We start from the raw sequence: 57,671 nt of genomic DNA, 5'->3' as shown, positions 1-57,671 counted from the left end.
ACTGGAGAACGTCGAGCCGGGAGTTCCGGTGCGGCAGCTCCCCTGGAACCTGCCCGAGGTCGCCGCGCTGCTGCGGGACCTCAGACTTGCTCCTCCCGTGCCGGGGGAGCGCACGGTACTGCGGCCTCTCGGACACCGCATCGACTTCCTGTTCGGCTTGACCCGCCGCAGGATGGCGGCGGGGGGTGTGAACGGTCTGCTGGCCCCGGCGGTGCTCGATCAGGCCCGGGAAGCAGCGCTGGAACTGGCCGGCAGCGGACCCGTGGGACTCGTTCACGGTGATCTCCACCCGGCCAACGTCCTCTCCGGCGCGGGTGCACGCATGGTGGCGATCGATCCGAGGCCCGCGTGGGGCGACCCGGATTTCGACGCAGTGGACTGGGTGCTCGCAGGGGTTACGAGCACCGCCGTGCTGGAACAGAGGATCGAGCAGCTGGCGACGATGGTTCCCGGCCAGTCTCCCGATCGTGTACTGCGATGGTGCAGGGCCCTGGCCGCCGTCAACGCGGTTCCCCGAGTGTGCGCGGGGCGGGACGACGCCGAAACACGATTCCTTGTGGCGCTGGCCGATCGCACCGCCTGACCGGACCTCTGTCTGCCGGTGCGCCGAGCCGCGCCGTGGAGGTCCGGGCGGCGAAGCAGAGGATGCCCCTGACCGACGGCACGTCAGCTCTCGCCGTCCCTGGGGACCGGCGCCGAAGTCGCGCGAGCAGTGACTCGCTGGTGGCCTCCGCGTCGTTGCGGCGCATAGGGTTCCCCGAATGATCGAGGTACCGGAAGCGTTCGCGCGGACCACGGTGGAGCGTGAGGGAGAGGCCGGTGCGGCGTGGATCGCCGAACTCCCAGGGATGGTGGAGGCGTTGCTGCGGCGGTGGGGATGTGGGCTGGACGGTGAGGTCATGCACGGGGGCGTCGGGATCATCGTCCCGGTCCGACGGGAAGACGGCGCCCCGGCGGTGGTGAAGGTGTCGTTTCCTCATCCCGGCAACGTCCATGAGCCGGATGCGTTCGTGGCCTGGGGCGGGCGCGGAGCGGTCCTGCTGCACGAGCGCGACGACGAAGGCTTCGCGATGCTCCTCGAGCGGGCCCACACGTGGACCCTGGCGGAGGTCGAGGACGAGGACGAGGTGGTGACGGTCGCCGGGCGGATCAATCGCCGCCTGGCGGTCCCCGCGCCCCCCGGCCTGCCCCGGCTGCGGGAGCAGGCCGATGTCTGGGAGGAGCAACTGCTCAAGGATGCCGTCGAGTTTGCTCACGCCGTGCCGCGTCATGCCGTGGACGCCGCTGTGGCGACTGTCCGAGACCTGGGTCGTGCCCAGCCGGAGGTCCTCGTTCACGGCGACCTCCACGCCAGGAACATCCTGCGTGGCGACCGTGAACCCTGGCTGGCCGTCGACCCCAAGGGGTATGCGGGAGACCCCGCTTACGACGGCGGCACGCTGCTCAAGTCCCGCGCCCCGCGGCTCCTCGCGGTGGACGACCTGCGTCATGCCGTCCACCGCGTCCTGGACGTCTTCGCCGAGGCGGCGGAAGTCGATCGCACGCGTGTGGAGCGCTGGGCCCAGTTCCACGCCGTGCAGGCCGCGTTCTGGGGCCGACGCCATGGATCTCGGACGGCTCGCAGAGGGCCGCGACGAGACTGGCTCACCGAATTCGTGGACCGTCTCGCAGAGTTGCTGGCAGAGCCCGGCCGTACGTGATGCCTTGCGCCACCTCCCGGAGCGTCGATGACCGGCTCACGACGGCGTCCGCGAGGGTCCCGCTCAGGTGCCGACGTAGGCCGCGAGGTGCTCGCCGGTGAGGGTGCAGCGCGCGGCGACGAGGTCAGCAGGTGTGCCCTCGAAGACGACCCGGCCGCCGTCGTGGCCGGCGCCGGGACCGAGGTCGATGATCCAGTCGGCGTGCGCCATGACCGCCTGGTGATGCTCGACGACGATGACCGACTTGCCGGAGTCGACGAGCCGGTCGAGCAGACCGAGCAGCTGCTCCACATCGGCGAGATGCAGACCGGCGGTCGGCTCGTCGAGGACGTAGACGCCGCCCTTCTCAGCCATGTGGGTGGCCAGCTTGAGCCGTTGCCGCTCGCCGCCGGACAGCGTGGTGAGGGGTTGCCCGAGGGTCAGGTAACCGAGCCCGACCTCGGCGAGCCGACCGAGTATGGCGTGCGCGGCCGGCGTGCGCGCCTCGCCGGCGCCGAAGAACTCCTCGGCCTCGGCCACCGACATCGCCAGCACCTCGCTGATGTCGCGGCCACCGAGGTGATACTCCAGCACCGACGCCTGGAAGCGCCTCCCCTCGCACTCCTCGCAGGTGGTGGCGACGCCGGCCATCATCGCCAGGTCGGTGTAGACGACACCGGCGCCGTTGCAGGTGGGGCAGGCACCCTCTGAGTTGGCGCTGAACAGGGCCGGCTTCACGCCGTTGGCCTTCGCGAAGGCCTTGCGGATCGGGTCGAGGAGGCCGGTGTAGGTTGCGGGGTTGCTCCGCCTGGAGCCGCGGATCACGCTCTGGTCGATCGACACCACACCCGCGCCGGCGGGGATCGACCCGTGGACGAGGGAGCTCTTGCCGGAGCCGGCGACGCCGGTGACGACGGCCAGCACCCCGAGGGGGATGTCGACGTCGACACCCTGCAGGTTGTGCGTACTCGCACCGCGGATCCGCAGAGTGCCGGTGGGCCTGCGCACCGTGTCCTTGAGTGCGGCACGGTCGTCGAAATGGCGGCCGGTGATCGTGCCGCCGGCACGCAGACCCTCGACGGTGCCCTCGAAGCAGACGGAGCCGCCCGCCGTACCGGCGCCGGGGCCGAGGTCGACGACGTGGTCGGCGATCGCGATCACTTCCGGCTTGTGCTCCACGACGAGCACCGTGTTGCCCTTGTCCCGCAGCCGCAGCAACAGGTTGTTCATCCGCTGGATGTCATGGGGGTGCAGGCCCGTGGTGGGTTCGTCGAAGACGTAGGTGACGTCGGTGAGCGAGGACCCGAGGTGGCGGATCATCTTGACGCGCTGCGCCTCGCCACCCGACAGCGTGCCCGACGGCCGGTCGAGCGAGAGATAGCCGAGGCCGATCTCCGCGAACGAGTCGAGGGTGTGCTGCAGCTTGGCGAGCAGCGGGGCCACCGACGGCTCGTCCAGGTCGCGGACCCACCCCGCCAGGTCGCTGATCTGCATCGCACAGGCGTCGGCGATGCTGATCCCCCTGATCTTCGACGACCGGGCCGTCTCGCTCAACCGGGTGCCGCCGCAGTCGGGACAGGCGGTGAACGTGACCGCCCGGTCCACGAACGCCCGGATGTGCGGTTGCATCGCCTCCCTGTCCTTGGCGAGGAACGACTTCCGGACCCGGAGGACCAGCCCCTCGTAGGTCATGTTGATGCCGGCGATCTTCATCCTGGTCGGCTCGTGGTGGAGGAAGTCGTGCAACTCGGTCTCGGAGTAGTCGCGGATCGGCTTGTCCGCGTCGAGGAGGCCCGAGTCCTTGTAGAGCCGCATGTTCCAGCCGCCCGCGTTGTAGCCGGGGATGGTGATCGCGCCCTCGGTGAGCGACTTGGTCTCGTCGTAGAGCTGGGTGAGGTCGATGTCGGTGACTGTGCCCCGGCCTTCGCAGCGCGGGCACATGCCGCCGGTGATGCTGAAGTCGCGCCGCTCCTTCACGGTCTTCCCGCCGCGCTCGAACGTGACCGCACCCGCTCCGCTGATCGAGGCGACGTTGAAGGAGAACGCCTGGGGTGAGCCGATGCGCGGCTGACCGAGCCGGCTGAAGAGGATGCGCAGCATCGCGTTGGCGTCGGTGGCGGTGCCGACCGTGGAGCGCGGGTCGGCACCCAACCGCTGCTGGTCGACGATGATCGCGGTGGTCAGCCCGTCCAGCACGTCGACCTCGGGCCGGGCCTGCGTCGGCATGAAGCCCTGAACGAAGGCGCTGTAGGTCTCGTTGATCAGTCGCTGCGACTCCGCGGCGATCGTGTCGAACACCAGAGAGCTCTTGCCCGAGCCGGAGACGCCCGTGAACACCGTCAGCCGACGCTTGGGGATCTCCACGCTGACGTCCTTGAGATTGTTCTCGCGGGCGCCGTGCACGCGGATCAGATCGTGGCTGTCGGCGACGTGTGGCGCGGACGACTGTGTGTCCGTCCTCGTGGCCATGTTCATGGTGTCTCCATCTGTCGGGCGAGCCGCCTTCGCGGTCTGCGTGGGGTGTCGCCTGGAAGCGTCAGATCGACTGACGAGCGTAACCTCTGGTTTTTCTTTGTCGGCGCGTTCGCGGCAACGGTCCGCCGCCTGCCTGGTCCGGCGCCCGTCCGGCGCCCGTCCGGCCCCGTCCGGCCCCGTCCGGCGCCTGTCCGGCGGACGCCGAGCGGGGCTCGAGGTCGAGGGGGCCGTCCCAGAACGGTCACCCTAGGTGCCCCGCGGCGACCGGCGCTTCTCGAATCCTGATCGAAGACTTCCCGCAGCGGCTGTCCGTGGGATCCGCACGGTCACTCCGGGGCGCGGGCGGCCGTGCAGGGAAGCTTGAGCCCCCCGGCCCGCGAGGCTGACCGCGGACAGGACGAGCCTGTCGGGGCCGACGCTGTCGACGTCGCCGTGCTCGCCGTGGTGCCGCAGGAAGGTGTGGCGTACTCGGCGTTCACCGCCAGGTTCAGCGTCATGTGGACCAGCGCGGTGCGAAACGCCCGGGTACCGGCTGAAATCGCGAACAGGTCGGGGAACCCGACCATGGCCGCCGACAGGGCACCGACCCCCACCGCGATCAGATCAGAGCGAGCCCTGGGTCAGGAATCCCGGACGATCGACGACGTGAGAGGCGATGCCGAACGCCGGGCCGGCCACGGTCGCCATAGCGGGTGGTCGGCCGGGGAAGCCCTGGCTGGCGGCGTGTTCCGGAGCGTTGGCGGCCAGGGGTCGGAAGGCGCAGCCGTGCGGCCGCAGCAGCGTGGGTGCGGCGCCGCCATCGGCGGCGAGGGTCGTCGGCGAAGTGTGACCCGGTCCCACGGGGCCATAATATCGCCAATCCGATTGGGTGGAACCTTCGTGCTTCCGATTCCCTGGATGCGGCCGCGTCCGTTCGCGCCGGCCTCTGTCGGAGGGTGCGAGCAGGCCCGGCGCACCCGCGTGTGCGGCACCCCTGGGTAACGACCTGGCCAAGCTTCTCGGAAAGAGGGCTCGGCGAGTTGTTAGGTAAGGCTTCCCTGGCTTAGGTTCGGCGGGTCCCCGCACGTCAGACCGGAGCTTCCCATGTCCAGCGCGAACACCGCCCTGCTCGGCGCGATCGCAGGCTTCACCATCTACCTCGGCCTCCCGATCGGCCGCCTACGAAGGCCCACGCCCCGTCTCAAGGCGGGTCTGAACGCCGTCGCCATCGGCATCCTGACCTTCCTCGTATGGGATGTGCTCACCCACGCCTGGGAGCCGGTCGACGAGGCGCTGGGCCGGCACGCGTGGGGAACGGTCGCTTCCGGGGGCGGCACCCTGGCCGCGGGCCTGACGATCGGACTCGCCGGGCTCGTGCACTACGACGCCTGGATGACCCGCCGCCGGACCGCCGCCGCGCGGCCCGCGGGACCCGGTGCGGCCGCCACCGCCGAACTGGCGCCCAAGACCCGCAGCCAGGCCGGCTCCCTGGCGTTGATGATCGCCACCGGTATCGGCCTGCACAACTTCGCCGAGGGCCTGGCCATCGGCAACTCCGCCGCCAAGGGGGAACTCTCCCTCGCCCTGCTGCTGATCATCGGGTTCGGCCTGCACAACGCGACCGAGGGCTTCGGTATCGTCGCCCCCCTGGCGGCCGAGGGTGAACGCCCCTCCTGGCTCACCCTGCTGTGGCTCGGCCTGATCGGCGGCGGCCCCACCTTCCTGGGCACGCTCGTCGGCCAGCACCTGGTCGACGACACCCTGTCGATCGCCTTCCTCGGCCTCGCCGCCGGATCGATCCTCTACGTGGTCATCGAACTGCTGGCCGTCGCCCGCAGGGCCGGGCTGAAGACCCTGACCACCTGGTGCATCCTGCTGGGTCTTGTCCTCGGCTTCGCCACGGACGCGGTCGTCACGGCCGCCGGCGCCTGAGTCCGGGGGCGTCGCCTGCCGCCGCCGCTCCGCCGAACAGGTCCGCGACGCCGGTGCGCGCTGATCGGCCCCCTCCGGCGCGATGCGGCGATGGCGGGAACGTCGGACAACGTGTCGGGTGACCGATCGCTTGGACGGTGCGACGGGTTCTTCCACGGTTGGCTCGATCGCCGGCCCCGTCGCAGTGGCGGCCGGCTGGGCCCCCGGGCGCAGTCATGCGACCTCCGAGGACCCGCCCCTCACTGACGCGGACGCGCTTCTCGCACACCTCAGGAGCCTTCGCGATCCCCGGCCCGCCCCGGTCGCCGTTCTGGCGACCGCGGTGTTGGAGGCCGACGACGGCCGACTGCCCGCCGCCAGGACCGCGAGGCCCGGCGGCGTCGCGCCGGAGGCGCTGGCCAAGCTCCGGGCGCAGACACCGCGGCTGCGGTCGCCGACCCCCGCCGCGCTCACTCGCCTCGGCCCGGCCGGCCGCACCCCGACGGCTTGTCAGTCGCCCACGCCGCACCTGCCCAGTACCGCTTCTGCGGCCTCCAGTGCGAGGGCCCGGTCATCGGGCACCAACCCGATGCGGGTGCGGCGGTCGAGGAGGTCGGCCGCGTCGAGAGCTCCTTCGTGCCGTACGGCCCACAGTAGTTCCGCACGGGTCACCGGGTGCCCTTCCAGGACGGGCCCGGCGAGCCATGGGTCGGCCGTGGCCAGCGCGTGCACCGCCGGCGCCTCGGTGCCGTAGCGCCTGATCAGGCGTCGCGGCGCGCCGAGGGCTCCGAGTACCCGGGCCGGGGCCGCGCCGACCAGGGGGAGGGTGCTGGTGGGGGAGGGGCCCGCGGACAGCCCGTGGGTGGCGACAGCTGCGTCGACCGCGTCCTCGGCCATGCGGCGATAGGTGGTCAGCTTGCCGCCGACCACGGTGACGACACCCTCCCTCGAGGTGAGCACGGCGTGCCGGCGGGAGATGTCCGCGGTGCTCGATGCCGCGCCGGGGCCCCCGCCCGGGGCGCTGTCCAGCAGCGGCCGCAGCCCCGCGAACGCGCCCACCACGTCGGTGCGGTGGACGGGGATGTCCAGCGCGGAGCCGAGGACGTCGAGCAGGAACCCGATGTCGGTCTCCGGCACGTCGGGGACGTCGGGGACGTCACCTTCCACAGGCTCGTCGGTGAGACCGACGTAGACCCGGCCGTCGCCCTGAGGCAGGACGAGGACGAAGCGATTGGTCTCACCGGGGATCGGGATGTGCAGGCCGGTCGGCAGAAAGCCGAGGTGGCGGGCGCGCAGGACGAGGTGGGTGCCGCGCGAGGGCCGTATGCGGACCCCGTCGACCAGGCCGCCGGACCAGACGCCGGTCGCGTTGATCACCGCGCGGGCGCGGATCTCGCCCTCCTCGCCGGTGAGTTCGTCGCGTATCCGGGCACCGGACGCCGTGAGTTCCAGCGCGCGCACCCGGGTGAGGACGCGCGCGCCGCGCGCCGCCGCCGTACGCGCGATCGCGGTGACCAGGCGGGCGTCGTCGGTCACCCGGCCGTCCCAGGACAGCAGTCCGCCGCGGAGTCCCGAACCGCGCAGCGCGGGAGCCAGGTGACGGGTTTCCACAGCGGAGAGCCTGCGCGGGGCAGGCAGCGTCGTCCGCGCCGTGCGTGCCGCCAGGCGCAGCGTGTCGCCGGCGCGGAAACCGGCCCAGGCCAGCGCGGCCTGGCCCCGTGAGACGAGCGGGGTGAGGGGCAGCACGAACGGCTGGGCCCGCACCAGGTGCGGAGCGGTGCGCTCCATCAGGACCCCGCGTTCGAGGGCGCTCTCGTGAGCGACGTCGAGCTGGGCGGAGGCGAGATAGCGCAGTCCGCCGTGGATGAGCTTGGAGCTCCAGCGGGAGGTGCCGAAGGCCAGGTCGTGGGCGTCGACGGCGGCCACCGTCAGCCCGCGGGCGGCGGCGTCCAGGGCGGCCCCGGCACCGGTCGCGCCGAGCCCCACCACCAGGACGTCCACGGGCGCGCCGCCGACGGTCCGCTCCAGTTCGCGCAGGCGGCGGCCCGCGGTCAGGGACGAACCGGGAGCCGGTCGTCCCGAGGACGCCGGACTGCTGCTGGAGCTCATGGTGTGAGGGTCCTCTCGAGGATGGTCCGCAGTTCTGCGTAGAAGGCTTCCGCGCTCAGCTCGGCGTCGCCCTCCTCGGTCATGGTGCGCAGCGACAAGGTGAAGGACTGGGCGACCAACAGCAGGGACCTGGCCTGCCGTTCGGGGTGGCCGGGGCGTACCGACCCGTCCGCGTGCCCCTCGCGGAGGGCGTCGGCGAGCAGGCCCAGGAGGGCTTCCTGGCTGGCTCCGCGCCGGTCCAGCACGTACGGGATGAGCAGTTCGGGATCGACGTCGACGATCTTGCGGAAGAGCGGATGGCTCCGGAAGGCGTCCACACCGCCCACCAGCCCGTCCACGATCCGCGTGCGCGCGGTCGTCCCCGGCTTCCGTTCCGGCATCGCGCCGGTGGCCGCCTGGATCCACTCACGGGTCATCAGGTCGCCGACCAGCGACCGGACATCGGGCCAGCGGCGGTACAGCGTCATCCGGGAGACGCCCGCACGGCGGGCCACATCGGTCAGGGTGGTGCGCCGGACACCGACGGCCAGGACGCAGTCGCGGACCGCGTCGAGCACCGGATCACCGTCCGAGGCGTTGTGACGAATAGGCGTCATGTGTCACAGTGTAACGCCCTCGGTCGTCCGAGGGACGGCACTCTTCCGCGACCGCACCGCCGCGACGACCGACTCGCGACGGCACCGTCGCGCCGACCGGTGAGGACAAGCGCCATGGACATGCTCTGGAGCGGCTGGGGTGACCCGGCCAGGGCGACGCCGCTGCCCGACTCGGTGATCGGACTGCTGCGCGACCTGCTCGGGGTGAAACCGCGCAGCGCCGAGCCGGTCGCCCTGGGGGAGATCGCCGTACCCGAGCCGCTTCTCGACCCGGCTGCGCGCCGAGCCCTGCTCACAGCCGTCGGCGGTGAAGAACATCTGCGCACCGACGCCGAGTCCCGTGTCCGGCACACCCGCGGCAAGTCCACCCCGGATCTGCTGCGCATCCGCGAGGGCGACCTGAGCGATGTCCCCGCGGCCGTGGTCCTCCCGGCGAGCCACGACGAAGTCCTCGCGGTACTGGCGGTGTGCGCCACCCACGACCTGGCCCTGGTCCCCTTCGGCGGCGGCACCTCCGTGGTCGGGGGACTGGCCCCCGAGCGGCGGCGCTCCTTCGTGGCGCTGGACCTGCGCCGCATGGACGCCCTGCTCGACCTCGATCCGGTCTCCCGCACGGCCACCCTCCAACCCGGTCTGCGCGCCCCGCACGCCGAGGCACTCCTGGCCGACCACGGCTTCACGCTCGGCCACTTCCCGCAGTCCTACGAGTGGGCGACGATCGGCGGCTTCGCCGCGGCCCGCTCCAGCGGTCAGGCCTCCGCCGGGTACGGCCGCTTCGACGACATGGTCCTCGGCCTCATCCTCGCCACGCCGTCCGGCACTCTCGAGGTGGGCCGTGCGCCGCGCTCGGCGGCCGGGCCCGATCTACGTCAGCTGGTCCTCGGCTCCGAGGGGGCGTTCGGCGTCATCACCTCGGTGACCGTCCGGATCCGCCCCGTTCCCCGCACCCGCGTCTACGAAGGATGGCGCTTCGACTCCTTCGAGGCGGGCGCCGCCGCCCTGCGCCGCCTCGCCCAGGACGGGCCGCGGCCGACCGTGCTGCGCCTGTCGGACGAGACCGAGACACTCATCGGCCTCGCCCGGCCCGACGCCATCGGCTCCTCGGGCCTGCCGCAGAACGCCGGATGCCTGGCCATCACCGGTTACGAGGGCACCGAGGAGGACGCCGGGCACCGCCGGGAAGGGGCCGCGGCCGTACTGCGTGCCGCGGGCGGCACCTGCCTGGGCCGGGAACCGGGTGAGCACTGGGCCCACGGCCGCTACTCGGCCCCCTATCTGCGGGACGCGCTCCTGGACGCCGGAGCGTTCGCCGAGACACTCGAGACCGCCGCGTTCTGGTCCCGCCTGCCCGGACTGTACACAGCCGTCCGCGACGCGCTCACCGGTACGCTCACCGAGTCCGGCACCCCGCCCCTGGTGATGTGCCACATCTCCCACGTCTACGAGAACGGCGCTTCCCTGTACTTCACCGTCGTCTCCGCGCAGGGCGACGACCCCGTGGCACACTGGGCGGCCGCCAAACGCGCCGCCAACGAGGCGATCCTGACGGCCGGCGGCACCATCAGCCACCACCACGGCGTGGGCACGGACCACCGCGACTGGTACGTCCGGGAGGCCGGTCCGCTCGGCATCGGCGCCCTGCAGGCCGTCAAACGACGGCTGGACCCCACCGGTCTGCTCAATCCCGGTGTCCTCCTGCCCGCCGACTGAGCCCCCCGACCTTCCCCCGACCCCGTTCACGAGCCGTCAGGCGCCCTGGAGGCACACCGATGCGACAGTTCACCGCCGTCGTCAACCCCACCGCCGGCGGATCCGGCGGGGTCGCCGCGCTGCTCCAGGTTGCCCGGCTGCTGAGGGAGGCCGGGGCTGAGCTGGAGACCGGGTACAGCCGCAGCCTGGACCACGCCCGGGAACTCGCCCGTGACGCCGGCCGGCGGCAGCGGGTCGTCCTGGCGGTCGGCGGCGACGGCATCAGCGGCGCCATCGGCGGCGCCCTCAGCGGCACCGGCACGCTCTTCGGCCTGGTCCCGGCGGGCCGGGGCAACGACTTCGCCCGAGCGCTCGGCCTGCCCACCGATCCCGAGGCACTGGCCCGGGTGCTGCTGCGCGGCGATCCGCGCTCCGTGGACACCATCGAGGTGCGGTCCGCCCACGGCCGCGACGTCGTCCTCGGCAGCGTCTACGCGGGCGTCGACGCCCTCGCCAACCGCCACGCCAACCGCTCGGCACTGTTCAAGGGCGCCGCCTCCTACTACGCGGGCGGACTGCGAGCCGTCGCCACCTGGCGCCCGGCCACCTACCGGGTCACCGTCGACGGCGAGCAACTCGAGCACCGCGGCTACACCGTCGTCGCCGCCAACTCCGCCTACTACGGCTCCGGCCGCATCATCGCCCCAGGCGCCCGCCTCGACGACGGACTGCTGGAGGTGGTGATGATCCGCGAGGCACCGCGCCGCCTCTTCTTCGCCTTGATGCGGGAGCTCGGATCCGGGACTCACGTCCACCGGCCGCAAGTGCGGATCGTCCGCGGAAGAGAGGTCCGCATCGAGGCCGACCGCGAGGTGCCGTGCGGCGCCGACGGGGAGGTCGACGCCGTCCTTCCCGTGACGGCCAGGGTGCTGCCCGGGGCCCTGGCCGTGCTCTGCTAGGGGCCCCGGGGCCGGCCCCGGGGTCGGCTCGCCATCCGTCACGGCTTGCGCGAGGCCACCGGAACACCGAGGGGGCGGGCCAGGCCGACCACCGCCTCGTCCAGGCGCTGCAGATGCCGCAGTACCCGGTCGGTGATCCGGCCGTACCGCGGTGTGCCGGCCACGTCGGGCTCCAGCAGGGAGGCGATGCTCGACCCCGTCTCGACCTCGTCGGTGGCCTGTTCGTCCGCCACGTGAGCGCTGATCGCCGCGATGTTGCCCGCGATACGGTCACCCGCCCGGCGCAGCCGCGGATCCGCCGCGATCGAGCGATGTGTGACCAGGAGCTCGGCGGTCGCCGCCAGTGAGCGCGCGTGGTAGGCGCAGGTCTCCAGGAGCGCGACGACGTACTGGGCCGTGTTGCGCCGCGCCCGCAGCGGCGTGATCGGGTGGGTCAGCGGCTGCGTGGCCGCCCGCAGGTCGCCGAGGGCCTCGTCCAGGTCGCGCGCCTTGTCGAGGAGATCGCCCGCGGGCCTGCCGCTGAGCTGGTCGACGGCGGCGTCGGTGACGTCGGCGAGCCGACCCAGCACGGTGACGAGCAGTTCGTTCGTCCGGCTGTGCGTGCGCACCGGAAGCACCAGGGCCGCCGCGACGACCCCGCAGACCGCGCCGAGCGCCGTCTCCTCCACGCGCAGCACCAGCACCGACAGGCTGTAGGTGTGCAGCAGCGTGTAGAGCAGACCCAGCGCCGCGGTCACGAAGAACGACATCAGCGTGTAGGACAGCGGGGCCGTGTAGAACATCGCGAAGACGAACAGCAGCACCAGTCCCAGCGCCGTCCACGCGTGATGCCCGACCAGCCCCGCCAGGACGATGCCGGCCACGACGCCGAGGACGGTGCCCACCAGCCGGCGGTAGCCCTTGACCAGGATCTCGCCCGTCGACGAGGTGTTGATGAAGACGATCCAGCAGGTCAGCACCGCCCAGTACCAGCGCTGGCTGGAGAGGAGCTCACCGCCGACGATGGCCAGCGCCGAGCCCACGGAGACCTGTGCGGCGGCACGCGTCGTGGGCCGCCGCAGCCCCCTGGGCTCCCGCTCTGTCGCGCGCTCATCCTCCTGGGCCCCCTCGATGGCGGCGTTCTCGGCGTCCAGCTCCTCCCTCGAGCGCGTGGTGGCGGGGGTGTCGTCGGACTCGTCCTGCGGTTCGTCCAGCGCGACCCGGAGCCCCAGTACCGCCCGCGCGGCCTCGCCGATGCCCCGGAAGACGTCCTGTACGGCACTCGACGCCGGCGGCAGGTGCTCCTCGTCCCGGTAGCCGAGCAGCCGGTTGCGCAGCAGGGCCACCCCCGTCCCGCCACGCTGCCCGACGGGCCGCAGGACGAGCAGGCGCAGCGCCTGCAGGTCGCGGCGGAGCGCGTCGATCGCCTCGTCCCGCACCGGCAGGTGGCCGCCCGGCGGCACATGCGCGCCGGGCAGGTGCAGGGTGAGGGTGTCCGCCCGCTCGGCACTGCGGGCGTTGAGCAGCAGCAGCCCGAGCCGCTCGGCGGCGATCTCGGCGTCCGCGATCCGGCGCTGCAGCAGCTGCGCCACGGCATCGTCGGTGGTCCCGTCGTCCAGCCGGCCCTGGATCATCATCGCCGTCTCGTGCAGCCGCGCGGAGCCCTCACGTACCTCCTCGAGCGCCTTGTCGACGTCGTCGGGACCCGCGTCCAGCAGCTCCAGGTGCGCCGCCACCAGCTGCGCGAGGCGCACGCGGAAGGCCTCGCGCAGTCGGTGCAGGATGCCCGCGGGAGTCTCGTACACGACCACGAACCGCACGAACGCGCTGCAGGCGAACGCGAGCCCGATGACGCCGTACAGGCCCGGCAGCGCCGGGACCGTGGCGCCGACGAACAACGACAGGAAGTAGACCTGGAAGCCGACCAGCCCCAGCGCGGTGCCCCGTTCACCGAACCGGCGGCCGTAGACCGCACAGAAGATCAGGGCGACGAAGAACGCGTCCCCCGCCACCACACGTGCATTCAGCAGCGCCCCCAGCGACACGGACACCAGTGCCACCGCCAGACCCAGGGCGAGGGTGACCGCCTGCCGGGCACGCTGCTTCTCCCGGACGGCGAAGGTCGCCGCCATGGTCGCGATCGCGCCGGCCACCAGATGCGGCACGGGAGCGCGCAGCACCGCGAGCACGGCCAGGGTCAGGGCGATGGCGCCCGCCGCGCGCGAGCCGGCGGCGAGTCTGAGCAACCCCGGATCGGACGCGGTGATGCGATCCCGCAGCCGTGCCGCGACCGGCCGTCCCGCTGCCTTCACGCCGCCGCACTCTCCCCGCTCCACCTGTGATCCGCTTCCCCAGCATGGCATGCCGCCCGCCGCCACAGGTGCCTGACGCGGTCCGGCCGCGCGGCCCGTCCCGGCACATGACGCCGCATTCGACGATCGCGCGCCGCCCGGGCACGGATGCCGGACCGCCGTCACGTGTCCGAGTCGGCCCACCGGGGCCGGTGAGCGGTGGCCGGCACGGAGACAGCGGCCTCCTCGGGCATGAGGCTCTCGTCCCTGAGGTCCGCACGGCTCAGACGGCGTGTGCTCGGCGTCATCGCGCCCAGTTCCAGGGCGTGCTCCCCCGTCAGGGCCGCGCGGTACTCCGTCCGTTCGGTGACGGCGGCCTCGAAGAAAAGGTCCAGCGCGCGGTGCAGGCGCTGTTCCTCGGCCGGGTCGATGGCGATCACCGCCGTTACCCGGCCGCGCATTTCGGCCAGGCGACGACCCGTGGGACGAACCATGATCAACCGGCCGGCCGGGCGGAGCACCCGGTGGAACTCGCCCGGGTCACGCGGGGCGAACACGTTCAACACGACATCGGCCACCGGGTCGGCCGGGGGAAAAGGGAAGGAAGGCGTCCCGGGCCGCCGCGGCGGCCCGTTCATGGGTGGGAGCCGCCGAGCGCAGCGCGTCCACCGACGTGCCCAGCCCCAGGCCACGGGCGCCGGGCAACTGGTCGAGCACACCGGCCGGGTGGTGGCCCGTGCCGCACCCGAGGTCCAGCACAGTGGCCTGCTCGGGCACGGAGTCGGCCGCCAGGACGGCCACGACCTCGCGGACGGGCGCGTAGGTTCCCGTGGACGGGAACCGCTCCCGGGCCGGGACCATGGCCGCGTCGTCGCCGCTGGTGGCGCGAGTGCCCGTCAGCCCAGCCGCATAGCCGTGGCGGGCGACGTGCCCCGCCGGGCAGCGCGGTGCGCTCCGGCCGGGGCACAGGCGGCCCCGGGTCCTCACCGGTTTCCCGCCGGCCGGTGGCGCGCTGGGCGACCGGCCGGGCAGCCGGCGCGGCCGGCCCGCACAGCCGCGCCAGGCTCTCCGGACGGTTCGCGCCTCGGCGCGCAATTCCCTGCGCCGCACGCGGCGCGCAGCCTACGATCCTCTGTCATGACCTGGCGACATTGATCCCGCAGCCGTTCCTCCCGAGGGCCACCTCGGACGCCGTCCCCCGGCGTCCGAACTGTCCCTACGGGAAGGTCTCATGACACTCTCATCCGCGCGTGGGCCCGCCGCCCGGATCCGGCGGCTGACCACGACGCTGTACTGCTACGCGTTCCTCGACGACTTCGTCCTGCTCTACCCGCTGTACGCGCTGCTGTTCAGCGACACCGGTCTGTCGCTGTGGCAGACATCCTCCCTCTTCGCCCTCTGGTCGGTCACCGGCGTACTCCTGGAAGTGCCTTCCGGCGCCTGGGCCGACACCTTCTCCCGTCGGCTGCTGCTGGGGCTCGGCCCGCTGCTCACCGCCGTCGGCTTCGCCCTGTGGGTGCTCGTCCCGTCGTACGGGGCCTTCGCCCTCGGCTTCGTCCTGTGGGGCGTCGGCGGAGCGCTCCGCTCCGGGGCGTTGGAGGGGCTCGTCCACGAAGAGCTGGGCCGACTCGGCGCGGCCGAGCGGTACGCACATGTCATGGGCCGGGTCCGCGCAGCCGGTCTGCTGGCCGTGATGGCGGCGATGGCTCTCGCCGGCCCGGTGTTCGCCCTGGGTGGCTATCCGGCCGTCGGCGCGGCGAGCGTACTGGCCTGCCTGCTGGCGACGGCGACAGCGATGCGACTACCGGAACACCGGACTCCGGCCGCCCGAAGCGACGGGTGGGTCACGACGCTCCGGGCCGGACTCGCCGAGGCCCGCGCCGACCGGTCCGCGCGCGGAGCCCTGCTGCTCGTCCCGGCGGTGGCCGCGGTGTGGGAAGCGCTCGACGAGTACACCCCGCTGCTGGTACGGGACACCGGCGTACCGGACGAAGCGGGCCCGTATCTGCTCCTGCTGATCTGGGCCGGGGCCACGGCCGGCGTCCTGACGGCCGGGAGGTGCGCGCGCCTGGGCCGGGGCGGACTCTCCGTTCTCCTCGCGGGCGCCGCGCTGGCCCTGGCGGCCGGCGCCGTGCTGCGGGCGCCGGCCGGCCTCGTCCTCGTGGCCCTGGCCTTCGGCGGCTTCCAACTGGCCACGGTGCTGGCCGATGCCCGGCTCCAGGCGCGCATCGACGACGGACACCGGGCCACTCTGACCTCGGTGGCCGGCCTCGGCACGGACGTGGCCACGGTGGCGGTGTACGCCGCCTACGCGGCGGTCAGTTCGGCGACCACGCATGCCATCGCCTTCTCATGGGCCGCGCTGCCGTACCTGGTGACGGCCCTGCTGGTGGCGGCCGGCGGCCGCATCGGCGGAGCCGACCCCCTCCCCGGGGGCGGCCCGCACGAGATCGGCGGCGGTGCTCCTCGCTGCGGCGGAGTCGGTGGTGATCGATGCGGTCGGCGCACCGGATCACATGAGGAGCGCCGACCATGAAGTCCCGGGCCGAAGCGGACGAGCGCCCGTGGTACGCCCTGACCCACGCCCACGGCTCGGCCGAGGGCGTGGGTCAGCTGATCGGGGCGCTCCACGGGGGCGGCGGGGAGACGGCCGACGAGGCGGTCCACGAGTTCCACGGCAATGTCCACCACCAGGGCCCGGGTCCGCCCGGCTTCCGCACCCGCCGTCCCCACGGTCCCACGGGCCCGCCGTCCCCGGGGGCGCCCCCTCTGCGAGCACACACCGCGGCGGTGGCCCGGCTCGGCGTGCTGGGGGCCCCTAGTCGTCCTCGCCTTCGCTTCGGGTCGGCTGGCAGACGGGGCACAGTTCGTGGCGTCCCTGCCTGATCACCGTTCCCCAGCCGCTGCAGTCCTCGCAGCCGAAGGCGGAGGCGGCGTCAGCCCGGGGGTTGGGGGCGGGAGCGGTGTTCGCTCCATGGGTCATGCGTCTTCTCCTGGCGTCGGGCTGTCCCGGTGGTGCGCCTGGTCGCTGCGCAATGCCCACTTTATACCGTTTCGCGCCCGAGTGTGTCCGATTTCCCATTTTTTCTGACTGTTTATGTTGCGCGGTGGGACTCATCGGCACACGGTGACCTCAGTGGTGCGCGGAGTGACCGACTTCCCGCTTCTCGTGACCTCACGGGTCCTTGACCGCCGCTTCCGCCTTCCGTGATGCTGTGTTGCGAAAGATGAGGTGCGTGCCGTAATAGGCAACATCTCGACCCTCTGTCAGCCGAGGAGTGGCCATGGCTCAGCAGGTCCGCGCTGTCGTCGCGCGAAGCAAGGGCGCCCCCGTCAGTCTGGAAACGATCGTCGTGCCCGACCCCGGCCCGGGTGAGGCGCTGGTCAAGATCGAGGCCTGCGGTGTCTGCCACACCGATCTGCACTACCGCGAGGGGGGCATCAGTGACGACTTCCCCTTCCTGCTGGGGCACGAGGCGGCGGGGGTGGTCGAGTCGGTGGGCGAGGGGGTCACCGACGTGGCGCCCGGCGATTTCGTGATCCTGAACTGGCGCGCCGTGTGCGGGCAGTGCCGTGCCTGTCTGCGCGGGCGGCCCTGGTACTGCTTCAGTACGCACAACGCGAAGCAGCGGATGACCCTGACCGACGGCACGGAGCTCTCGCCGGCCCTGGGGATCGGCGCCTTCGCCGAGAAGACGCTCGTCGCAGCCGGTCAGTGCACCAAGGTCGACCGGGCCGCGTCGCCGGCCGCCGCGGGACTGCTGGGCTGCGGGGTGATGGCCGGCATCGGTGCGGCCATCAACACCGGCGCCGTCGGACGCGGTGACACCGTGGCGGTCATCGGCTGCGGAGGCGTGGGCGCCGCGGCGGTCGTCGGATCCCACCTGGCGGGCGCGGCGAAGGTCATCGCCGTGGACATCGACGACCGCAAACTGACCACGGCGAGGAACTTGGGCGCGACCCACACCGTCAACTCCAAGGAGACCGACGCGGTCGACGCGGTGCGCCAGCTGACCGGGGGCTTCGGCGCCGACGTCGTGATCGAGGCGGTGGGCCGCCCGGAGACATACCGGCAGGCCTTCTACGCCCGCGATCTCGCCGGGACGGTCGTGCTGGTAGGCGTACCCACTCCGGAGATGAAGCTGGAACTGCCCCTGCTGGACGTCTTCGGCCGGGGAGGTGCGCTGAAGTCGTCCTGGTACGGCGACTGCCTGCCCTCCCGCGACTTCCCGATGCTCATCGACCTCTACCTCCAGGGCCGGCTCGACCTGGACGCCTTCGTCACCGAGACCATCGCGCTGGACGGGATCGAGAAGGCCTTCGAGCGCATGCACCACGGCGACGTCCTGCGCTCGGTGGTGGTCTTCTGATGCCCGGCGGGACACCGGGCGCCCGCATCGACCGCCTCGTCACGTCGGGGACGTTCTCCCTGGACGGCGGTACGTGGGACGTCGACAACAACGTGTGGATCGTGGGAGACGACGACGAGGCGGTCGTCGTCGACGCCGCCCATGACGCCGACGCGATCATCCGGGCCCTGGGTGGACGCACGCTGCGCGCGATCCTGTGCACCCACGCGCACAACGACCACATCGACGCCGCGCCCGAACTCGCCGCCCGGACCGGCGCCCCGGTCCTGCTGCACGCCGACGATCTGCCGCTGTGGAAGCAGACCCACCCGGACCGGATGCCCGACGGCGAACTGACCGACGGGCAGAGCATCCCCGTCGCGGGCATCGGGCTGACCGTCCTGCACACCCCGGGCCATGCCCCGGGGGCCGTCTGCCTGCACGCCCCGCGCCTGTCCGCGCTCTTCGGCGGAGACACGCTGTTCGCCGGTGGGCCAGGGGCGACGGGAAGGTCGTACAGCGACTTCCCCACCATCATCCGTTCGATCGGGGAACGCCTCCTCGTCCTCCCGGACGACACCGTCGTGCACACCGGCCACGGGGAGACCACCACCATCGGCGCCGAGGCGCCACACCTGAAGGAGTGGATCGACCGCGGTTTCTGACCGCCCCTGTGAAGAAGCGGCCCTGCCCCGGTGACGGAGCCCCTGGACGGCGCCGGGGCAGGGCCGCCGCCGCATCCTGTCAGGCCCGTGCTCTGCCTGTTCACCTGCGCTTTCGAGGTCGCTCCGACGTGCCCCGGAGACGGTCGCCGGGCGCCGTGCAACCGGGCCTCCGAATACCTTGACAACGCTTCAGAGCGGCCCGCAGACTGGCGTTGCGCTAATCGCAATCCGTTTCGCTATACGCACCGAGGTGTCATGATGATTCCCGCGTGCCGTCTCGCGGATCTGCCGCGAGGCGAGGCTCACCGGCTCGACATCGACCCGCCCGTGTCGGTGTTCCACACCGACGACGGCGAGCTCTTCGCCATCGACGACACCTGCACCCACCAGGACGCGTCGCTCGCCGACGGCTGGCTGGAGGGCTGCGAGGTCGAATGCCCCCTGCACGCCTCCAAGTTCGACCTGAGGACCGGAGCCGTGGACGCACCCCCGGCCAAGCTCCCGGTCCGCACCCACGAGGTCGTCGTCGAGGACGGGACGGTCTACGTCCGGCTGTCCACCGACGCGCCCAACCTGCCGCCCTGCGTCGCCGCCCGCCTGGCCGGAGGCCCCGCGTGAGGACCGTCGCCGTCGTGGGTGCCTCGCTGGCCGGTCTGTCGGCCGCGCGCTCGCTGCGGCAACGGGGGTACGACGGCCGACTGGTCGTCATCGGTGACGAGCCCCACCGTCCCTACGACAGGCCGCCCCTGTCCAAGGAGTACCTGGCCGGCGCCATCGGCGAAGCGGATCTGGTGCTGGAGCGGGACGACGAGGAACTGCAGGCGGAGTGGATGCTGGGCGTCCGCGCCACCGGACTCGACTGTGCCGAGCGCGCGATCCGGCTCGCCGACGGCCGGGAGATACGCGCCGACGGTGTGGTCATCGCCACCGGAGCCGCCGCCCGCACCCTGCCCGGCACCGAGGGGCTCGCCGGCGTCCATGTGCTGCGCACCCTCGACGACGCCCGCGCCCTGCGGGACGACCTCGCCCGGGGCGGACGGCTGGTCGTGATCGGCGGCGGGTTCGTCGGCGCCGAGGTCGCCTCCACGGCGTACGCCCTCGGTCTCGACGTGACCGTGATCGAGGCGGCGCCGACACCGCTCGCCGGACCGCTCGGCGAGAGCATGGGCGGGATCGTCTCCGCCCTCCACGCCGACCACGGGGTCCGGCTGCTGTGCGGGGTGGGGGTCAAGGGGCTGAGCGGCGAGCGCCGGGTCGACGCCGTCCTGCTGGAGGACGGCCGCAGCGTTGCCGCGGACACGGTCGTCGTCGGCATCGGAGCGCGCCCCTGCGTCGAGTGGCTGCAGGGATCCGGCCTCGTGCTCGACAACGGAGTGAAGTGCGGAGCAGACGGCCGCACCGGTGTGCCGGGGGTGGTGGCCGCGGGCGACTGCGCCAACTGGTACGACCCGCACATCGGATCCCACCGCAGGGTCGAGCACTGGACCGGCGCGCTGGAACGGCCCGACGCCGCCGTCACCGCACTGCTCGCGCACGGTGCGACGGAACCGGGTGTGCCCCGGCCGCCGTACTTCTGGTCCGACCAGTACGGAGTGAAGATCCAGTTCGTCGGCCACGCCGCCGGGGCCGACAGCGTGGCGGTCGAGGAAGGTTCGACCGACGACCGCAGCTTCCTGGCCGTCTACCGGCGGGCGGGCCGGCCGGTCGCCGTCCTCGGGATGAACCAGCCTCGGCTGTTCACCCGCTGGCGCAAGCAGTTCGCCACCGCCACGCCTTGACGCGGCGCTCGCGCCACCCCATGCTGCGTTGCGCATGAATCGCAGCGTTGCTTCAAGCACAACGCCGTTCGAAGTCGCTCTTCCCGGCGCGTGACCTACCGACCCACGACGTTCTCCGAGGAGTGCCCGTGACCTCGACAAGCCTGCCGGACAGCCTGATCGCCACCCTTCCCGGCTCCGCCTACACGGACCCCGGGATCTTCGCCCAGGAACAGGAACTCATCTTCGAGACGATGTGGTTCTGCGTCGCCCGCGCCGCGGACCTGCCGAAGCCCGGCGCGTTCCGCACCGTCGACGTGGGCCGCGAGAGCATCCTCGTCACCCGGGCCCGGGACCACTCCCTCCGCGCCTATTTCAACGTCTGCCGGCACCGCGGGGCCAAGCTGTGCACCGACGAGACGGGGGAGGTCAAGCGCGCCTTCCAGTGCCCGTACCACGCGTGGACCTACGACCTCGACGGCAAGCTGGTGGCGGCACCCAACCTCACCAAGATGCCCGACGTCGGCCGTACCGAGTACGGACTGGTGAGCGTGGCCGTCCGTGAATGGCTCGGCTACGTCTGGGTGTGCCTGGCGGAGAACCCGCCCTCCTTCGAGGAGGAGGTCATCGGGGCGGTGGTCGAACGCCTCGGCGACGTGGAGTCGATCGAGCGTTACGACATCGCCGACCTATCGGTGGGCAGGCGGATCGTCTACGACGTCAAGGCGAACTGGAAGCTCATCATCGAGAACTTCATGGAGTGCTACCACTGCGCCACGATCCACCCCGAACTCACCGAGGTGCTTCCGGAGTTCGCCGACGGCTACGCCGCCCAGTACTACGTGGGCCACGGCGCCGAGTTCGGGGAGGAGATCCAGGGCTTCACCGTCGACGGCTCCGAGGGCCTGGACCGCATACCGGGGGTGTCCGAGGAGCAGGACCGCCGGTACTACGCGATCACCGTCAAACCGCAGGTCTTCATCAACCTCGTCCCCGACCATGTGATCTTCCACCGCATGTACCCGGTCGCCGTCGACCGCACGATCGTCGAGTGCGACTGGCTCTACCTCCCGCACGTCGTGGAGAGCGGCAAGGACGTCAGCCGGTCCGTGGAGCTCTTCGACCGGGTCAACCGCCAGGACTTCGACGCCTGCGAGCGCACCCAGCCGGGGATGGGTTCACGGCTGTACGCCAAGGGCGGTGTGCTCGTGCCCAGCGAGCACCACATCGGTGCGTTCCACGACTGGGTGCACGAGCGTCTCGGCACGCGTCAGCCCGAGTGAGGGCGGGGAGAGGGGCCCGTGGCCCGCGCGGGGGGCGAGCGCGGGCCGTACGGCGGTCGTGCTGTCCGCGCTCAGCCCAGGTACCCCATGCGGTGGCTGATCTCCTCCGCGCCCTTGACCAGCACCGGAGCCAGTTCGTGCATACGCTCCTCGGTGAACCGGTAGGAGGGCCCGGAGGCGCTGATCGATGCGATGACCCGGCCTTCCCGGTCACGGATCGGTGCGGCCATGGCGTGCAGCCCGAGCTCCAACTCCTCCAGCGTCCAGGCGTAACCGCGCTGCCGGGCCTCGGCGAGGTTCTTCTCCAGCTTCGCCTTCGAGGAGAGCGTGTGCGGGGTCAGCTTCTTCAGACCGGCCTCCGCCAGCAGCGCGGCACGCTCCCCGGCGGGCAGGTGGGCCATCATGATCTTGCCGCTGGAGGTGGCGTGCAGCGGGGTCAGCTCCCCGACCCAGTTGTGCGCGACGACGGCGCCCGGGCCGCGCACCTGGTAGAGGTTGATCGCGTAGTGCTCCTGCATGACCGCGATGTTGACCGTCTCGCCGATCTCCTCCGCGAGGCGCTCGCAGACCGGACGGCCCTGCTGCGTGATGTCGAGGCGTCCCGTCACGGCACCCGCCAGGCGTACGATGCCGAAGCCGAGTCGGTACTTGCCGCGCTCGCCCGACTGTTCCACCAGGCCGCGCGCCTCCAGGGCGCCGAGCAGGCGGAACGCGGTGGACTTGTGGACATCGATCTCGGCGGCCACCTCGCTCACGCCCGCCTCGCCGCGCTGGGCCAGGATCTCCAGGACGCTGATGGCGCGGTCGACGGACTGCACGCCGCCCGACGATGAGCCGTTCGTTTCGGAATCCGGACTGTAGTTGCTCATAGCGGAACTATACGCGCAGTAAACAACGCCATTGCAAGTAACCCGATCGAAACGAAATCCTTGCAAGTTGCGTTCTTCGCAACCTGGTGCGTATAGCGATACCCGTACTAGCATGCCTCGCGTATCGACGGCGCGAGCGGGAGACGAGGCACCATGGCGTCCTTGCACTACGACTTCGTCATCGTCGGCGGTGGGTCAGCCGGCAGCGCACTTGCGAACCGGCTCTCGGTCGACCCCGGAAACCGGGTACTCGTACTGGAGGCGGGCCGCTCCGACTACCCCTGGGACGTGTTCATCCACATGCCCGCGGCGCTGACCTATCCCATCGGCAGCCGTTTCTACGACTGGAAGTACGAATCCGAGCCCGAGCCCCACATGGGCGGCAGGCGCATCTACCACGCCCGCGGCAAGGTGCTCGGCGGTTCCAGCAGCATCAACGGCATGATCTTCCAGCGTGGCAACCCGATGGACTACGAGCGCTGGGCGGCCGAGCCCGGGATGGAGACCTGGGACTACGCCCACTGCCTGCCGTACTTCCGCCGGATGGAGAACTGCCTCGCGGCCGACCCGGACGACGAGTTCCGCGGCCATGACGGCCCGCTCGTCCTGGAACGCGGTCCGGCCGCCAACCCGCTCTTCACCGCCTTCCTGGAGGCCACCCGGCAGGCCGGATACGCGCCCACGGACGATGTCAACGGCTACCGGCAGGAGGGTTTCGCCAAGTTCGACCGCAATGTCCATCGCGGGCGCCGTCTGTCGGCGTCGAAGGCGTACCTCAAGCCCGTGCGGAAGCGGCCCAACCTGACCGTCAGGACCCGCGCTCTCGTCACCCGGGTCCTCTTCGAGGGCAAGCGCGCCGTCGGCGTCGAGTTCCGGCAGGGACGTGGAGCGCCCCAGCGGGTCCGGGCCCGTGAGGTCGTCCTGTGCGGCGGCGCGATCAACTCCCCGCAGCTGCTGCAGCTGTCCGGCGTCGGCAACGCCGCAGAGCTGTCCGCCCTCGGCGTCGACGTCGTCCACGACCTGCCGGGTGTCGGCGAGAACATGCAGGACCACCTGGAGGTGTACGTCCAGTACGCCTGCAGGCAGCCCGTCTCCATGCAGCCGTACATGGCGAAGTGGCGCGCCCCCTTCATCGGGCTGCAGTGGCTGTTCCGGAAGGGGCCCGCGGCCACCAACCACTTCGAGGCGGGCGGCTTCGCGCGCAGCAACGAGGACGTCGACTATCCCAACCTCATGTTCCACTTCCTGCCGGTCGCGGTCCGCTACGACGGCTCCTCGCCGGCCGGCGGGCACGGGTACCAGGTGCATGTGGGGCCCATGTACTCCGACGCCGTCGGATCGGTCAAGATCAAGAGCAGTGACCCGCGGGAGAAGCCCGCGCTGCGCTTCAACTACCTCTCCACCGAGCAGGACCGCCGGGAGTGGGTCGAGGCGATCCGTGTCGCCCGCAAGATCCTCGACCAGCCGGCGCTCGCCCCCTACAACGGCGGCGAGATCTCGCCCGGACCCTCGGTCGAGACGGACGAGGAGATCCTCGCCTGGGTCGCCGAGGAGGGGGAGACCGCCCTGCACCCCTCGTGCACCTGCAAGATGGGCACCGACGAGATGTCCGTCGTCGACCCGCTGAGCATGAGGGTGCACGGGTTGGAAGGGCTGCGGGTGGTGGACGCGTCCGTGATGCCGTACGTCACCAACGGCAACATCTACGCCCCGGTGATGATGATCGCCGAGAAGGCGGCCGACCTCATTCTCGGCAAGGAGCCGCTGCCCCCGTCCAAGGCCGTCTACTACCGTCACCGCGACGCCCAGAAGCAGGCCGGGTAGGCCGTGGGCGCCGAGGCCCTGCGGGCGCTGCTCGGCCGCGTCCGCTACGAGGTGCTGCCGGCGAAGGCGACCGAGGAGAAGGTCCTCGCCCATGTTCCGCGCGACATCGTGGTCACGGTCACGGCGTCGCCGGTCAAGGGCCTGGAGCCGACGCTCGGACTCACCGAACGGCTCACGGCGCAGGGGTACCGTGTCGTCCCGCACGTGCCCGCACGGCTGCTGCGGGACGATGCGCACCTGAAGGACGTCGCCGAGCGGCTGCGGGCGGCGGGAGTCGACGACCTCTTCGTCCCGGCGGGTGACGCCGATCCGCCGGCCGGGCCGTACGAGGGAGCACTGCCGGTGCTGCGCAGGCTGAACGAACTGGGCGGCCCCTTCGCGGACCTGGGCATCACCGGCTACCCGGAGAGCCATCCGCTCCTGCACGACGACATCACCATCCAGGCGATGTGGGACAAGCGGGCGCACGCCACGTACATCGTGAGCAACCTGTGCTTCGATCCGCGGGTGCTCGGCGACTGGATCGCCCGGATACGACGCCGTGGCGTGGTGCTGCCCGTGTACGTGGGGGTCGCCGGTCCCGTGCAGCGTGCGAAGCTGCTGTCCATGGCGGCGAAGATCGGAGTGGGGGAGTCGACGCGTTTTCTCGCCCGGCACGCCTCCTGGTTCCTGCGGTTGGCGGCGCCCGGTGGATATGCCCCCGAGAGGCTGCTCGCCCGTGGCGCGGAGGGGCTCACCCGGCCGTCCGCGGGAGTGGCCGGTGTGCACGTCTTCACCTTCAACCAGATCGCCGAGACGGAGCGCTGGCGCCGTGCGGCGCTGGACCGGCTGGGGGTCGACCCGCGCGATGGGGTGCCGCTCCGGTGGCCGAATCGGGATGCGCCCACCTCTTGACGTGCGTCCGTGCATTCGGCCAGGGTGTTCCACCACAAGCAATTCAGTGCACAATGCGCAACGATTCCGGTTCGGAGGGCGCGGGCGTGGCAGATCTGTACGTGGACGGGGAATGGCGCGCTCCGGTGGCCGGCGGCCACCGGGAGATCCGCTGTCCGGCGGACGGCACGCCCGTGGCGACGGTCTCCGAGGCGACCCGCCCCGACACCGAGGCGGCGATCGCCGCGGCCCGGCACGCCTTCGACGACGGCCCCTGGCCTCATACCCCAGAGCGTGAGCGCGGCGCGCTGCTGCTGCGCACGGCCGACATCCTCGAGCGCGACGCCAAGGAGTTCGCCCGAGCCGAGTCGCTGGACACCGGCAAACGCCTGGTGGAGAGCGAGTACGACCTCGCCGACGTCGTCTCCTGCTTCCGCTACTACGGCGGCATCGCCGGCACCAGCGCCGGCCGGGTGGTGGACACCGGCCGCGACGACGCGCTCAGCCGGGTCACCTACGAGCCCGTCGGCGTCTGCGGACTGATCACCCCCTGGAACTACCCGCTGCTGCAGGCCTCGTGGAAGGTCGCCCCGGCCCTGCTCGCGGGCAACACCGTCGTCCTCAAGCCCAGCGAGCTCACGCCCTCCACCTCGATCCTGCTGATGAAGGCGCTCGAGGAGGCCGGGCTCCCGGCGGGTGCGGCGAACCTGGTGCTGGGCGCCGGAGCCGAGGTGGGCGCGCCGCTGTCCGAGCACCCGGCCGTCGACATGGTGTCCTTCACCGGAGGGCTGGAGACCGGGCGGCGCATCATGGCCACCGCCGCCGCGACGGTGAAGAAGGTCGCGCTGGAACTCGGCGGGAAGAACCCCAACGTCGTCTTCGCCGACGCCGACTTCGAGGCCGCGGTGGACTTCGCGCTCACCGCCGTCTTCCTTCACTCCGGGCAGGTCTGCTCGGCCGGCGCCCGGCTGATCGTCGAGGACTCGCTCCACGACGCCTTCGTCGACGAACTCGTTCGCCGCGCCCGGCTCATCCGGCTCGGCGGCCCCTTCGACCCCGAGGCCGAGACCGGGCCGCTGATCTCCGCACAGCACCGGGAGAAGGTCGAGGCGTACGTCGCCGCAGGCCTCGCCGAGGGCGCCGTACTGCGCTGCGGCGGCGCACGCCCCGACGACCCGGCGCTCGGCCGCGGCTTCTACTACCCGCCCACCGTCCTCGACGAGTGCCGGCAGGACATGCGGGTGGTGCACGAGGAGTCCTTCGGGCCCGTGCTCACCGTCGAGCGGTTCCGCGACGAGGACGACGCCGTCCGTATCGCCAACGACACGGAGTACGGCCTCGCCGGAGCCGTCTGGACGCAGGACGCGGGCAAGGCCCAGCGGGTGGCGCGCAGGCTGCGCCACGGCACCGTGTGGATCAACGACTACCACCCCTACGTGCCGCAGGCGGAGTGGGGTGGCTTCGGGCGCTCGGGCGTGGGCCGGGAGCTGGGGCCGACCGGCCTGGACGAGTACCGAGAGCCCAAGCACGTCTGGCAGAACATCCAACCCCGGCCGCAGCACTGGTTCCGCGGCTGAACGCTGAAAAGAGGTCGATCGTGACCACAGCACCGACCGAGGTGCCGCAGCGGCGCGGCACGTCCCAGGACCCCGAGGACCGCTCGGCGGTCGTCTCCGTGCGCCGGCTGTGGAAGGTGTTCGGGCCGAAGGCCGACCAGGTGCCTCAGTCCGAGGAACTGTGCGGACTGACCCGCCGCGAGCTCATGGACCGCACCGGGTGCACCGCCGCCGTGCGGGATGTGAGCTTCGACGTGTCGCCCGGCGAGGTCTTCGTCGTCATGGGGCTGTCCGGCTCCGGCAAGTCCACCCTGGTGCGATGTCTGACCCGGCTGATCGAGCCCACCGCCGGTGAGGTCGTCTTCGAGGGCGAGGACATCCGCGGCGCGGACGCCGGGCGGCTGCGCGAACTGCGGCGCAGCAAGTTCTCCATGGTCTTCCAGCACTTCGGTCTGCTGCCGCACCGCAGGGTCGTCGACAACGTGGCGTTCGGCCTGGAGATCCGCGGTATGAGCAGGGCCGAGCGCACCAAGCGGGCCCTGGAGGTCGTCGAACTCGTCGGCCTCGCCGGTTACGAGAACTCCTACCCCGACCAGCTCTCCGGCGGTATGCAGCAGCGCGTCGGTCTCGCCCGCGCCCTCGCCGGCGACCCCGATGTCCTCTTCTTCGACGAGCCGTTCTCCGCGCTCGACCCGCTGATCCGCCGCGACATGCAGAGCGAGGTCATCCGCCTGCACCACGAGGTCGGCAAGACCATGGTGTTCATCACCCACGACCTCTCCGAGGCACTCAAGCTCGGCGACCGCATCCTCATCATGCGCGACGGCAGGATGGTCCAGTGCGGCACCGGTGACGAACTCGTCGGCGCCCCCGCCGACGACTACGTACGCGACTTCGTCAAGGACGTGCCGCGCGGCGACGTCCTCACCCTGCGCTGGATCATGCGCCCCGCCGAGCCCGACGACGCCCTCGACGGCCCGGAACTCGGCCCGGACGTCGTCGTGCGGGAGGCCACCCGTGCGGTGCTCGCCGCCGAGAAGCCGGTGAAGGTCGTCGAGAACGGCAAGCTGCTCGGCATCGTCGGCGACGAGGAGATCCTCTCCGTCGTCGCCGGGCAGGAAGGCGGGGCGTGATGGCCGTCGCCGCCGACGCGACCGCGCCGGTCGCGACAACACGCAAGAAGGTCGGCCGTCCCATGGTGGTGGCGGCGATCCTGCTCGCCTGGCTGGTGCTCTTCGCCGTGCTGCGCGGCCGGCAGACGCTGACTCTCGCCGCGGCAGACCTCACCGGCCTGCACCGCTGGCTGAACGACCTCAACGACAGCATCGGGGCCAACCGCAACTCCAACCCGCTCTTCCTGTACTTCTTCAACGAGATCCGGCTGGCCATCGACAACCTGGTGACCTTCGTCCAGTCCCTGATCTCCCAGCCCACCGGCGGCCGCCCCGTCCCGCAGATCGGCTGGCTCGGCGTCGTCGGACTCACCGGCTACCTCTCCTGGGCCGTGGGCAACTGGCGGGTGGCCCTGCTGGCCGTGGCCGGCTTCACCTTCTTCGGACTGCAGGGCCTGTGGCAGGAGAGCATGGACACCCTGGCGCTGACCCTGTCGGCCGTCGTCGTGGCGCTGCTCATCGGCATCCCGCTCGGTGTGTGGGCCGGGCTCTCCGACCGGTTCAACCGGATCGTGACGCCTTTCCTGGACTTCATGCAGACGATGCCGACCTTCGTCTACCTCGCCCCGCTGACCCTGATCTTCCTCATCGGAGGGGCCTCCGCCGTGATCACCACGGTGATCTACGCGGCACCGCCCGCCATCCGCATCACCGCGCACGCCATCCGCTCCGTGCCCGAGACCACCGTCGAGGCGGCGGACTCGCTCGGCACGACGCGCTCGCAGCAACTGCTGAAGGTGCTGCTGCCGATGTCCAAGCGCACCGTGGTCATGGGCGTCAACCAGACCATCATGGCCGCCCTGGCCATGGTGACCATCGCCGCGCTGATCGACGCGCCCGGCCTCGGCAAGACCGTCGTCCAGGCCCTGCAGTCACTCGATGTCGGCACCGCCTTCAACGCCGGCCTCGCCATCGTCGTCATGGCCATCGTGCTCGACCGGGTCACCACGGCGGCGGCCGCACGCACCGAGACGGCCCGCCGCACGGGCGACCGCCTCCTGAAGTGGCGCCGGCCCATGCTGGCGGCGGGCGGGATCGTGGCGGCCGTCCTGGTCTACCTGTCCCACACCTACGTCTGGGCGGCCGAGTTCCCCGGCAGCGGCAGCACCGGCAGCCGCATCGCGAGCGCGGCGGACACCACGACCACCTGGCTGCAGGACCATGTCTCCGGCCTGACCAACGCCCTTCGGGACGCCATCACCAACGGCCTGCTCAACCCGTTCCAGACGCTGCTCACCGACTCCCCGTGGTGGCTCGTCGGCGTCATCCTGGTCGCGCTCGGCGCGGTGCTCGGCGGGTGGCGCGCCGGGGCGACGGCGGTCGTGTGCGTCGGCCTGCTCGTCGGCACGGGCCTGTGGTCGGACAGCATGACGACGCTCGCCTCCACCGCCGTGGCCACGGTGCTGGTGATGCTGCTCGGTGCCGTCTTCGGCGTGTGGATGGGCCGCAGCCTGCTCGTGGACCGGCTGGTGCGGCCCACTCTGGACGCCGCACAGGTCATGCCGCCGTTCGTCTATCTCGTGCCGTTCCTCGCCCTCTTCGGCGCCACCCGCTTCACCGCGATCGTCGCGGCCGTCGTCTACGCGGCGCCCGTCGCAATCAAGATCATCGCGGACGGTGTGCGGAACGTGTCCGAATCCACCGTGGAGGCGGCCACCTCGGCCGGGTGCAACACCTGGCAGATCATCACCAAGGTTCAGCTGCCGATGGCACGCAGCGCCCTGACTCTCGCGACCAACCAGGGGCTGATCTACGTGCTGTCGATGGTTGTCGTCGGCGGCCTGGTAGGCGCCGGCGCCCTCGGCTACGACGTCGTGGCCGGATTCTCTCAAGGAGAGCTGTACGGCAAGGGGCTGGCGGCGGGACTCGCCATCGTACTGCTCGGAGTCATGTTCGACCGGATCACTCAGGCTGCGGCGCGACGCACCAGGGCATAAGGAGCACGACACCATGGCAAGACACTGGCGAGCCGGCGCGGCCGGCCTGGCCGTCCTCGGCCTCACCCTCACGGCGTGCGGAGGGGCGAAGGTCGGCGACAGCACCTCCGCGGGTTCGAAGTCCTCGGGCGGCAAGTGCGGCACGTTCAACCTGGCCGTCAACCCCTGGGTGGGCTACGAGGCGGATGCGGCGGTCGTCGCGTACGTCGCACGGCACAACCTCGGCTGTACGGTCAACAAGAAGGACCTGAAGGAGGAGATCGCCTGGCAGGGCTTCGGAACCGGCGAGGTCGACGCCGTCCTGGAGAACTGGGGCCACGACGATCTGAAGAAGAAGTACATCACCGGGCAGAAGACCGCCGTCGAGGCCGGGCAGACCGGCAACAAGGGCGTCATCGGCTGGTTCGTGCCGCCGTGGCTGGCCAAGGCGCACCCGGACATCACCGACTGGCAGAACCTCAACAAGTACGCCGACAACTTCAAGACCTCCGAGTCGGGCGGCAAGGGGCAGCTGCTCGACGGCGACCCGTCCTACGTCACCAACGACGCCGCACTGGTGAAGAACCTGAAGCTCAACTTCAAGGTGGTGTACGCGGGCAGCGAGACCGCGCTCATCCAGGCGTTCAGAACCGCCGAGAAGAACAAGCAGTGGATGATCGGCTACTTCTACGAGCCTCAGTGGTTCATGTCCGAGGTGCCGCTGGTCAAGGTCAACCTGCCGGCGTACAAGACGGGCTGCGACGCGGACGCGGCCAAGGTCGCCTGCGACTATCCCGTCTACGACCTGGACAAGATCGTCAGCGCGGGCTTCGCCAAGTCGGGCAGCCCGGCCTACAACCTGGTGAAGAACTTCAACTGGACGAACGACGACCAGAACACCGTCGCCAAGTACATCGCGGTGGACAAGATGTCGGACGACGCGGCGGCCAAGAAGTGGGTCGACGCCCACCACGACAAGGTCGAGGCCTGGCTCAAGTAGCCGAGGGCCGGCAAGGGGTCGAACACGCCCGGTGGGCGGTGCGCCGAGGTGCGCGCCGCCCACCGGGCATTGCCGTCTCCCGGGCCGTGCCCGGGACCGTGTTTCGTGCTGTTTTCCGACGTCACCGACCTCTTGACACCCTTCACCACGACAGGCACATTGAGTTGCGCAGCCTGAATCAAGTTGCGTAGAAAGCAACTGAACCGGTCTCAAGTTCGGAGGTTGGGCGATGGCGGGACCCCGAGTGGTCATCATCGGAGCGGGCGTGGTGGGAGCGGCCCTGGCGGACGAGATCTCCGCACGCGGCTGGACCGAGGTGACCGTCGTCGACCAGGGCCCCCTCCCGGCCACCGGGGGATCCTCCTCGCACGCGCCGGGCCTGGTCTTCCAGACGAACCCCTCCAAGACCATGACGGAGCTGGCCCGCTACACCGTCGAGAAGTTCTGCTCCCTCGAGGTCGACGGCAAGCCCTGTTTCCTCCAGGTCGGCGGGCTCGAGGTGGCGACCACCGCCGAGCGCCTCACCGAACTCCACCGCCGCCACGGCTGGATCACCGCCTGGGGTATCGAGGCACGCCTGCTGACCCCCGACGAGTGCGTCGAGCAGCACCCGCTGGTCGACCGCGGCAAGGTCCTCGGCGGACTGCTAGTCCCCACCGACGGCCTCGCCAAGGCCGTCCTCGCCGTCGAGGCGCAGATCCGCCGGGCCACCGAGCGCGGCGTACGCTTCCTCGCACGCCACGAAGTCCTCGACGTGACCCAGGGCGAGGGCCGTGTCACCGGCGTCGTGACCGACCAGGGCGAGATCCCCGCCGACATCGTCGTGTGCTGTGCCGGCATCTGGGGCCCGAGGATCGCCCGCATGGTCGGCATGAACCTGCCGCTCACCCCGCTCGCCCACCAACTCGCCTGGACCGGCCCGATTCCCGCTCTCGCCGGTCAGACCGAGGAGGCGGTCCGCCCGATCCTGCGCCACCAGGACGCCGACCTCTACTACCGCGACCGCTTCGACGGCATCGGCATCGGCTCCTACGGTCACCGCCCCATGCCGGTCTCCGCCGACGACATCCTCTCCGTGGACGACGCCGAGGAGATGCCGTCGGTCCTGAAGTTCACCGAGGAGGACTTCGAGGACGCCTGGGCCGAGACCCGGTCCCTGCTCCCCGCGACCCGCGAGGCCAAGGTCGAGGAGGGCATCAACGGCCTGTTCTCCTTCACCACCGACGGGTACCCGCTGCTCGGCGAGTCCCCGGACGTCAAGGGCTTCTGGGTGGCCGAGGCCGTGTGGGTCACCCACTCCGCGGGCGTCGGCCGGGCCGTCGCCGAGTGGCTGGTCGACGGCTACTGCTCCTCCTTCGACCTGCACGAGTGCGACGTCAACCGCTTCGAGCCGCACCAGCTCTCCCCGGAGTACGTCCTGGCCCGCGACTGCCAGAACTTCGTCGAGGTCTACGACATCCTCCACCCCCTCCAGCCGTCCGGGAAGCCACGCCCGATCCGCACCAGCCCCTTCTACACCCGCCAGCAGGAACACGGCGCGTTCTTCCTGGAGGCGAACGGCTGGGAGCGCCCCCAGTGGTACGAGGCCAACGCCTCCCTGGTGGCAGGCCGCTCCATCCCCACCCCCAACGACTGGGCCGCACGCCACTGGTCGCCCATCGTCGGCGCCGAGGCCCAGGTCACGCGCGAGACCGCCGCCCTCTACGACATGACGGCCCTCAAGCGCCTGGAGGTGAGCGGCCCCGGTGCGGCCGACTTCCTGGAGCGGCTGGTCACCGGCAAGGTCGCCAAGTCGGTCGGTTCGGTCACGTACACCCTGCTCCTGGACCACGACGGCGGCATCCGCAGCGACATCACCGTCGCCCGGCTGGCCCGCGACCGCTTCCAGGTCGGCGCCAACGGCAACCTGGACCTCGACTGGTTCACCCGGCACCTCCCCGCCGACGGCACGGTCCAGGTCCGCGACATCACCGCCGGCACCTGCTGCATCGGTCTGTGGGGCCCGCTCGCCCGCGAGGTCCTGCGACCCCTCACCGACGAGGACTTCTCCAACGACGGCCTGAAGTACTTCCGCGCCAAACCAGCCCACATCGGCAGCGTCCCGGTGACGGCGATGCGCCTGTCGTACGTCGGCGAGCTCGGCTGGGAGCTGTACACCACCGCCGACCTGGGCCAGAAGCTGTGGGACACCCTGTGGGCGGCGGCCGAACCGCTCGGCGGCGTCATCGCCGGCCGCGGCGCCTTCAACAGCCTGCGCCTGGAGAAGGGCTACCGCTCCTTCGGCACCGACATGACCTACGAACACGACCCCTACGAGGCCGGCGTCGGGTTCGCCGTCAAGCTCGACAAGGGCGACTTCATCGGCAAGGCCGCCCTCGAGCGCCGCAAGGCGGACGTACGACGCAGGCTGACCTGCCTCACCATCGACGACCCTCACGCCGTCGTCATGGGCAAGGAGCCGGTCTACGACGCGGACCGCGCCGTCGGCTACGTCACCAGCGCCGCCTACGGCTACACGATCGGCAGGGGCATCGCCTACGCATGGCTCCCGGCGGAACTCGCCGGTCCCGGCACCACCGTGCACATCGGCTACTTCGACCAGCGTGTCGAGGCGGTCGTCGCCGAGGAGCCCCTGTTCGACCCGACCATGTCCCGTCTTCGGGGTTAGCGCCGGCCCTGCGGAAGGAGCACCACGGATGACCGCACGAATCCTCGACGGCAAGGCGACCGCCGCCGACATCCGCAGTGAACTCGCCGAGCGGGTGGCCAGGTCGACCGCCACCTCCGGGCGGCAGCCGGGCCTCGGCACCGTTCTGGTCGGCGACGACCCCGGCAGCCACGCCTATGTGGCCGGGAAGCACCGCGACTGCGCGCAGACCGGCATCGCCTCCCTCCGCCGCGAACTGCCCGCCGGCGCCACCCAGCAGCAGGTCGAGGAGGTCATCGACGAACTCAACGCCGACCCGGCCTGCACCGGCTACATCGTCCAGCTCCCGCTCCCACGCCACCTGGACGCGAACGCCGTCCTCGCGCGCATGGACCCGGCCAAGGACGCCGACGGACTGCACCCCGTCAACCTCGGTCGGCTCGTCCTCGGCGTCGACGCCCCGCTGCCGTGCACCCCGCGCGCCGTCGTCGAACTGCTCCGCCGCCACGAGGTGCCGATCGCCGGGTCGCGCGTGTGCGTCGTCGGGCGGGGCATCACGGTCGGACGGCCGATCGGACTGCTGCTCACCCGCCGCTCCGAGAACGCCACCGTCACCCTCTGCCACACCGCAACCAAGGACCTGGCCCGGCATGTGCGCGAGGCGGACATCGTCGTCGCGGCGGCCGGCTCGCCCGGACTGATCACCAAGGACATGCTGCGCCCCGGCGCGGCCGTCCTGGACGTCGGCATCACCCGCACCGAGCAGGGGCTCGTCGGCGACGTCCACCCGGAGGCCGCCCAGGTCGCCGGATGGGTCGCCCCCATGCCCGGGGGAGTGGGACCCATGACCCGCGCCATGCTGCTCGCCAACGTCGTCGAGGCCGCCGAGAGGAACGCGAACCCCGTATGAACGCGCTGAACACCCCGCTGGCCCAGCTGGACCCCGAGGTCCACGCCGCCCTCCGCGCCGAGCTGCACCGCCAGCAGTCCACCCTCGAAATGATCGCCTCGGAGAACTTCGCGCCCACCGCCGTGATGGAGGCGCAGGGCTCGGTCGCGACCAACAAGTACGCCGAGGGCTACCCCGGCCGCCGCTACTACGGCGGCTGCGAGCACGTCGACGTCACCGAGCGCCTGGCCATCGAACGGGTCAAGTCCCTGTTCGGGGCGGGCTTCGCCAACGTCCAGCCGCACTCGGGCGCCCAGGCGAACACCGCCGTCTTCTTCGCCCTCCTCCAGCCCGGCGACACCGTCCTCGGCCTCGACCTCGCACACGGCGGCCACCTCACCCACGGCATGCGGATCAACTACAGCGGCAAGATGCTCGACGTCGTGCCGTACCACGTCTCCGAGGCCGACCACCTCATCGACATGGACGAGGTGGAGCGACTCGCCAAGCAACACCGCCCCAAGATGATCATCGCCGGCTGGTCCGCGTACCCGAGGCAGCTGGACTTCGCGGCCTTCCGCCGAATCGCCGACGAGGTGGGCGCCCTGCTCATGGTCGACATGGCGCACTTCGCGGGCCTGGTCGCCGCCGGGCTGCACCCCAGTCCCGTCCCTCACGCCCACGTGGTCACCACCACCACGCACAAGACGCTCGGCGGCCCCCGCGGCGGAGTCGTCCTCACCGACGACGCCGACCTCGCCAAGAAGATCAACTCGGCGGTGTTCCCCGGTATGCAGGGCGGCCCCCTGGAGCACGTCATCGCGGCCAAAGCGGTGTCCTTCAAGGTCGCGGCATCGCCCGAGTTCGCCGAACGCCAGGCCCGCACGCTCGCCGGCGCCCGCATCCTCGCCGAGCGCCTCACCCGGCCCGACGCGGCCGCGGCCGGAGTGAAGGTGCTCACCGGCGGCACGGACGTCCACCTCGTCCTCGTCGACCTGCGCGACTGCGAACTCGACGGAAGGCAGGCCGAGGACCTCCTCCACGAGATCGGCATCACCGTCAACCGCAACGCCGTCCCCTTCGACCCGCGCCCGCCCATGGTCACCTCCGGCCTGCGCATCGGCACCCCCGCCCTCGCCACCCGTGGCTTCACCGAGGAGGACTTCGCCGAAGTCGCCGACGCGATCGCGCTGGCACTCCAGCCCGATCCGGACCTGCCCGCCCTGCGCGCCCGCACCCGGACGCTGGCCGCCAAGCACCCGCTCTACCTGCACCTTTCGGAAGACGAGGACGTCCGATGAGCCCCCGCACCCCCGGCGCCGACCTCCCCGACCACCCGGACTGGCTCTGGCGCGACCCGGAGCCCAGGCGGTCGTACGACGTGGTGATCGTCGGCGGCGGCGGACACGGCCTGGCCACCGCCCACTACCTGGCGAAGAACCACGGCATCACCAACGTGGCGGTCCTGGAGAAGGGCTGGCTCGCCGGCGGCAACATGGCCCGCAACACCACGATCATCCGCTCCAACTACCTGTGGGACGAGAGCGCCGGCATCTACGAGCACGCCCTCAAGCTGTGGGAAGGGCTGGAGGAGGAGCTCGACTACCCGATCCTCTTCTCCCAGCGCGGCGTGCTGAACCTCGCCCACAGCCTGCAGGACGTGCGTGACAGCGTCCGCCGGGTGGAGGCCAACCGTCTCAACGGAGTCGACGCCGAGTGGCTCGACGCCGGTCAGGTCAAAGAGGTCTGCCCCATCGTCAACACCTCACCCGACGTGCGCTACCCGGTCCTCGGCGGCACCTACCAGCCGCGCGCCGGCATCGCCAAGCACGACTACGTGGCCTGGGGCTTCGCCCGCTCGGCGGACGCCGCCGGCATCGACATCATCCAGAACTGCGAGGTCACGGACCTGGACGTGGTCGGCGGCCGGGTGGTCGGCGTCCGGACCACACGCGGCCCGATCGCGGCCGGCAAGGTGGCCCTGTGCTCAGCCGGTCACACCTCGGTCCTCGCCGCCATGGCAGGCATCGAACTCCCGCTCCAGAGCCATCCGTTGCAGGCACTGGTCTCCGAACTCCTGGAGCCGGTCCACCCCACCGTGGTCATGTCGAACGCCGTCCACGTCTACGTCAGCCAGGCGCACAAGGGCGAGCTGGTGATGGGCGCGGGCATCGACGCGTACAACTCCTACACCCAGCGCGGCGCGTTCCACATCATCGAGGAGCAGATGTCCGCCGCCCTGGAGCTCTTCCCCGTCTTCGCCCGCGCCCACGTGCTGCGCACCTGGGGCGGCATCGTCGACGTCAGCCCGGACGCCTCACCCATCGTCGGCCTCGCCCCGGTCGGCAACCTCTACCTCAACTGCGGCTGGGGGACAGGCGGCTTCAAGGCCACTCCGGGCGTCGGCTGGGTGTACGCCCACACCATCGCCCACGACACCCCCCACCCCCTGAACGCCCCCTTCTCGCTCGACCGTTTCACCACCGGCGCGCTCGTCGACGAGCACGGCGCGGCCGCGGTGGCCCACTAGGACCACGACAGGAGCCGAACCATGCTGCTCATCCCCTGCCCGTGGTGCGGGCCCCGCGACGAGGCCGAGTTCCACTACGGCGGCCAGGCCCACGTGCCCTACCCCGAGGACCCCGCGGCCCTCACCGACGAGGAGTGGGCGCGGTACCTGTTCTTCCGCGCCAACCCGAAGGGCCCGTTCGCCGAGCGGTGGAGCCATGCGGCGGGGTGCCGCAGGTGGTTCAACGCGGTGCGGGACACGGCGACGAACGAGATCCTCGCGGTGTACCGGGCGGGGGAGCCGCGTCCGGAAACAGTGGGGCCGCGCCCGGTCACCTCTCAGCCGCGTCCGGCACGACCGGCCCGTCCGGAGGCGCCCCCTGTGGGGGAGCTCGAGGACGAGGCCGTTCAGGCCGAAAGGGGGTCCGGAGGCGCAGCCCACAGCTGGGGGGAAGGGGCGGGCAGGGGCGGCGGTGGCGCTGCATCCGTCAGCGGCTCCGCCACGGGCCCATCGTTCCGCCATCCCACCGGCGGCCGGATCGACCGCGACGCCCCCCTCTCCTTCACCTTCGACGGCACCGAATACCAGGGCTACCGAGGCGACACCCTCGCCTCGGCGCTCCTCGCCAACGGCGTCATCGCGGCAGCGACCGGCATCAAGCTGGGCCGCCCCCGCGGCATCTTCTCGGCAGGCGTCGAAGAGCCCAACGCGGTCGTCCAGATCGAGGCTCCCTTCCCCGAGCCCATGCTCCCCGCCACGACCGTCGAGCTCTACGACGGCCTGGTCGCGAGCAGCCTCCCCGGCCAGGGCCGCCTCGCCACCGAACCCGACCCCGCCCGCTACGACGCCGTACACGCCCACTGCGACCTGCTGGTCGTCGGCGCCGGCCCGGCAGGCCTCGCAGCCGCGGCGGCGGCAGCGAGGAGCGGTGCGCGCGTCATCCTCGCCGACGACCAGCCGGAACCCGGAGGCAGCCTGCTCGGCACCGGCGAGCACCTCGACTGGGTGCAGGCCACGCACGCACGCCTCGACGCCGCCCCGGAGGTACGCGTTCTGCGCCGCACCACCGTCTTCGGGTACTACGACGACAACCACCTCCTCGCCGTCGAGCGCCGTACCAACCACCTCGGCGCCCACGCACCGGCCCACGTCTCCCGCGAGCGGGTCTGGCGGATCCGCGCCCGGCGCGTCGTCCTTGCGACCGGCGCCCACGAGCGCTCGCTGGCCTTCGGCGACAACGACCGCCCCGGCGTGATGCTGGCCGCCTCGGCCCGCACGTACCTGCACCGGTACGCCGTTCTGCCCGGTCGGCACGCGGTCGTGTTCACCACCAACGACAGCGCCTACACCGCCGCGCTCGACCTGGCGGCGGCGGGAGTGGACATCGCGGCGATCGTCGACACCCGGCCCGAGCCGGGGCAGTGGGCCGAGCGCGCCCGGTCCGCCGGGATCGAGGTGCTCGCCGGGCATGCGGTCATCGGCACCGGCGGCGCAGCCCGCCTGACCGCCGTGACGGTCGCCCCGTACGGGGGCACCGCGGGACAGCGGGAGTTCGCCGTCGATCTGCTCCTGGTCTCCGGCGGCTGGAACCCGGTCGCGCACCTGTTCAGCCAGGCGGGCGGCAAGCTCCGATACCACGAGGTGCTCGGCACGTTCGTGCCCGACAGCTGCCGTCAGGCGGTGGAGGTTGCGGGCGGCGCCAACGGGGCCTTCGACCTCGCCACCGCCCTCGCGCAGGGCGCGGCGGCCGGCGCCCGCGCGGTCGAGGCGGAGGGCTGTACCGCCGAGGCACCCGCCCTCCCGACCGTGGCCGCCCAGCCGCACACCCCGCCCATGCAGGTGTTCACCGTCCCCACCTCCACCGGCGCCCCCCGGTTCGTCGACCTGCAGCGCGACGTCACGGTCGACGACCTCGCGCGGGCGACCGGGGCGGGCCTGCGCTCGGTGGAGCACACCAAGCGCTACACGACGGCGGGCACCGCGAACGACCAGGGCAGGACAGGGGGTGTCCTGGCGAGCGGGGTCGTCGCCGAACTGCTCGGCGTGGACCTCTCGGCGCTCGGCCTGCCCACCTTCCGGCCGCCCTACACCCCCGTCTCCTTCGCCGCCCTCGCGGGACGCGACCGCGGCGCCCTGCACGACCCGATCCGCACGACCGCCCTGCACGGCTGGCACGTCGAGCACGGCGCCCTCTTCGAGAACGTCGGGCAGTGGAAGCGACCCTGGTACTACCCGCAGGACGGCGAGGACATGGAGACCGCCGTGCTGCGCGAGTGCCGCGCCGCCCGCGAAGGGGTGGCCTTCATGGACGCCTCCACGCTCGGGAAGATCGACGTGCAGGGCCCGGACGCCGCGCTCTTCCTCGACCGGCTGTACACCAACATGATGAGCACCCTGAAGGTCGGCATGATCCGCTACGGCGTGATGTGCCGCCTGGACGGCATGGTCTTCGACGACGGCACGGTCATCCGGCTCGCCCGGGACCGCTTCCTGGTCACCACCACGACCGGCAACGCGGCAGCCGTCCTTGACTGGATGGAGGAGTGGCTGCAGACCGAGTGGCCCGAACTTCGGGTGCACTGCACCTCGGTCACCGAGCAGTGGGCCACCGTCGCGCTGGTCGGTCCCCGCTCCCGCGAGGTCCTGGGCTCACTGGCCCCGCGACTCGGCGTCGGCAACGAGGACTTCCCCTTCATGGCGTGGCGCGAGACGGCCGTCGCCGGCATCGAGGCGCGTGTGTGCCGGATCAGCTTCTCCGGCGAACTCGCCTACGAGATCAACGTGTCACCCTGGGACGCCCTCGCCCTGTGGGAGGCCCTCCACGAGGCAGGCGCCCCGTACGGCATCACCCCGTACGGCACCGAGACCATGCACGTCCTGCGCGCGGAGAAGGGCTACCCGATCGTCGGACAGGACACGGACGGCACGGTGACCCCGCAGGACCTCGGCATGAGCTGGGTGGTGTCGAAGAAGAAGCCCGACTTCGTCGGCAAGCGCTCCTACGCCCGTGCCGACACCGTTCGCCCCGACCGCAAGCACCTGGTCGCCCTGCTCCCGGACGACACCGGCACCCTCCTCCCCGAGGGCACCCACCTGGTCGCCGACAGCGAACTGCCCGCCCCACCCGTCCCGATGCTCGGCCACGTCACCTCCAGCTACCGCAGCGCGGCGCTCGGCCGGACGTTCGCGCTCGCCCTGATCAAGGGCGGCCGGGACCGCATCGGCGAACGCCTCTACGCGCCGGTCGGCGACCGGGTGCTCCCGGTCACCGTCGCCAGTCCCGTCCTCTACGACCCCGAGGGAGCCCGCCGCGATGGCTGACACCGCCCTGACCGACCGGCAGCGCAGCCCCCTCGCGCATGCCGCCGACCGCCTGGCCGCCGCGACGCGTTCCTGCGGGGGCGCGGTACGCCTGGCCGAACTCCCCTTCCTGACCCAGGTGAACGTCCGCCTCGACGCCAAGAGCCCGGCGGCGGACTCCGTCGGACTCGCCCTGGGACTCCCACTGCCCCTGGAATCCGACACGGTCGTGCGCGCGGGCGACCTCACGGCACTGTGGCTCGGCCCCGACGAATGGCTCGTGGTCGGCCCGCCCGGCGCCCAGCGGGAGCTGGAGAGCCGGATCCGCTCGGCGGCCGGGGACGACCCCGTCTCCGTCACCGACGTCTCCGCGCAGCGCACCACCCTCCTGGTCGCCGGCCCCCGCGCCCGCGACCTGCTGTCCCACGGCTGCTCACTGGACCTCCACCCGCGCGCCTTCGGCCCCGGCCGCTGCGCCCAGACCACACTGGCCCGCACCCAGGTCGTCCTGGTCGCCCGCGACGAGACCAGGGCGGGGTTCTGGTTGATGGTGCGCTCCTCCTTCGCCGGCTACCTGGTGGACTGGCTGCTGGACGCGGCCGTGGAATACGAGTGAAGGCCTGCGTGCGACGGACCCGCCCTTCACGGGAACCAGCGCCTCCCGGCTGACCTTCGCGAGGTGACCGGCGACCTCGCCGCCCCGGCCCCCTCCGGGTGCTGGGCGGTGGCCGCCGGCTGCGAAGGGCGTCCGTCGTGTGCCGGTGCACGATGCGGCCTCGAGGCCGACGCGTTACGGGGACCGCTCTCGGGGTGCCGAGGCGGGTGGGCGGCGCTTCCCGACGCACATGCGCAGCACCTCCACGGACAACCCCGTGGAGGTGCTGCGCATGCCGTGCGGGCTCCGGTGCCGCTCGGCGCTTCAGCGGAAGACGACCGTGCAGTTGCCGTTGACCAGTACGCGGCACTGGCTGTGCCACTGCACGGCACGGGCGAGTACCTGGGCCTCGACGTCACGGCCCATGGTGACCAGATCGTCAGGGGCGTGCGAGTGGTTCACGCGGACGACGTCCTGCTCGATGATCGGGCCTTCGTCGAGGTCGGGCGTGACGTAGTGCGCCGTGGCCCCGACGAGTTTGACGCCGCGCCGGTGGGCCTGCACGTACGGCCGCGCCCCCTTGAAGCTCGGCAGGAAGGAGTGGTGGATGTTGATGGCCCGGCCCTCGAGCTGCTTGCACAGGTCGTCGGAGAGGATCTGCATGTACCGGGCGAGCACCACGAGGTCGATGTCGAGTTCGTCCACGAGGCGCAGCAGCCGGGCCTCCGCCTCCGCCTTGGTCTCGGGTGTGACCGGGACGTGGTGGAAGGGGATGCCGTAGTTCTGCGCCAGTGACTCGAAGTCACGGTGATTGGAGACGATCGCCGGGATCTCGATGTTGAGCGCGCCCGTGGACTTGCGGAAGAGCAGATCGTTCAGGCAGTGGCCGAACTTCGACACCATGATCAACGTGCGGGTGGGAGTGGACGCGTCGCGCAGCTGCCAGGTGATCCGGTACGCGTCGGCGACCGGGCCGAAGCCGGTACGCAGGTCCTCCGGTGAGACGACGGGATCCGTGACGTCGAAGTGCACCCGCATGAAGAAGCGGTCCTGCAGTCGGTCGTCGAACTGCTGGCTCTCCAGGATGTTGCCCGAGTGGCTGACGAGAAAGGTCGTCACGGCGTGGACGAGACCGGCCCGGTCAGGGCACGAAAGGGTGAGGACGAACTCGCGTCCGGGCTGCGGTCGAGGGGACATGACATCCTCCCTTGATGCGCATGGCGCAACTATGTGAGTGATACGCAACATGCTCCAGTCAAGGTGGCTGACTGGTCAAGAGGGTGGTGCGGTCGAGCTGCCGGGGACCCTGAGCTCGAAGAACCCGGCCGACCCGCAGCGGTCACGGCGCTGGCCGGAGTGGAGCGGGCGTGGCGGTGGCGAACACGGCAAGTGATCACTGATGCGACGGGGGAACCGGATCGGTGCGGTTCGGTCCGGACAGGAGTCCCTGCGTGCGGCCGTGAACGCCTCGATGGGCTGCGCGGGCACGCCCGTCACGCGTTCGACGTCGTCGGACGCTCGGTCGCAGCGGTCCTCGCCGTGAAGGTGGGCCGTGCCGGCGATGTGCTCGTCGGTGTGCGGCGGCAAGCCCACCGGTGGCGAGCACTCCCGTACACCACTGCTCCAGCGGCACGTCCACCCAGGACACCGGACGCCCCGGCCCCCGTGAGTACTCCTCGGCCATCTCGTTCCCGACCGTGCGTGGCCCCGTCAGCTCGTACACCTTCCCCGTGTGCGGGGCCGGCTCGCGGAGCACGGTGGAGACCACACGGGCGACGTCCCCGCACGGCGACCGGTGACGTGCGCCCGGTGCCGAACGGCAGCACGCGATCGCCGGCCGCCATGGATCGATCTCCTCCGCTCGGGTCGATGGTCGCACGGACGGACGCCCCGGCCGCCACCAGGTGGATGCGTCCCCGGGCGCGATCTGCCGGACGGGCGGTGGTGGGATCGCGGCGATGTCGTCCTGCCCGCTCCGGCTCGTCACCGCCGCGGCGCAGTCGTGGAGGTGCGCCCGCAAGCGGAGCGGGCCGTGAGGCGATCTTCAGCCTCATCCCGCACGCTGAGCTCGAGAGGCGATCGTCCTCACCTACGAAGGAAAGGGAAGCGCCAATGGCCAGCAGCACGGAAACAGGCGACGTCACCGGCACCAAGGACAAGGACTACAACCTCATCTGGTTCCTCGAAGCCTGCCTGAACAACGCCCTGCGACTGGAAACCTACATCCAGGACGCCGAACGGGAGAACGACACCGAGCTCGTCGAACTGTTCCGCAAAGCCCAGGCGGACAGCCGCAAGGGCGCCGAGCTCGGCAAGCAGCTCCTGCGCACCCGGCTCGGCGGCTGACACGGCCGGACCAACGGTCATCCTGCGTGCGTCGTCTCGCTCTGCGGCGGAGGTGAGGGCGGGGGAGGGAAGAGGAGATCCTCGAGGGCGTCCAGCACGAACGCCACCAGGAGCAGGATCACCGGGACGAGCAGGGCTATCACGATCACGGTGCCTCCCTGACGGAGCGGTGAGCACAGCCGCGGCGCATCAGCAACCGTTCGCACTCAGAATGCACCCGCCCGGGGGTGCACCGCACGCCGGGGGCCGGGACCGTATCGGCCGATCGGGTGGCCGCCCGCCCGCCTGGACGGGGCGTCCCGGACGTACGGTCGAAGTCATGACGACGCCGGCGCCCGGCAACCGGCCCGGGCGGTGCCGGATCGATCGCGGCGCGGCTCGCCCGCGACGGGAGCCCGTGGAAGGCCGACGACAGGTGCATAAGGACTGACAGGCTGCCATCGGGCTGCCTATGATGCACGGGAATGAAGAACAACTTCCCGTGTGGATTGGGGGAATCGTTCGCGCAAGGTGAGTGCTGATGGCACACCACGTCGCGAACCTGATTCCGGCCCGCCTGTTGATGTGGCAGCGCGTGCGTGCATACGCTGTGCCACCGTCCATGATCGAGACTGCGACCGCACGGCGTGCGGTCGGTGACTGGGCGGGGGCCTGTGCTGCCGCTCGGGTCGACGTCGATCTCGATCTGCGCGCCGTGCGCTTTCGCCACGGCATCGATCTCGCCACCCATCTCCGTGCAGACCTGCGCGCTCTGACGCCGGATCTGCTGCGCTGGCACATGCCCCGGATCGCCCCCCACGGGCGGCTGCGCCCCGGTGTCACCGTCTCCCTGGCCACATACCGGAGGTCCGGCGCCCCGCCGCTGCATCTGGTGGTGCGGACTCCACCCGCGTGGGCGGACGCCGCACAGCGGATGTCCCTGGCCCTGTGGGAGGGGTCCGGAAACGACGCCGCAGGGCACCATCCGCACCCGCATCCCGACCGGCGCTTCCGGCTCGACCTGCACCGGCATCTCTGGGACGCCGGGCGCAGCGGTGAACTGGCGCGGCGGTGCGGTGCCGGCGGGGCACCGTCCACGGCGTCGCCCGGGCCGTCCCGCGCTCCTGGCCTTCCGGTCCCGCCGACCGGGCGGACCCGCCGGATCGGCCGGCCGGCCCTGATCGGTCCACCGTGCACCACTCCTCGTGGGCGGCGGCACGCTGGGCCGCCGAGGCGGAGTTGCTGTTGCGGGCCGAGGGGCGCCCTCGCGGGGCCTTCACGGTGCGGTTCGGTGCGCGCAGCCGCGCCGTGCTCGAACTCGTCGCCCCCGACGACAGTCACGCCCCGACGTTCAGGCCACTGCAAGAGGCGCTTCCGCCGCAGGAGGTCGCGGCGCTTCCGGTGCTACCGGAGGCGGCGGCCCGGGTGCTTCCCGATCTGGAGCTGCTGCGGGCCGGTCTGGTCGCGGCCGAGCGACTGCATCCGCTCGTCGCCGCAGCCCTGCCGGTGTCCGGGTCCGCACCGGTGTCCGGGCCCGCCCCCGCGCCCGGCGATCCGCACCGGGTGGAGTGCCGGGGCGCGGTCCACCGGATCGCGCTGCGGGACGGGGCACTGACGGCGGTCGATCACGACCCTGCCCAACTGCGCCGCGAGGACCTCCTGGTGGCGCTCGGCGGACCGGCTCTGCCCTGCCTGCGCGCGATCGACGCGGTGCACCGCAACCCGGAGGCACTGCCGGCGGTCCGGGAACGGCTGGGCCACGGCGACATCGCCGGGGCACTGGCCGTGGTCGAGGGGCTGCTCGGTCTCGCTGCGGTTCTGCGCGACGGGCCGCTCCAGGAGGAACTCGAGTCCGCCGCGGCCCGCCGTATCGAGGAGGGGCTCTTCCGCGCGGGGCTGGTCGCCGTGCATCCCGGTGCCGGAGCCGCCGGGGGCGGGAACGTCTCGGGCGCGGGGCAGGCGGGATCGGGCCATCGTCCCCGGCTCGACCGCCGCGCGCCTGTCGACATGCGCAGCAAGCGCAGCAGCCGGGCCCGGCCCCGCACCGGACTGCCCCGCTGACCCACCGAAGTCGCCGTCCCGCGCCGCGCGTTCCGCGCCCGCGCGCTCTCACGACCTCCGGGACGGGCCGTCCCGTCCCGTCCCCTACTGAACCCCAGGTGATGCCCATGACCTCCAGTACTTCGTGGCGCGCACCCCGGTGGAGGAACTGGCGGGCGTCTGGGTGCATGAGGTCTCCCATCTGCTCCGGGACCACCACGGGCGGGGCGAGAGGTACGCACGCGAGTACGAGGAGCACGGACCGGGCGAGCGAAGCGAGACGGGGGTTCCCCCGACCGAGGGCTGGCGGAGGCTGCGGCGCAACATCGCCGCCGACTTCGAGATCAACGACGACACCTACGGTGACGGGCTGCCCGTGCCTGCCGGGGCGGTGCTGCCGTCTCTGCTGCGGCTGCCCGAAGGGCTGCTGATGGAGGAGTACCTGCGTACGGCGTCGATGTCCGGGCTCGCCGCGGACCTGGCCTGGCTGGACTGCGGCAGTGGCGCCGACGGGCAGCACCGGCCGTGGGAGCTGGGGCCCGACGGGGCACACGGGCTGAGCAGGCAGCAGCGGGACGCGGTCCGCTTCCGGGTCGCGGAGGGGATCAAGGGCCGACCCGGCGACGCGCCGGAGGGGTGGCGCCGATGGGCGGACGAGGCGTTCCATCCGCCCCAGCCGTGGCGGCAGTTGCTGGGGGCGGCGGTCCGCTCGGCGGCGAGTGCCCCGGGGATGGGCGAGGACCACAGCTACCGACGTCCGTCCCGGCGCTCGGCCGGTGTCCCCAAGGTGCTGCTGCCGAGCCTGCGCCGTACGCCGCCCCGGGTCTGCGTCGTGATCGACACCTCCGGGTCGGTGAGTGACGGGGAACTGGGCAGCGCCCTGCTGGAGGTGGCGGAGATCTCGCGGGCGGTGGGCGGGCGGCGCGACCTGGTGTCGGTGATCTCCTGCGACGCGGCGGCCGGGGTCGCCGTCCCGCTCTGCCGCGCCGAGAGCCTCGCCCTGGTCGGTGGCGGGGGAACAGATCTGCGCGCCGGTTTCGCGCGGGCGCTGCGCTCCCGGCCCCGCCCGGACGTGATCGTCGCCCTGACGGACGGTCAGACGCCGTGGCCCTCGGCAACCGCCCTGTCGTACCGTCGTCGGTCTCTTCCCCCGTCCTGCCCGCGCCGCGGACGAGGAGGACCCCGACTACGTCCCGGACGCCCCACCGCCCTGGGCGCGCGTCGTCACCATCGGCTGAGCAAGCGGCGGCGCGGCACCACCCCTGGCGCCGGAGGGCAGGGCCCCGGCGAGCCGCTCACCGGCAGCAGCAGGTCCCCGAGTTCGTCGGGCAACGCGATGCGGCGCGGCGGCCGGCGCGGGCGTGCACGGCCTGGCGTGCCCGGTCGGTCAGGCGTACCAGGGTCCGGCGGCCGTCGCCGGGGTCGGGAAGCGCCTCGAGCAGGCCGCGTTCACACAGGTGGCCGACGGAGGCGGAGACACGGCTCTGAGCGAAGCCGGTGCGCGCGACGATCTCCCGGATGGAGCGGTCGGCGGAGCGGAACGCATGGGCGATCACGGCCGGCTCGCCCGGCGTGAGCGACGTCGGAGCGGCCTGTCGGACGGTGTCACGGCCAGGTCGGTCAGACATCCGCCGAGTCCGGGCAGCAGCACTCCGTCCACGGCCACGGCCCGAATACGTCGTCACAGGTGTATCCCCTGCGATGTACTGTCGAGCCTCATGACGAACTCGCAGCCGTTGAGCGCCGTGTCGAGGACGGCTCTGGCCGTGGCCCGGGCCCGGGCGCAGGAGAGCGCAGCCGGCAACGCCTTGTTCGACGATCCGTACGCCGCGGCCTTTCTGGCCGCCTCGGGAGAGCCGCTACGACGGCGGCAGAGCCCTGGTCCGCTGGCGCGAGCCCTGAAGGTCCAGACAGTGATCCGGACCCGCTTCTACGACGACCGGCTCCTCCGGTCCGGCTGCGACCAGATCGTCCTCCTCGCAGCCGGACTGGACACCCGCGCCTACCGGCTCTGCTGGCCACCCGGTGTCCGCCTGTACGAGATCGATCTGCCGCCGGTCCTCGAGTTCAAGCACCGCGTCCTGACAGCGGAGTCCGCCGTGCCCCGTTGTGAGAGAACCGCCGTCCCCGCAGACCTGCTGAGCACCGGGTGGGCCGACCGACTGGTCGATGCGGGCTTCGACCCGGGCCGGTCGACCGCCTGGCTTGTCGAGGGCCTGCTGGTCTACCTCACCGAAGAGGAGGCGGCCGCAGTGCTGTCCACCGTCGGTGAACTGTCGGCCCCCGCCAGCCGACTCACCCTGGAGCGAGGACGCAGCGGAAGAACCGCTCTTCACGATCCCTCCATCGCGCACATCACCTCCCTGTGGAAGGGCGGCCTGGGCTCCGGCACCGCCGACTGGCTCGACGACCACGGATGGCGCACCGAGTTCCACCCACTCGACATCGTCGCGGCCCAGTACGGCCGGCCCATGGACAACCCGTCCGGCACCGGCTTCGTCACGGCCCTGCGAGCCCCCACGCGCTAGTGCCGCAACAGGCGACGTTCGCCCGTCAAGGAGCGGCGTCCGGTGCGTGCTCTGGGGGCACCCCCTGCTGGAGGAGCTTGGGGGAGCGTGCCGGGCGTCGCGCCGGGGCGAACGTCGCCTGTTGCGGCACCAGGTCGACGACCGGCGCTCATGTGCAGACGAGCAGGCCCGCGTCGCGCTTCGCGGCGAGGATCCGGTGAACACTGTCGTCCACCTGCGCCCGGAACGAGGCGTCCTGCCGCATCCGGGCCTGAACCGCCTGCGCCATCGCCGGTACGGTGTCGGGACGTACCGTCAGGATCATGTTCCCGCCCGCCGCGAGGAAGTCGACCGCCCGTTGCGCAGGCGTGTAGGACCGTACCGCGACCGCTTGCCCGAGGTCGTCGGAGATGACGACGCCCCTGAAGCCGAGTTGGGTGCGCAGCAGCCCTCCGATGATCTTCGGCGAGAAGACCGCCAGGTGTGCGGAGTCGATTCTGGTGTACTTGGCCAGCGAGACCATCACGAACGGCGAGCCCGCCCTGATCCCGCTACGGAAGGGCGTGAGACTGGCGCTGGAGGCGGTCGTCACCGAGTCCACGACGTTCGCGGTGGTGTCGCTGTTCCCGAGCACCTGACCCAGCCCGGGAAAGTGCTTCAGCGTGGTCATCACGCCGGCCCGCGCGAAACCGGCGGCGAAAGCGCCGCTGTGCGAGGTCACCGTGTCGGGAGTGTGCCCGTATTCACGGTAGTAGCTGCCGATGGGCCCGTTGCGGGTGCCCAGGCTCGCCGGCACGACGTCGGCGACGGGGGCGAGGTCGAGGTCGACCCCGGCGGCCTTCAGCTGGCCGGCCCACTCGGCGGCCCGGCTGCGCAGCGTCGTGGGCGACCAGCTGCCCTGGGTCAGCGCGTTGGGAATGGCCGAGAATCCGGGGCCGCTCAGCACCTGCACCTTGCCGCCCTCCTGGTCGGTGGCGACCAGCATCCCGACTCGCCGCCCGGCGACCTGGTCGGCCTGCCCCCGCACGCCGTCCACCAGCTTTCTGGTGGCCTTCGTACCGGCGCTGCTGCGCCCGGTCAGCATGAGCGACCCCACGTGGTGGTCACGCAGAGTCCGCAGCTGTGTCTGGTCGGGACGGGCCGCGGACACCCCGCCCATGAAGAGCTGGCCGACCCGTTGCGCCTGGGTCATGCCGGAGAACAACCGGTCGACGCAGGCGGCTGCGGGCACCGAGGAGGCGGCACCGGTGGGAGCCGAGGGAGCACGGCCGGTGGCCGAGGCGGTGCCGCTGGCCGTGGCGCGGCCCGGCGGGCGACCCTCGTTCGGACGGGTTTGCGAGCCCTGGCCGGCGGTGGCGGACGGGAGCGGGCTGCGGGGGTGCACCTGTGCGGGCGGTTCGCCGCAGGCGGCCGCGGCCAGCAGCAAGGTGACCAGCGGCACGGCGGTGCGCAGGGCGGCTGAGCGGCGGCTTCCACGCGGTCGGACACGTGCTGTCACGGATGGTGCTCCTGACCTCGGCGCTGTCTTCGGACCACGGGGCCACACCCTCGCTCCCGGCGCGCTGCCGTGCGCCGATCGGCCCCGCCCCCGATGTCTGTCACGCTACGCCTCCGCGCCTTTGCGCGCGCCTCATGCCGAAGTGGCGGACCGGTGTCACCGTGCGGGGTCGTCACGCTACACGACGTCACTACGGCGCGGCGCCCGCCCCACCACGCAGGACACGGTCTTGAGAATTCCAAGTCATGGTCGGCGGGCGGTGTCTCAGGGGAGGATGGTTGCCATGACGGATGAAGGCTCCTCGATCGACCCCAGCAAGCCCAGTATCGCCCGCGTCTACGACTACCTGCTCGGCGGCAAGGACAACTACGCCGTCGACCGGGAGGTCGGCGACGTGTTCAAACGTGACCTTCCGGGCTCGATAGCGATCGCCTTCGCCAACCGCGCAGCCCTGACCCGGGCGGTGCGGGAAATCGCCACGACCACCGACGTACGGCAGTTCGTCGACCTGGGGAGTGGTCTTCCGACCGCCGACAACGTCCACCAGGTCGCGCAGCGGTACGCTCCGGAATCCCGGGTCGTGTACGTCGACATCGACCCACAAGTGCTGGTCCACGGGCGCGCACTGCTGGAGGAGAACGACCGGACCAGGGTCGTCCCGGCCGACGTACGCAACCCCGAAGACGTCCGTACCCACCCGGACACCCTGGCACTGATCGACTTCGACCGCCCGGTCGCCGTCATGTTCAGTGCCATCCTTCACCACGTCAACGACGAGGAAGACCCGGCTGGAATCGTCCGCTACTGGTTCGACCACGTCCCCTCCGGGAGCTACTTCTTCGTCAGCCACTTCCGTTCCGGCAACAACCCGGAGACGGTTGAGGCCGAGAGAGTCCTTCAGCAGACGTTCGGCCGCGGCCGGTGGCGCACCGACGAGGAGATCGAATCCCTGCTGGATGGCCTGGAGATCCTCGACCCCGGGATCGTCCCCGCGTCCCTGTGGCGTCCTGACGTGGTCGACAGCCGGTGGAACAGCGGCGGCGCACGGGAGCTCACCGTCTGGGAGCATCTCATCGCCGCCGGGCTGGCCCGGAAAGCCTAGGACCGGTCAGGTTGCGCCGGCCGCCGGGGGGCCGAGGTCGGTGCGCTGGCGGAGCAGGCGTGGCTCGATGCCGAGGAGCTGCATCTCGTACAGTCCCCCGCGACCCTGCGTGGTTCCGTCGTGCCGTCCACGCCCTGCTCCAGGAGCGATTCCACGGCGGCGGCGCTACCGTCGGCCGGCCGTTCGGCGTGTTGACCACACGGAGGGCGTAGCCGCAGTTCCGAACGGCTCGCTCGATGGGCACGAGCAGCGAGGCGGTTCCGTACCCGGCTGTGCCCAGAAGGACCACCCCGATGGAACGTGTACGTCCGGAAGCCGGCACACGGGCCGCGTTGTCGAGCCGGCAGCCCAGTTGCTCGGCGGCTCGCAGGACGCGTCGTCGCGCGTCGTCGGAGACGTAGGGCTCGTTGTTGAGGACCCTCGACACGGTTTGCGCGAGACGCCGGCCGCTCTTGCCACGTGGGCACTGCGCGGCGGGGCGGGGGTCCGCCCCGCCCCGCCCCGCCCCTCGTGTCATGAGTGCCTCCTCGGCGCCGAGTTCCGGAGTCCCGCGAGGTCAGTCGTGTGACCGCGCGGTCATGTCCACGCAGGGTGCGCGCGTACGGCGAGGGAGAGCACATGGTTTTTCCGTCTCGGACTGCCGGCAAAGGCGCACCGCGTATGTCGTTCCCGGTCGTCGGTGAGTGTGGGACGGTGCGCGGGCCGATTTGGGACCATGGCCAGGTGAAGGGGAATCCGGTTTTCGGTGGGGCCGAGCCGGTAGATGCGCTGGAGGCAGCGCCGACGCCGCGGACGGCGGTGGCCTGGTTGCCGCCGCGGGAACTCTGGCCGGTGATTCAGGACATCCGCTGGGAGCACGACCCGCAGGTACGGCGGTGGCCGCCGCATGTGAATGTGCTGTTCGGCTTCGTGCCGGAGGAGGAGTTCGCGCGGGCCGTGCCACTGCTCTCCGCCGGGGCGGCTCAGACCACGGTGTTCGCGGCGCGCCTGGCCGGTGTGCGCTGCTTTCGCCACCGGCACTACGCGACGGTGTGGCTCGATCCGGCCGCAGCGGGCTCGGCTCCGTGGGCCCGTCTCCACCGGGAACTGGGGCTGAGGTTCCCGCGCTGCCGCGGCCGCGGAGGCCGCTTTACGCCGCACCTGTCTCTGGGCCGTACCCGGGAGCCGACGCTCCTGGCGGCCGAGTGCGCCGCCCGGCTCGGCGCGCTGTCGGCAGTGGTCGAGGAGGTGGTGGTGCTGTCCCGGCGCGGCGAGGAGCCCATGCGACCCCGGGCCGTGATCGCCCTGGGGACCGGCGAGGTCCGCCTGCCGCAGGAGCGCTGACCCGCGCAGCGGATTCCGCCGCCCCGCACACCGCGGCAGCGCCCCCGTAGCCCTGCCCGGGCCGGCAGCGGGCCGAACGCGGCGGCAGGCGCACCCTGCACCGGCGGACGTGGGGGTCGCGGTCGTCTGCGACCACTCCTCTGCGCGACTCGAGGACGAACGCCTACGAAAAGTCGTCACCGGGGCCGGCGTTGCCCGGTGCGCCAGAGCCTCGGCGGCCGGAGCCGCGGCCGCGGGTGCCCGCAGCGCCGCCCGTGGCTCCGTCGGCCGCCGCCCGTCGGCCGGATCCTCGGACAGCCTTCCCGGGGGCGGCGCCGTCCCCCGGACGGGCCGCGGACCGACGGCCCGAGCTGCGACCGCCCGCTGCGACGGCACCGCCCGTGGTCCCGCCGGAACCCGTCCGTCGACCAGAACCCCGGCCGCCGGTTGCGGAGGCGTCACCGGATGCCTTCGCCCCGGCCGCGCCCCGGCGATCGGAGCTCCGGCTCCCCGTCCGGGTGGCGACATCTGCCGCCGCTTCGCCCCGGGCGCCGTTGCGGCGTCGGGGGCCGGATCGCCTGCCGGGCTTGCTGCCGGTCTGCCGGGCCGGGCGGGATGCCGCCGGTGTCGCCGGCTGGGGGACCTCGATGGTGACCGCCACGCCGGAAGGCTCGCGGGCGCCGGTGATGGTGGCGAGTTCCGCGTCGCTCGACGTGATGCGGGCCGTCCGGGGGCGGATGCCCGCATCCGACATGAGCCGGGTGACGTCCCGTTTCTGGTCCGGCAGGACGAGCGTGACCACGCTGCCGGAGCCACCGGCGCGAGCCGTGCGGCCGCCCCGGTGGAGGTAGTCCTTGTGGTCCGTGGGGGGATCGACGTTCACCACGAGGTCGAGGTCGTCGATGTGTATGCCCCGCGCTGCGACGTTCGTCGCCACCAGCGCGGTGACCTGCCCGTTCTTGAACTGTTCCAGGGTGCGGTTCCGCTGCGGCTGGGAGCGGCCTCCGTGCAGTGCCGCTGCCCGGACACCGGCGGCCAGGAGCCGCTTGGCGAGCCGGTCGGCGGACCGCTTGGTGTCGAGGAAGAGGATGACCCGGCCGTCGCGGGCCGCGATGCGCGTGGTGACGGCCTTCTTGTCGGTCTCGTCCTGGATGTGGAGCACGTGGTGCTCCATGGTGGTCACCGCTCCCTGGGACGGGTCCACGGAGTGCACCACGGGGTCGGTCAGGAACCGCTGCACCAGGGTGTCGATGTTGCGGTCCAGGGTGGCCGAGAAGAGCATGCGCTGCCCGTCGGGCCGTACTTGCCGGATCAGCTTGGTGATCTGCGGCAGGAAGCCCATGTCGGTCATCTGGTCGGCCTCGTCCAGCACCGTGACGCGTACCTGGTCGAGGATGCAGTCCCCACGTTCCACGAGGTCGTTGAGCCTCCCGGGACTCGCCACGACCACCTCGGCGCCGCGCCGCAGCGCATCGGCCTGCTTGGTGATGGACAGCCCGCCGACCACGGTGGACAGCCGGAGGTTCACGGCCGCCGCGTAGGGGGTCAGCGCGTCCGTCACCTGCTGGGCGAGTTCACGGGTGGGCACCAGCACCAGCGCGAGGGGGGCCCTGGGCTCCGCGCGCAGTCCGGCCGTGCGGGCGTCGGCTTCTGGGACCTGCGGGACATGCAGTTGTCTGCCTTCCTGGGGACAGCACAAACCGGGGTCCGCACCATGACGGTGCGGACCCCGGTGAGCGGATACGCGTACGGCGATCAGGCGGGGACGATGTTCTCGGCCTGCGGGCCCTTCTGGCCCTGCGTGACGTCGAAGGAGACCCGCTGGCCCTCGTGGAGCTCACGGAAGCCCTGCGCCGCGATGTTCGAGTAGTGGGCGAAGACGTCGGGGCCGCCGCCGTCCTGCTGGATGAAGCCGAAACCCTTTTCGGCGTTGAACCACTTCACGGTTCCCTGTGCCATGACCTTCTCCTTCTGTAGGCAGAGGCCCCATCCGGAGATGCCGGTAAACGAACAATGCGCCTGAAGGAGAAACATTCCCGTCAGGCGCACATGGGTTCATGGGTACCACAACTGCAACACGAAGACCGTAGCACACCTCGGCGTCCCGTGGTGGATCAGCGAGGCGTGCGCCGGGGTTCCACACAGCTTCCGACGGCGCGGCGCGCCTCGCAGCCGGGGAATGCCGGCCCGGCGCCGGAAGACCATGGCGCTCGTCGCGGCCCGCCGCGCAAGCCGCACACGCCGCACTGGACATCGAGGTCCCCGTGATGGCGCCGGCCGCACAGAGACGACGTGGTCGAGCCGCCGCGCGTGTTGCGCGACCCCCTCCTGCCCGGCATCCCGCACGCGGCCCTGACCACACCTCCGACGCCGGCCGCCTGCTCCCTGCGGAAACCCACGGCGCCGTCGCGACGGCAATCGGAGACTTCCTCACGGCCATCCGGCGCCGACCACACGGAGAAGCGCTCGCCCCGCCGTGGCGGACCGCCAAGGCCTGGGGCCTCCAGTGCGGCCCCTTGCCCGGCGCTATGTCCGCCGGACGTCCTTGACGAACACGATCCCGTCGTTCTCGGCCAGGTGTGCCGGGTCGAGCGGGGAGTAGCCGAACCACGGGGACACGCGGGGGGCAGGCCGCGTGTCCCCGAGGACGGCGGCCAGCCGGGGCGCGTCGACGACGCATCCGTCCTCCGCAAGCCCGTACAGGAGGCCTTCGACGGTGTCGGGCGGCGGTGTGTCCACTCCCCGGTGCCGGATCGTGCCGAGGGCCGTGGCCAGGTAGGCGTACCGCCCGCCCAGGTGGGCGCTCACGAGCGCGCCGGCGCTCCACCACTCCACCGGCCCCTCCCACAGCTGCATCACGCTCTTGCCCCGCTGGAGATGGCCGTTGTGGCCGTGGACCAGCGCCGGGCTGCGTTCGGCGACGGCGAGGAGGTTGTGGGCCATCATCTGGTCCCGCAGGCCCACGAGCCGGGTCATGCGGGCCTGCGAGGTGTCGGCCATCCAGTGGTGGTAGCGCAGCAGGCCGGTCGCGGTGCGCCCGTACATGCGTGCCCGGTCCCAGTCCTCCCGCGAGGTCGCCGTGATCAGGTGGGGTGTCTGCTCGTCGAGCAGCGCCACCAGATCGTCGGCGACCAGCCGCAGCTCCCCGGCCTCGGCCGACTGCCCCACGGACTGGGCCGGGTCCATCATCGCGGCGGGATCGGTCCACCGGTCGTCCGTGCCGAGCAGGTGGTCGAGCGCTTCCGCCGTGCAGGGAAGCAGGTCCACGTCCACCCGGGCCGAGAGGTAGCCGTGGAGTGCGGTGAGGGCCTGCCGGGGGCTCGCGGCGCCGGTTATCTCCAGCGGGCCGTCGAAACCGGCGAAGCGGAGCCGTTCGCATGCGGGCAGGCCGTCGTTGTACGCGCGCATCCAGCGCACCAGCTCGCGGTTGGCCGCGGATGTTCCCCACCCGTGGCTGAAGCCGCGCTCCATGACGTCGTCGAGGGCGCCCGCTCCCGAGGTGACGTAGGCGTCCACGACCAGGCCCTTCATGCAGTCGCTCTCGATCGCGATCGTCCGGTACCCCTCCTGCTCGACGAGTTGCCGGAACAGTTCGTTGCGCAGTTCGAGCAGCGTGTCCTCACCGTGGGTGGGCTCGCCCAGCGCGAGCAACTGCGGCTGGGCCGGGAGCAGTCGCATGACGGCGGCAGCCTCGACGGCATGCGCGGTGTCCTTGATGTCAGTCGCCACGGCTTCAACGGTATCGTTGAACACCCGGTTGAAACTTTCCAAGTCATCGTCCCCGCTACCCTTCGAAACATGGGTCGAAAGCTTCAAAGCGGGGAGCGGCTCAGGCCGGTCGATCTGGCACGCGGGCACGGTCTGTCCACGCAGGCGATCAGGAACTACGAGGAAGACGGCATCCTTCCGGCCGCCGGTCGCACGCCTCACGGTTACCGCACCTACACGCCGCTGCACGCGCGGGCCCTGAGCGCGTTTCTTGCCCTGGTGCCCGGCCACGGTCACCCGACGGCAGCGTCGATCATGCGGGCGGTGAACCAGGGAGAGGCCGATGAGGCGTTCCGTCTCATCGACGAGAGCCATGCCCAGCTCCTCGACGACCGCCGGACCCTCCAGGCCGTGGAGCGCGCCCTCCGCGCCCTGGAGCCCTCCGCGGCGTCCCACTCCGGCCCCGCGTCCGGGTCCGACGGCACCTTCATCGGGCCGCTGGCGGAGAAGCTCGGCATCCGGCCCGCGACGCTGCGCGCATGGGAGCGCGCCGGTCTGGTGCGCCCGCGCCGCGACCCACGGACCGGGTACCGCGTCTACGACGAGGCCGACGCACGGGACGCCCGACTGGCCCACCAGCTCAGACGCGGCGGCTACCTGCTGGAGCAGATCGCCCCGCTGATCGCCCGGGTACGCACGGCCGGCGGGCTGGCACCACTGGAGACCGCCCTGGACGACTGGCGAGGTCGGCTGTCCGCCCGGGGGCGGGCGCTGCTGGCCGGGGCCGCCGAGCTGGAGGCGTACGTCCGCGAGCGCGGATGAGATGTCGGCCGTCCTCGGCCAGGGCGCCCTCCCGCCCGGACTACGGCGTCACCGGCACGGTCGCCCGCGAGCACCGTACTGACCAGGCCGGCACCGCCCGGCCTCGCCGGCGATCGCCGCAGCGGCCGGTTGGGGCGTCGGTGCGAGAGCCGTCTCGCACCGGGCGCACGGCCCCCGAGGAAGGATGAACCCTCGAGCGGGGACCACGGCTGGTGGCCGTCCTGTACCGGGACGGTCGGCCGACCGCGTCGGTGTCACCGTCGAGGGCCGGACTTGCCGAATCGGCAAACGGACTCGTCTTCTCGGTACGGCTTCCGGATGATCGACGCTGAGGCGACGGAACGGCGCAAGAGGGCCGTCCCGGCGTACAGGAGACCGACGGTCCCGAAGGAGACGCATGTCGCAGCAGGTCGCAGAGCTCACACACCGATTGGTCGCCTCGCCGGGAGGCCGGATTCACCTGGTGGAGCAGGGAACCGGGCCGCTGGTGCTGCTCGTACACGGCTTCCCGGAATCCTGGTACTCCTGGCGCCACCAGTTGCCGGTGCTCGCGGCGGCGGGTTACCGCGCGGTCGCCGTCGATCTCCGCGGCTACGGCCGCTCCTCCAAGCCGGCCCCGACGGATGCGTACCGGATGCTCGACCTGGTGCAGGACAACGTCGCGGTGGTGCACGCGCTGGGCGAGGAGTCGGCGGTGGTCATCGGCCACGACTGGGGCGCGACCATCGCCGCGAACTGCGCCCTCCTCGAGCCGGACGTGTTCCGGGCGGTGGGACTGCTGGGCGTTCCCTACATCCCCCGTGGCGGGCCCCGCCCCAGCGACGTCTTCGCCCGGATGGGCGGGGACGAGGAGTTCTACATCTCCTACTTCCAGGAGCCGGGCCGCGCCGAGGCCGAGATCGAACCCGATGTACGCGGCTGGCTCGCGGGTTTCTACGCGGCCCTGTCCGCCGACACCATGCCCGCATCCGGCGCTCCCGATCCGCACTTCGTCAGCAAGGCCGGGACGCTGCGTGACCGGTTTCCCGCCGGCCGACTGCCCGCCTGGCTCGGCGAGCGGGACCTCGACGTCTACGCGGGGGAGTTCGAGCGCACCGGTTTCACCGGAGCGCTCAACCGCTACCGGAACATGGACCGTGACTGGGAGGACCTCGCCGCCTTCGACGGCGCCCCCCTCACCCAGCCGTCCCTGTTCGTCGGTGGCAGCCTGGACGCTTCCACGACCTGGCTGGCCGACGCGATCAAGGCGTATCCGGTCACGCTGCCGGGCCTGGTCTCCTCTCATCTCCTCGACGGCTGCGGGCACTGGATCCAGCAGGAACGCCCCGCCGAGCTCAACCGGCTCCTGACCGACTGGCTCGCCGCCCTGCCCGCCTGACGCACTCCCAGGCGGCCCTGACGGATGCCGGACCGCGGATCAGGCGTGCAGGCGGGGAAGGCGGCGGTCGAGTCGTTCGGGAAGCCACCAGTTGGCGCGGCCGAGGAGAAACATGCTG

44 protein-coding genes and 4 pseudogenes (2 of these 48 cut by a window edge) are annotated in these 57,671 nt (G+C 71.7%); 31 read left to right on the top strand and 17 right to left on the bottom strand.

Annotated elements, in window-relative coordinates:
* Together AC5WS8_RS00555 and AC5WS8_RS00550 are read left to right on the top strand one after the other, a co-directional pair.
* A protein-coding gene (locus AC5WS8_RS00555) for an aminoglycoside phosphotransferase family protein (protein ID WP_496101226.1) crosses the window boundary here: on the top strand, positions 1–583 show its 3' portion. Its footprint begins 362 nt before the window's first position; only the last 583 of its 945 coding nucleotides appear in the window; the start codon falls outside the window, past its left edge; the stop codon is at positions 581–583.
* Between the two features lie 178 nt (positions 584–761).
* Complete coding sequence (locus AC5WS8_RS00550) at positions 762–1,700, top strand: aminoglycoside phosphotransferase family protein (protein ID WP_496101225.1); 939 nt, start codon at positions 762–764, stop codon at positions 1,698–1,700.
* 63 nt (positions 1,701–1,763) lie between these two features.
* On the opposite strand, the gene AC5WS8_RS00545 is transcribed toward AC5WS8_RS00550, so the two are convergent.
* The gene (locus tag AC5WS8_RS00545; protein ID WP_496101224.1) at positions 1,764–4,154 is read right to left on the bottom strand and encodes an ATP-binding cassette domain-containing protein; all 2,391 of its coding nucleotides are present in this window, start codon (positions 4,152–4,154) and stop codon (positions 1,764–1,766) included.
* Between the two features lie 603 nt (positions 4,155–4,757).
* A complete protein-coding gene (locus tag AC5WS8_RS00540) occupies positions 4,758–4,994 on the bottom strand; it encodes a hypothetical protein (protein ID WP_496101223.1) in 237 nt (78 codons plus the stop codon).
* A gap of 243 nt (positions 4,995–5,237) precedes the next feature.
* Here AC5WS8_RS00540 and AC5WS8_RS00535 point away from each other — a divergent pair, with 243 nt between their 5' ends.
* A complete protein-coding gene (locus tag AC5WS8_RS00535) occupies positions 5,238–6,065 on the top strand; it encodes a ZIP family metal transporter (RefSeq protein WP_496101222.1) in 828 nt (275 codons plus the stop codon).
* A gap of 489 nt (positions 6,066–6,554) precedes the next feature.
* Here AC5WS8_RS00535 and AC5WS8_RS00530 read toward each other — a convergent pair whose 3' ends face one another.
* Both AC5WS8_RS00530 and AC5WS8_RS00525 read right to left on the bottom strand, forming a co-directional pair.
* The gene (locus AC5WS8_RS00530; RefSeq protein WP_496101221.1) at positions 6,555–8,153 is read right to left on the bottom strand and encodes a glycerol-3-phosphate dehydrogenase/oxidase; all 1,599 of its coding nucleotides are present in this window, start codon (positions 8,151–8,153) and stop codon (positions 6,555–6,557) included.
* A complete protein-coding gene (locus AC5WS8_RS00525) occupies positions 8,150–8,749 on the bottom strand; it encodes a TetR/AcrR family transcriptional regulator (protein WP_496101220.1) in 600 nt (199 codons plus the stop codon). Before AC5WS8_RS00525 ends, AC5WS8_RS00530 begins: the two co-directional genes overlap by 4 nt.
* A 114-nt stretch (positions 8,750–8,863) precedes the next feature.
* Here AC5WS8_RS00525 and AC5WS8_RS00520 point away from each other — a divergent pair, with 114 nt between their 5' ends.
* Both AC5WS8_RS00520 and AC5WS8_RS00515 read left to right on the top strand, forming a co-directional pair.
* A complete protein-coding gene (locus AC5WS8_RS00520) occupies positions 8,864–10,459 on the top strand; it encodes an FAD-binding oxidoreductase (protein WP_496101219.1) in 1,596 nt (531 codons plus the stop codon).
* Between the two features lie 59 nt (positions 10,460–10,518).
* Positions 10,519–11,397 (top strand): diacylglycerol/lipid kinase family protein, encoded by an 879-nt coding sequence (locus tag AC5WS8_RS00515; RefSeq protein ID WP_496101218.1) that lies wholly within the window; start codon positions 10,519–10,521, stop codon positions 11,395–11,397.
* Between the two features lie 38 nt (positions 11,398–11,435).
* Here AC5WS8_RS00515 and AC5WS8_RS00510 read toward each other — a convergent pair whose 3' ends face one another.
* Both AC5WS8_RS00510 and AC5WS8_RS00505 read right to left on the bottom strand, forming a co-directional pair.
* On the bottom strand, positions 11,436–13,688 hold the full coding sequence (locus AC5WS8_RS00510; RefSeq protein WP_496101217.1) for an FUSC family protein: 2,253 nt from the start codon (positions 13,686–13,688) through the stop codon (positions 11,436–11,438).
* A gap of 161 nt (positions 13,689–13,849) precedes the next feature.
* A pseudogene (locus AC5WS8_RS00505) lies at positions 13,850–14,654 on the bottom strand (class I SAM-dependent methyltransferase).
* A 244-nt stretch (positions 14,655–14,898) separates the two neighbouring features.
* On the opposite strand from AC5WS8_RS00505, the gene AC5WS8_RS00500 reads away from it, so the two are divergent.
* Positions 14,899–16,203 (top strand): MFS transporter, encoded by a 1,305-nt coding sequence (locus AC5WS8_RS00500; protein ID WP_496101216.1) that lies wholly within the window; start codon positions 14,899–14,901, stop codon positions 16,201–16,203.
* Between the two features lie 282 nt (positions 16,204–16,485).
* On the opposite strand, the gene AC5WS8_RS00495 is transcribed toward AC5WS8_RS00500, so the two are convergent.
* The gene (locus tag AC5WS8_RS00495; RefSeq protein ID WP_496101215.1) at positions 16,486–16,650 is read right to left on the bottom strand and encodes a hypothetical protein; all 165 of its coding nucleotides are present in this window, start codon (positions 16,648–16,650) and stop codon (positions 16,486–16,488) included.
* A 301-nt stretch (positions 16,651–16,951) separates the two neighbouring features.
* Between AC5WS8_RS00495 and AC5WS8_RS00490 the strand changes: the two genes are divergently transcribed.
* The 5 genes from AC5WS8_RS00490 (at position 16,952) to AC5WS8_RS00470 (ending at position 21,721) form a co-directional block, all read left to right on the top strand.
* Positions 16,952–18,037, top strand: a complete 1,086-nt coding sequence (locus AC5WS8_RS00490) for an S-(hydroxymethyl)mycothiol dehydrogenase (protein WP_496101214.1) — start codon at positions 16,952–16,954, stop codon at positions 18,035–18,037.
* Entirely contained in the window at positions 18,037–18,681 is a 645-nt protein-coding gene (locus tag AC5WS8_RS00485; protein ID WP_496101213.1) for an MBL fold metallo-hydrolase, read from the top strand. Before AC5WS8_RS00490 ends, AC5WS8_RS00485 begins: the two co-directional genes overlap by 1 nt.
* Before the next feature lie 255 nt (positions 18,682–18,936).
* Positions 18,937–19,299, top strand: a complete 363-nt coding sequence (locus AC5WS8_RS00480) for a bifunctional 3-phenylpropionate/cinnamic acid dioxygenase ferredoxin subunit (RefSeq protein ID WP_041820391.1) — start codon at positions 18,937–18,939, stop codon at positions 19,297–19,299.
* Positions 19,296–20,459: an NAD(P)/FAD-dependent oxidoreductase gene (locus AC5WS8_RS00475; RefSeq protein WP_496101212.1), complete on the top strand. Its 1,164-nt coding sequence runs from the start codon at positions 19,296–19,298 to the stop codon at positions 20,457–20,459. Before AC5WS8_RS00480 ends, AC5WS8_RS00475 begins: the two co-directional genes overlap by 4 nt.
* Before the next feature lie 128 nt (positions 20,460–20,587).
* Positions 20,588–21,721 (top strand): aromatic ring-hydroxylating oxygenase subunit alpha, encoded by a 1,134-nt coding sequence (locus AC5WS8_RS00470; protein WP_496101211.1) that lies wholly within the window; start codon positions 20,588–20,590, stop codon positions 21,719–21,721.
* 71 nt (positions 21,722–21,792) lie between these two features.
* Here AC5WS8_RS00470 and AC5WS8_RS00465 read toward each other — a convergent pair whose 3' ends face one another.
* A complete protein-coding gene (locus tag AC5WS8_RS00465; protein WP_496101210.1) occupies positions 21,793–22,590 on the bottom strand; it encodes an IclR family transcriptional regulator in 798 nt (265 codons plus the stop codon).
* Between the two features lie 153 nt (positions 22,591–22,743).
* Here AC5WS8_RS00465 and betA point away from each other — a divergent pair, with 153 nt between their 5' ends.
* The 12 genes from betA (at position 22,744) to AC5WS8_RS00405 (ending at position 40,892) form a co-directional block, all read left to right on the top strand.
* Positions 22,744–24,414, top strand: a complete 1,671-nt coding sequence (betA, locus tag AC5WS8_RS00460) for a choline dehydrogenase (protein ID WP_496101209.1) — start codon at positions 22,744–22,746, stop codon at positions 24,412–24,414.
* 3 nt (positions 24,415–24,417) lie between these two features.
* A complete protein-coding gene (locus tag AC5WS8_RS00455; protein WP_496101208.1) occupies positions 24,418–25,308 on the top strand; it encodes a methylenetetrahydrofolate reductase in 891 nt (296 codons plus the stop codon).
* Between the two features lie 86 nt (positions 25,309–25,394).
* Entirely contained in the window at positions 25,395–26,864 is a 1,470-nt protein-coding gene (locus tag AC5WS8_RS00450) for an aldehyde dehydrogenase family protein (RefSeq protein WP_496101207.1), read from the top strand.
* A gap of 20 nt (positions 26,865–26,884) precedes the next feature.
* Complete coding sequence (locus tag AC5WS8_RS00445; RefSeq protein WP_496101206.1) at positions 26,885–27,976, top strand: quaternary amine ABC transporter ATP-binding protein; 1,092 nt, start codon at positions 26,885–26,887, stop codon at positions 27,974–27,976.
* Positions 27,976–29,952: an ABC transporter permease gene (locus AC5WS8_RS00440; protein WP_496101205.1), complete on the top strand. Its 1,977-nt coding sequence runs from the start codon at positions 27,976–27,978 to the stop codon at positions 29,950–29,952. Before AC5WS8_RS00445 ends, AC5WS8_RS00440 begins: the two co-directional genes overlap by 1 nt.
* Positions 29,953–29,965: 13 nt before the next feature.
* Positions 29,966–30,931: an ABC transporter substrate-binding protein gene (locus tag AC5WS8_RS00435; protein WP_496101204.1), complete on the top strand. Its 966-nt coding sequence runs from the start codon at positions 29,966–29,968 to the stop codon at positions 30,929–30,931.
* A gap of 229 nt (positions 30,932–31,160) precedes the next feature.
* A complete protein-coding gene (locus AC5WS8_RS00430) occupies positions 31,161–33,599 on the top strand; it encodes a GcvT family protein (protein ID WP_496101203.1) in 2,439 nt (812 codons plus the stop codon).
* Between the two features lie 28 nt (positions 33,600–33,627).
* Positions 33,628–34,488: a bifunctional methylenetetrahydrofolate dehydrogenase/methenyltetrahydrofolate cyclohydrolase gene (locus tag AC5WS8_RS00425; protein WP_496101202.1), complete on the top strand. Its 861-nt coding sequence runs from the start codon at positions 33,628–33,630 to the stop codon at positions 34,486–34,488.
* On the top strand, positions 34,485–35,768 hold the full coding sequence (glyA, locus tag AC5WS8_RS00420; RefSeq protein ID WP_496101201.1) for a serine hydroxymethyltransferase: 1,284 nt from the start codon (positions 34,485–34,487) through the stop codon (positions 35,766–35,768). The genes AC5WS8_RS00425 and glyA overlap by 4 nt, the downstream gene beginning before the upstream one ends.
* Positions 35,765–36,997 carry a sarcosine oxidase subunit beta family protein gene (locus AC5WS8_RS00415; protein WP_496101200.1) on the top strand — a complete coding sequence of 411 codons (1,233 nt, stop codon included), beginning with the start codon at positions 35,765–35,767 and terminating at the stop codon, positions 36,995–36,997. Before glyA ends, AC5WS8_RS00415 begins: the two co-directional genes overlap by 4 nt.
* 21 nt (positions 36,998–37,018) lie before the next feature.
* Positions 37,019–40,297 (top strand): sarcosine oxidase subunit delta family protein, encoded by a 3,279-nt coding sequence (locus tag AC5WS8_RS00410; RefSeq protein ID WP_496101199.1) that lies wholly within the window; start codon positions 37,019–37,021, stop codon positions 40,295–40,297.
* Positions 40,290–40,892, top strand: a complete 603-nt coding sequence (locus tag AC5WS8_RS00405) for a sarcosine oxidase subunit gamma (protein ID WP_496101198.1) — start codon at positions 40,290–40,292, stop codon at positions 40,890–40,892. Before AC5WS8_RS00410 ends, AC5WS8_RS00405 begins: the two co-directional genes overlap by 8 nt.
* 303 nt (positions 40,893–41,195) lie before the next feature.
* On the opposite strand, the gene purU is transcribed toward AC5WS8_RS00405, so the two are convergent.
* On the bottom strand, positions 41,196–42,068 hold the full coding sequence (gene purU, locus AC5WS8_RS00400; protein ID WP_496101197.1) for a formyltetrahydrofolate deformylase: 873 nt from the start codon (positions 42,066–42,068) through the stop codon (positions 41,196–41,198).
* A 915-nt stretch (positions 42,069–42,983) separates the two neighbouring features.
* Between purU and AC5WS8_RS00395 the strand changes: the two genes are divergently transcribed.
* On the top strand, positions 42,984–43,217 hold the full coding sequence (locus AC5WS8_RS00395) for a hypothetical protein (protein WP_496101196.1): 234 nt from the start codon (positions 42,984–42,986) through the stop codon (positions 43,215–43,217).
* Between the two features lie 17 nt (positions 43,218–43,234).
* Here AC5WS8_RS00395 and AC5WS8_RS00390 read toward each other — a convergent pair whose 3' ends face one another.
* Positions 43,235–43,366 carry a hypothetical protein gene (locus tag AC5WS8_RS00390; RefSeq protein ID WP_496101195.1) on the bottom strand — a complete coding sequence of 44 codons (132 nt, stop codon included), beginning with the start codon at positions 43,364–43,366 and terminating at the stop codon, positions 43,235–43,237.
* A 371-nt stretch (positions 43,367–43,737) separates the two neighbouring features.
* On the opposite strand from AC5WS8_RS00390, the pseudogene AC5WS8_RS00385 reads away from it, so the two are divergent.
* A pseudogene (locus tag AC5WS8_RS00385) lies at positions 43,738–45,257 on the top strand (hypothetical protein).
* Positions 45,258–45,378: 121 nt separating this feature from the next.
* Positions 45,379–46,474 (top strand): annotated as a pseudogene (locus AC5WS8_RS00380) (vWA domain-containing protein); the annotation flags it as partial.
* A gap of 57 nt (positions 46,475–46,531) precedes the next feature.
* Here the strand turns inward: AC5WS8_RS00380 and AC5WS8_RS00375 are convergent.
* Positions 46,532–46,864, bottom strand: coding sequence for a MarR family winged helix-turn-helix transcriptional regulator (locus AC5WS8_RS00375; protein ID WP_496101194.1), 333 nt, complete (start codon positions 46,862–46,864; stop codon positions 46,532–46,534).
* Positions 46,865–46,954: 90 nt separating this feature from the next.
* On the opposite strand from AC5WS8_RS00375, the gene AC5WS8_RS00370 reads away from it, so the two are divergent.
* Entirely contained in the window at positions 46,955–47,764 is an 810-nt protein-coding gene (locus AC5WS8_RS00370; RefSeq protein ID WP_496101193.1) for an SAM-dependent methyltransferase, read from the top strand.
* Between the two features lie 148 nt (positions 47,765–47,912).
* Here the strand turns inward: AC5WS8_RS00370 and AC5WS8_RS00365 are convergent, their stop codons facing one another.
* A complete protein-coding gene (locus tag AC5WS8_RS00365; protein WP_496101192.1) occupies positions 47,913–49,241 on the bottom strand; it encodes a glycoside hydrolase family 3 N-terminal domain-containing protein in 1,329 nt (442 codons plus the stop codon).
* Between the two features lie 274 nt (positions 49,242–49,515).
* Here AC5WS8_RS00365 and AC5WS8_RS00360 point away from each other — a divergent pair, with 274 nt between their 5' ends.
* Entirely contained in the window at positions 49,516–50,343 is an 828-nt protein-coding gene (locus AC5WS8_RS00360; protein WP_496101191.1) for an SAM-dependent methyltransferase, read from the top strand.
* Positions 50,344–50,465: 122 nt separating this feature from the next.
* Here AC5WS8_RS00360 and AC5WS8_RS00355 read toward each other — a convergent pair.
* Positions 50,466–50,802 (bottom strand): annotated as a pseudogene (locus tag AC5WS8_RS00355) (LacI family DNA-binding transcriptional regulator); the annotation flags it as partial.
* Positions 50,803–51,036: 234 nt separating this feature from the next.
* Here AC5WS8_RS00355 and AC5WS8_RS00350 point away from each other — a divergent pair.
* Entirely contained in the window at positions 51,037–51,666 is a 630-nt protein-coding gene (locus AC5WS8_RS00350; protein WP_496101190.1) for a 2'-5' RNA ligase family protein, read from the top strand.
* 163 nt (positions 51,667–51,829) lie between these two features.
* Here AC5WS8_RS00350 and AC5WS8_RS00345 read toward each other — a convergent pair whose 3' ends face one another.
* From AC5WS8_RS00345 to AC5WS8_RS00335, 3 genes are all read right to left on the bottom strand, one after another.
* Entirely contained in the window at positions 51,830–53,344 is a 1,515-nt protein-coding gene (locus tag AC5WS8_RS00345; protein ID WP_496101189.1) for a DEAD/DEAH box helicase, read from the bottom strand.
* 56 nt (positions 53,345–53,400) lie between these two features.
* On the bottom strand, positions 53,401–53,604 hold the full coding sequence (locus AC5WS8_RS00340; RefSeq protein ID WP_496101188.1) for a cold-shock protein: 204 nt from the start codon (positions 53,602–53,604) through the stop codon (positions 53,401–53,403).
* A 567-nt stretch (positions 53,605–54,171) separates the two neighbouring features.
* Positions 54,172–55,374 (bottom strand): erythromycin esterase family protein, encoded by a 1,203-nt coding sequence (locus AC5WS8_RS00335; RefSeq protein WP_496101187.1) that lies wholly within the window; start codon positions 55,372–55,374, stop codon positions 54,172–54,174.
* Between the two features lie 69 nt (positions 55,375–55,443).
* Between AC5WS8_RS00335 and AC5WS8_RS00330 the strand changes: the two genes are divergently transcribed.
* Both AC5WS8_RS00330 and AC5WS8_RS00325 read left to right on the top strand, forming a co-directional pair.
* Positions 55,444–56,175 carry a TioE family transcriptional regulator gene (locus AC5WS8_RS00330; RefSeq protein WP_496101186.1) on the top strand — a complete coding sequence of 244 codons (732 nt, stop codon included), beginning with the start codon at positions 55,444–55,446 and terminating at the stop codon, positions 56,173–56,175.
* A gap of 397 nt (positions 56,176–56,572) precedes the next feature.
* The gene (locus AC5WS8_RS00325; RefSeq protein ID WP_496101185.1) at positions 56,573–57,553 is read left to right on the top strand and encodes an alpha/beta fold hydrolase; all 981 of its coding nucleotides are present in this window, start codon (positions 56,573–56,575) and stop codon (positions 57,551–57,553) included.
* A 39-nt stretch (positions 57,554–57,592) separates the two neighbouring features.
* On the opposite strand, the gene AC5WS8_RS00320 is transcribed toward AC5WS8_RS00325, so the two are convergent.
* Positions 57,593–57,671 carry the end of an MMPL family transporter gene (locus AC5WS8_RS00320; RefSeq protein WP_496101184.1) on the bottom strand. It continues 2,120 nt past the right edge of the window, so 79 of the gene's 2,199 nt are visible here — the last part of the coding sequence; its start codon lies beyond the right edge, outside the window — the gene reads right to left on this strand; it ends in the stop codon at positions 57,593–57,595.

The organism is Streptomyces sp. PTL18, assembly GCF_059510295.1.
Note: the sequence above shows the minus strand (reverse complement) of the source record. Positions and strands in the feature narration are given on the sequence as shown.

Excerpts from the sequence above, each read along its gene's own strand:
- AC5WS8_RS00550 (WP_496101225.1), top strand. The coding sequence starts at position 762 with ATGATCGAGGTACCGGAAGCGTTCGCGCGGACCACGGTGGAGCGTGAG.
- AC5WS8_RS00545 (WP_496101224.1), bottom strand. The coding sequence starts at position 4,154 with ATGAACATGGCCACGAGGACGGACACACAGTCGTCCGCGCCACACGTC.
- AC5WS8_RS00535 (WP_496101222.1), top strand. The coding sequence starts at position 5,238 with ATGTCCAGCGCGAACACCGCCCTGCTCGGCGCGATCGCAGGCTTCACC.
- AC5WS8_RS00530 (WP_496101221.1), bottom strand. The coding sequence starts at position 8,153 with ATGAGCTCCAGCAGCAGTCCGGCGTCCTCGGGACGACCGGCTCCCGGT.
- AC5WS8_RS00525 (WP_496101220.1), bottom strand. The coding sequence starts at position 8,749 with ATGACGCCTATTCGTCACAACGCCTCGGACGGTGATCCGGTGCTCGAC.
- AC5WS8_RS00520 (WP_496101219.1), top strand. The coding sequence starts at position 8,864 with ATGGACATGCTCTGGAGCGGCTGGGGTGACCCGGCCAGGGCGACGCCG.
- AC5WS8_RS00515 (WP_496101218.1), top strand. The coding sequence starts at position 10,519 with ATGCGACAGTTCACCGCCGTCGTCAACCCCACCGCCGGCGGATCCGGC.
- AC5WS8_RS00500 (WP_496101216.1), top strand. The coding sequence starts at position 14,899 with ATGACACTCTCATCCGCGCGTGGGCCCGCCGCCCGGATCCGGCGGCTG.
- AC5WS8_RS00495 (WP_496101215.1), bottom strand. The coding sequence starts at position 16,650 with ATGACCCATGGAGCGAACACCGCTCCCGCCCCCAACCCCCGGGCTGAC.
- AC5WS8_RS00490 (WP_496101214.1), top strand. The coding sequence starts at position 16,952 with ATGGCTCAGCAGGTCCGCGCTGTCGTCGCGCGAAGCAAGGGCGCCCCC.
- AC5WS8_RS00485 (WP_496101213.1), top strand. The coding sequence starts at position 18,037 with ATGCCCGGCGGGACACCGGGCGCCCGCATCGACCGCCTCGTCACGTCG.
- AC5WS8_RS00480 (WP_041820391.1), top strand. The coding sequence starts at position 18,937 with ATGATGATTCCCGCGTGCCGTCTCGCGGATCTGCCGCGAGGCGAGGCT.
- AC5WS8_RS00465 (WP_496101210.1), bottom strand. The coding sequence starts at position 22,590 with ATGAGCAACTACAGTCCGGATTCCGAAACGAACGGCTCATCGTCGGGC.
- betA (WP_496101209.1), top strand. The coding sequence starts at position 22,744 with ATGGCGTCCTTGCACTACGACTTCGTCATCGTCGGCGGTGGGTCAGCC.
- AC5WS8_RS00440 (WP_496101205.1), top strand. The coding sequence starts at position 27,976 with ATGGCCGTCGCCGCCGACGCGACCGCGCCGGTCGCGACAACACGCAAG.
- AC5WS8_RS00435 (WP_496101204.1), top strand. The coding sequence starts at position 29,966 with ATGGCAAGACACTGGCGAGCCGGCGCGGCCGGCCTGGCCGTCCTCGGC.
- AC5WS8_RS00430 (WP_496101203.1), top strand. The coding sequence starts at position 31,161 with ATGGCGGGACCCCGAGTGGTCATCATCGGAGCGGGCGTGGTGGGAGCG.
- AC5WS8_RS00425 (WP_496101202.1), top strand. The coding sequence starts at position 33,628 with ATGACCGCACGAATCCTCGACGGCAAGGCGACCGCCGCCGACATCCGC.
- glyA (WP_496101201.1), top strand. The coding sequence starts at position 34,485 with ATGAACGCGCTGAACACCCCGCTGGCCCAGCTGGACCCCGAGGTCCAC.
- AC5WS8_RS00415 (WP_496101200.1), top strand. The coding sequence starts at position 35,765 with ATGAGCCCCCGCACCCCCGGCGCCGACCTCCCCGACCACCCGGACTGG.
- AC5WS8_RS00410 (WP_496101199.1), top strand. The coding sequence starts at position 37,019 with ATGCTGCTCATCCCCTGCCCGTGGTGCGGGCCCCGCGACGAGGCCGAG.
- AC5WS8_RS00405 (WP_496101198.1), top strand. The coding sequence starts at position 40,290 with ATGGCTGACACCGCCCTGACCGACCGGCAGCGCAGCCCCCTCGCGCAT.
- purU (WP_496101197.1), bottom strand. The coding sequence starts at position 42,068 with ATGTCCCCTCGACCGCAGCCCGGACGCGAGTTCGTCCTCACCCTTTCG.
- AC5WS8_RS00395 (WP_496101196.1), top strand. The coding sequence starts at position 42,984 with ATGGCCAGCAGCACGGAAACAGGCGACGTCACCGGCACCAAGGACAAG.
- AC5WS8_RS00375 (WP_496101194.1), bottom strand. The coding sequence starts at position 46,864 with ATGTCTGACCGACCTGGCCGTGACACCGTCCGACAGGCCGCTCCGACG.
- AC5WS8_RS00370 (WP_496101193.1), top strand. The coding sequence starts at position 46,955 with ATGACGAACTCGCAGCCGTTGAGCGCCGTGTCGAGGACGGCTCTGGCC.
- AC5WS8_RS00360 (WP_496101191.1), top strand. The coding sequence starts at position 49,516 with ATGGTTGCCATGACGGATGAAGGCTCCTCGATCGACCCCAGCAAGCCC.
- AC5WS8_RS00340 (WP_496101188.1), bottom strand. The coding sequence starts at position 53,604 with ATGGCACAGGGAACCGTGAAGTGGTTCAACGCCGAAAAGGGTTTCGGC.
- AC5WS8_RS00330 (WP_496101186.1), top strand. The coding sequence starts at position 55,444 with ATGGGTCGAAAGCTTCAAAGCGGGGAGCGGCTCAGGCCGGTCGATCTG.
- AC5WS8_RS00325 (WP_496101185.1), top strand. The coding sequence starts at position 56,573 with ATGTCGCAGCAGGTCGCAGAGCTCACACACCGATTGGTCGCCTCGCCG.